The organism is uncultured Senegalimassilia sp. (assembly GCF_902464545.1).
Lineage (GTDB): Bacteria > Actinomycetota > Coriobacteriia > Coriobacteriales > Eggerthellaceae > Senegalimassilia.
Window position 1 is genome coordinate 1 of the sequence record NZ_CABQJR010000006.1, and the last position, 57,671, is coordinate 57,671.

Sequence of the window (57,671 nt, forward strand, 5' to 3'; positions counted from 1 at the left end):
CTGCCTCCTAGCATGATTGAATTCGACACTCAAATCATACCGACGGTACGCGCCATGTCTTTTCTTTTTTCTGGACGCGTTCAGCTTTCAAAGTGCGCAAAGAATTTTACGTTACCTTTTGGTATACCCAGTCAACCATCGGTTGCGGCACGCAATGCTGCCCGCCTACGACTTGGTCATCACGGCGATGGTCATCCAGGTGCGTTCGTAGGGACGGTAGTAGGTATGGTATTCCACCAGGTTGAAGCCGTCTTTTTGGCTGAGGTCGGAAATGTCGCGCGGCAGGCTGTTGTTTTGCGCCTGGCCCAGGCAGATGAAGGTGCCATGGAAGTTGTTGAAGATGATCTCCCAGCTCATCTTGCTGACAAGTGTGGGCGAATACGCCATGTACGCACGGTCCCAGTTGCCCTTCTGCCAATCCATATAGGTTTGCGGGATGTCGGGGCACATGACCGACGTGACGCCCATGTAGCCGATATCGGTGGAAACCACCAGGGGCGACTGGCCGCCGTTCTGTCCGGCAACGCGGTCGACCGTTTCGCGGAACTGCTGCAAGGGAACGTTGTTGGCCGGGTCGTAGTCGTCGCGCACAAGCAGCGCCTGGTTCGCCACGGAAGCCGCCAGCGTGACTGCTACCACGCCTGCCACCAGCGGTTTCGTACGCACATGCGACAGCACCGCCGCAATGGCGAACAGCAGCGGGCCGATGGCCACGAACAAGTAGCGGTAATACAAGATCATGGAGTTCATGACCATGGATGCCGTCCAGGAAATGGCGAACACGCCGAAGTACACCACCAGCGCCGCAGCCACCGGCGCAATAGGATCGGAAACCAACCACGCGTAGAAGCGCTTCAAGCGCAGATGTTTCACGGGGTAGGCGGCCGCGGTCGCGCTTGCGGCCGGGTAAGAAGCCACGCCCTCGTCGAGCTTAGCTGCCGTTCCCGCGCTTGCGCTCGCGGCTCCGTCCGTGTGCTGCGCCTTCGCCGCCGCGATCTGCTGTTGGCGCGCGGCGCGATGCAACCCTACGCGCCACGTGGCCCAACGCGCCGCCCACGCGATCAAGAACGCCAGCACCGCTACGGCCGCATAGCCGATGCCCTGCACGATCACCTGCGGTACCACGCCGTAGCTGCCGCGCGCTGCAAACGACAAGAGGCTGGTCAAAAATGCGTACGTGGCCAGCTCGATATAGGTGGTCGGGAACACGATCTTCGCCCAGTAGGTGCCACCTACCACGCCCATCTGGCTGGTCACGGCGGTGACGATCCACGGCAGGTACAGCGCTACCTGGGCAACGCAGCCGATGATCAGCACGCGCAGCGGTGCACCCGCGCGAACTGCCTGCTCAGGCAGCGGATTGGGGCCGCCTTTGCGATGCCGCCAGGCACGCGCGCCAAGGGCGAACAGCAGCACGACGTTGATCATGAACGCCGACATGGCGCCGAAATAATGCAGGTACGCGCACGCCAAGCTAGACGCGAAGCACGTGATCCACCAGCGTCGCGGCGTGCCCGCCCAGCACTTCAGCCCCCGGGCTGCCTCGGCGATGCGCGCCGGCGGCGTGGCCAGCTGCGTGCCGATGATGCGCATGGCATAGATGAAGCACAGCATCACGGCGAACGTTGCCCACGAGTACATGCGGATCTCAACGGCCATCAGCGAGATATAAGGCGTGAACAGGGCGAAGAAGCTGAACAGCACGCCGGTCGCCCAGCCGGCGTCGCGGCGCACATGGGTGTAGCCCAGCACCGCCATGGCAATAGCGCCCGCCACGGTGAACAGGCGATATATGGTGATGCTCTGCCCGAAAACCAGGTTCAGCACGTGCAGCGCCCAGTAAATCAGCACGGGGTGCACGTCGCCGGAGCTGTAGTACCAGATGTCGGCGAAGCTGTGGTTAGCGATTCCCACCGAGTAGCTTTCGTCGAACCACACGTTGCCATGGAACGCGTCGGTGAGCAGGAAGGCGGCACCTGCGACAAGCAGGATAATATGAAACGCGCTTGATGATAAACGTACGTGCGCGCCGCGTGAGAGCTTCATGTTGTTTGCCTTCGCCTAGAAACCTGTCATAATGCGCTGCTAGTCTAACATTGCATGCGCAAGCGGGAATAACCTGCGTAGAAAAACCCAGGGGCTACCCTAGGGTTTTCATAACCGCAGGTAGATAAGGTAAGAGGGGCATTATGAGCGTCACGTTCCATGCGGACGACTACGGCATTACGGAGCAGCAGGCAGCCGAAATCCTCAAGCTGTCGCAGGTTTGCGGCGGCCAGGGCGCGCTGTCGTCGGTCAGCATTTTCGCGAACAGCCCCGCCTTCGAGGCGGCGGCTGAAATGGCGCGCCCCTACGTGGAATCCGGCAAGCTGGCCATGGCGCTGCACCTGAATCTGGTAGAGGGCCGTCCGTGCGCCCCGGTTGCGGAAGTTCCCCTGCTGGTGAACCAGCGCGGCACGTTTGCGAACGACTTCGTCGGCCTCTGGAAACTGTCGATGGGCGCGCAGCGCTGGGCCTTCCGTCAGCAGCTCCAACGCGAGTGCGTCGCGCAGATCCAGCGCTACCTAACCGCGTTTCCCCAGATGAAGTGCACGATGCGCGTGGATAGCCACCAGCACACGCATGCAGTGCCGGCCGTGTTCGACGCGCTTTCCCAGGCAGTTGCGGAACTGGGCGTCACGGTCACGCACATGCGCTGCCCCATCGAGCCCCTGGCACCGCACCGTGCCGCCGGCAGCAACATGCCTCCCGTCAACCTGGCTAAGGACGCGCTCATCACCTGGCTGTGGCGCAAAAACCGCGGAAAGATGCCAGCAGGCTGCGAGGTCCCGCTGTTCTGCGGCGTAGTGCTCTCGGGCGCCATGGACACGGTCGACTGGCCGCTCCTGGATGCGTTCGAAAGCCTAGCGGCCGACCGCGGCAAGAACGTTCAGGTGCTGTTCCATCCAATCAGCGTGCCGATCGAACAATGCCTCGATCCGGAGAACGGCCCCTTCGCCGCCGCCTGCGCATCCGAGGCCCGCGACCGCGAAGCCGAACGCCTGCGCTACTTGGCCGAGGCACGATAAACGTTGCCTGGCGATTCCGCGGAATCGCTTCCCCGCTTTCCTTTTCGCCGCTATACTAACTTAGTTACGCTTAAACCACATCGGCCGGCAACGTGTCACAGGGCGCGTCATCGGCCGTTTTGCGGAAAGGAACCCCATGCCAACGCTGGCAGAACACATCGCGTCGCGTCGCACGTTCGCGATCATCTCGCACCCCGACGCGGGCAAAACCACGCTGACCGAGAAGCTGCTGCTGTATTCAGGCAGCATCCAGACCGCCGGCTCGGTCAAGGGAAAGGCAAGCTCGAAGCACGCCGTCTCCGACTGGATGGACATCGAGAAGGAGCGCGGCATCTCCGTCACCTCCTCCGTGCTGCAGTTCGAGCACGACGGCTGCTGCGTCAACATCCTTGATACCCCCGGTCACCAGGACTTTTCCGAGGACACGTACCGCACGCTCATGGCCGCCGACGCCGCCGTCATGGTCATCGACGCCGCCAAGGGCGTCGAGGCGCAAACGAAGAAGCTGTTCAAGGTGTGCACGCTGCGCCACATCCCCATCTTCACGTTTGTGAACAAGATGGACCGCGAAAGCCGCGACCCGTTCGAGCTCATGGAAGAGATCGAAACGGTGCTCGGCATCGGCACCTACCCCATGAACTGGCCCATCGGCAACGGCCGCACGTTCCGCGGCGTGTTCGACCGCCAAACGCGCAACGTCATCGCCTTCGACGGCGAGGGCCGCGGAAACTCCGCCAAGAAGGTCGCTGAGATCGAGGCCGAGCTGGGCGACGCCGCCCTTGACGAGCTCATCGGCTCCGACAACCACCAGAACCTCATGGACGACATCGAGCTGCTCGACGGCGCCGCCGACGAGTTCGACTTGGACGCGGTGCGCGCAGGCAAGCTGTCGCCGGTGTTCTTCGGCTCGGCGCTCACCAACTTCGGCGTGGAGCCGTTCCTGAAGGAGTTCCTGCGCCTGGCCCCCGCCCCGCTGCCCTACACTGACACGCTTTCGGGCGACCTGGTCGATCCGCAGCGCAAGGAGTTCGCGGGCTTCGTGTTCAAGATCCAGGCGAACATGGACAAGAACCACCGCGACCGCATCGCGTTCGTGCGCATCTGCTCGGGCAAGTTCGAGCGCGGCATGGAGGCGTTCCACGTGCAGGGCGGCAAGAAGCTGAAGCTGGCAACGGGCACGTCGCTCATGGCCGACGACCGCGCAACGGTCGACGAGGCGTACGCCGGCGACATCGTGGGCCTGTTCGACCCCGGCATCTTCAGCATCGGCGATACGGTGTGCAAGGGAGAGCACGTGCAGTTCCCGCCCATCCCCACGTTCTCGCCGGAGCATTTCGCGCGCATCACGCAGGTGAACACGCTCAAGCGCAAGCAGTTCGTGAAGGGCATGCATGAGTTGGCCCAGGAAGGCGCCGTGCAGATCTTCCGCGAGCCCGGCTTCGGCATGGAAAGCGTCATCTGCGGCGTCGTCGGCGTGCTGCAGCTCGACGTGCTTGAAACGCGCCTGAAGAACGAATACGGCGTGGAAGTGCGTCGCCAGGGCATGCCTTACACCGACATCCGCTGGATCGCCAACGACCTCAACGAGCTGGACACCTCGCGCCTGAACATCACGCGCGACACCAAGCTGGTCGAGGACATGCGCGGCGGCAGGCTGCTTCTTTTCACGAACTCCTGGAACGTGAACTGGGCAATCGACCACAACCCCGACCTGAAGCTGTCCGAGGTCGGCAACGTCAATTTCTAGGAAGCGTTTTCCCAGGTAAAGAGATAGTTTGCGAAGGCGCCGAAGCACTTGGGCTTCGGCGCCTTCTAGCTTGCTAACGCCGATTCAAGCTGCGAGAGCGTTTCTGCTAGGTCGGCGTTCAAGCAGATGGAACGTTCGGCGATCTCCTTCGGGGCCACAGCCTCGCCCATGTTCAGGCAGGCATACGTGGCCTGCGGGTTTTCCAAGGTTGCACGCCAAAACGGGTACTTGATGATCGCGGGCGTGTTATACCCCACGCCAAGCTCCAGGTGGAGAACCCGCATGCCCCTATGGCGGCGTTCGAAGTCGCGATAGCGCGCCGCTGCCGCAAACCAGCCGTCATCCTGCACGAATGTGTCGTCAGCACGCAGGTTCATGGACATCTCCGCGCCGCAATGCGGACAGCGCGGGATCAGCTCGCTGGGAATGCGCAAATCGCGTTGCTGCTCGAACATGGCACGAACGGCATCTTCGTTATCGAACGTTTCGCGACAGCAGGGCTTGCTACACTGAAACAGGCCATAGTCGCCCTGCGTGTAGAACAGGCGCTGCTTGTCGAATCCGGCCAGCTGGAACTGATGGTCCACGTTGGTGGTCAGCACGAAATAGTCGCGCCCCGCAAGCAACTTGCGCAACTGAACGTACAACGGGTTCGGCCCCAGGTCATAACGGTTCACCATGACGTAGCGACTCCAAAACGCCCATCGTTCTTCAGCGGTGGCGTAAGGGTAGAACCCGCCCGAATACATGTCGGTGAAGCCGTAGCGTTCGCGAAAATCGGCGAAGTGCTGCTCGAAGCGAGGACCGGAGTACGTAAAGCCTGCCGCTGTGGACAATCCGGCGCCCGCACCTACCAGTACGGCATCGGCGCTCTCGAGCGCCTGGTCGAGGCGCTCGATGTCACACGCTACGGCACCCTTCTCGGCCACGCGGCCGCATCCCAAGATCATCTTCGAACCTTCCTGCCCATCTTACCTGCCGCCAGCATAAACGCAGGCGCTTACTCCACGATACGCGTTCGCCCCGCACGATGCGGCTTGCGATGCGGCGGTTCGCCGTCGCGATAGCTCAGAATCACAAAGCACACGCGCTCGTATCCGTCCGGTTCCGCATGGCGAAGCGCCGCATCAGCAAACGCAAAGCATGCTAATCGACTTCCTTCCAGCATTGCGGGTCGGGCGCGTACATGTTGCCGGTGTAGCCGGCAGCTACCGCCGGACAGCCGCGGCACCATCCCGCCAGCTCGCAGCGGCTGCACTTCTCGAACTTCGAAAACTCGCGAAGCGCTTCCATGTTCTGCCCCATGAACAGGTCGTACATGCTGGCTTCGTGCACGTTGCCGATCTTGCTCTCCATGCGACGGCATGCGTAGACGTCGCCGGTCGGCAGCACGGTCATGTGCGCGATACCGCAATGGCAGCCGTCATAGACCTTGCCGCACTGCGCGCCTTCCGGGATGCGGAAGCGGCCCTGCTCCCAGTCGAGCAACGTCCACAAATGATCCTTCTTCTGGAACGTCGTCTTGCAGCCCGCTGTCTGCAGCTCATCGATGCGCTCCTGGCACGCTACCAGGAGCGCGCGGTACTCGAGCGGCTCCATATGGAACTCCTCGAGACGCTGGCCCTTCGTTGGACAGTAGCGCCCGAAGGCGAACACATCGGCCTCGATACGGGCCGCCAGTTCGATCATGTCGGGCAGCTCAGCCGCGTTCATGCTGCTCACGGTGCTCATGAGCGCCAACCACATGCCCGAGCGCTTGATGCATGCCGCCGCGCGCAGCGTGTCGTCGAAGCTGCCGGGTTTGCGAAACAGGTTGTGGGTGGCGGCGTTCGATCCGTCCAAACTCAGCTGATATTTGCGGCAACCAAGCTCGCGCATGCGGCGGCATACCCCGTCGGTCAGATGGAACGGGTTGCCCATGATGCACCACATGGCCCCGCGCGTATGCAGCTCCTCAGCTAAACGCCAGAAGTCGCGATGCAGGATGGGGTCGCCGCCGGTGATGTAGAAGTAGGGCTGGCGGCCCATGCGCTCACACATGCCATTGGAAGGCGAAGATAGGACGCAAGTCCTGTGAGAGTTGCACATTGCGGTGACCGGTTGTGACCGATTTCGATTCCTGCTCGTTCTGCTCGGGTTTCTGATCATGTTGCATGGCTATGCTGCTCCTTTCCGTTCGTGTTCGCGTTCCCTGAAACGCAGTTTGACCGCATGCCGGATTCGTCTCGTGCGCGGTCGGCTTTCGAACCGGGCGACGCATGCGTCGCGGCGGCACATCGCCGAGCCCGCGGTCGGCCTACTCCCCTACGCGTTCGATAGCGTCAACGGGACAAGCCTCGAAGCACGCGCCGCAATGCAGGCAGTTCTGCGCACGGATGCGGAACGGCTCGCCGGGTTCGCCTTCCTCAATGACCCCCTGCGGGCACACGCCTTGGCACGTCCCGCAGCCGATGCACGCGTCGGTGATGCGATAGCCGCGAGCCTGCGCCACATTCCCATCCAAGCGATAGGTTTCGCGAAAGATCGGGTGCACGCCTAGGTTGAAGTACTCGATGGACACGTCGCAGATTTCGAAAATCACGTTGATATCGCGCGTTTGACCAGGGTAAACGTTTGCTAGATAGGGCTGCTCGACATAGATGAGGTCGCAAATGCGCACGCCCTCGGCACCCGCAACCTCCCGTGCGGTACCCGACAGCCGCAGCATCTCGTTGAAGCGCGTGCGCCCCACGGCCTGCACGCGCCCATCACGGGCAAGATCGCGTGCGAACGGCTTGCCGCGCGAGGTGAGGAAGTACACGGCATCGGGCTCATAATGCAGCGCGCTGATGCAGCGCACCTGGGGCGACCCGTCCTCGGCCACGTTCGCAAAATCGAGCGTGCCGATGAGCTTGAGCTTCTCAAGACAGGTTTTCAGGTTCATGATCTGGCCTTTCGACGGGGATTACGGAGCGGTTTCCATCAGAGTCTACGTGCGGGCCTGCTGCGGTCCGGTCAATGGGCCCGGCTTGTCCGCGCATCACAGGGTGTGCGGATGAGCCGGGCTGATCGCCTGCCGCAAGCGCCGCGCAGCAGGGCGCGGCCGGGGCGGTTGGACCCCAGCTGCGCCCTTCGCGCAAGTGCGCCCAGGAGCCCGATTGCGCTATTCGGGATCCTTCGTGCCGCAAGCGGGCGCGGGATCGGCGCTGCCGCAGGCGGGCGCCGGGTCGGCAGAACCGCAAGCGGGCGCGGGATCGGCAGAGCCGCAAGCCGGGGCGGCCTTGGGGTCGGCGGAGCCGCAGGCGGTGCCGCAAGCGCCGGAAACGACGTTGTCCAGATTGCTCATTTTCTTCTCCTCCTGATTCGTGACGCCTCCTTGGCGGGCGTCTATAATGATTGTCCAAAACAACCGTCGAATCCGGAAGTAGCCACTAATCTATTAGGTACCAACCTTTATGTAAGTAGGCTTTGACCTGCGCGAAAGGAAACGCTCGTGCTCACCAAGGAAGAACTGCCGCCCTGTCCCGTTGCCACCACGCTTATGCTCATCGGCAACAAATGGAAGATCTTCATCATCCAGCAGCTCATGGACAAACCCTTCCGTTTCAGCGAACTGCGACGAGCCATTCCCGGCATCAGCGAGAAGGTGCTTACGGATAATCTGCGCGCGCTGGAGAAGGACGGCCTGATCACGCGCACCGTGTTCCCTGAGATCCCGCCGCATACCGAATACGCTTTGAGCGATCTGGGCGACACCATGCGCCCTATCATCGAAAGCATGGCAACCTGGGGCACCGGCTATCAAAACCTCGTTCGCGCGCAATAGCCGTCTCACATCTGTTAATCCGTCACCGAAAGCGCCGAAACCGCACGATGCCCGTGCTCCCCATGCCGGGGGGACGGGGACATTGGAGGAGGTTTCGGAGGTCATTTCCCTCGTAGCCCTTGCACAGTTGGATGCGCCGTGCATACTGTTCAACTTGAACGGTTTCTACGATGATCTGCGCGCGCTTCTCAATCGAATGGTCGATATGGGGCTTTCCTCGCCGCGCAGGCAGCGGGGCATTCATTTCGCGCATTCGCTTGAAGAGGCAGCCGACATCCTAGTCCCGTTGCACTAACCGTATCGTTTCTCCGAGTAGCCAGGAGCGTGAGCAATCATGGGCGTCCCCGACAAGCAGTACCCGCTGAACGTATATCGCCTCATCCTTATGACGGCTGCTGCCGTTTGGGGCCTGGGCTTCGTGATCGGTAAAAGCGCCATCGGCACCGTGGGCGCCACATGGTTCACCTCCATCCGCTTCCTTGGGGCGGGCATCGTGTTGGTCATCCTCTTGTTTCCCCACCTCAAGCGCAATTTCTGCCGTAAAACGCTGAAGGCGGGCCTGATCATCGGCGTTGCCACGTTCGTGGGCTTCTGGACGCAGTTTCTGGGCCTTGGCCTGACCACGCCCTCGAAGAACGCCTTTTTGAGCGCATGCTATTGCCTGACCGTGCCGTTTATCTGGTGGGCTGTCTCCCGCCGTCGCCCGCCCGCGAAGACCCTTATCGCGGCGGCTATCTGCACCGTCGGCATCGGGCTGGTGTCGCTGACCGAGGGCTTCTCCGTCAGCTTGGGAGACGGCGTCAGCATCGCCTCGGCATTCCTCTACGGCGCCGAGATCGTGATCATCGGCCTGGTCATGCGCGACAACGACGTCCTGACCATCACCGTCATCCAGCAGTTCACTGCGGGTATCCTGGCCCTGTTGCTTGCCCTGGTCACGCAACCCATGCCCACGGCGGCGCAGGTGGCAACGCCCGAGTTCATCGGCGCCATGACCTACGTCGCCATGCTCTCGGCGGCCTTCGGCGCCGTGGCTCAGAACACGGCGCAGGCCCACCTGTCGCCCTCCGAGGCGGGCCTGCTCTGCTCGCTTGAAAGCGTATTTTGCGCGCTGTTCAGCGTGGCGTTCTTCGGCGAGGTGCTCACAGCCCGCATGGCGGTGGGCTTCGCGTTCATCTTCGCCGCCATCGTGGCAACCCAGCTCGGCGACAAGGGCGGCGAAGCGGCCGTGGCCGACTCCGCAGCCGGTGGATCTTCGAGTGGCGAAAGCCCCGCATCGGGAAAGCCCGCCAAGCGAAACCGCGGTCGAATAGCCCGCTGACCTGCGGGTCCACACCCCGACATTAAGTCCGCCGCGGGCAACACTTTGTTTCCGGCTCGTTTCGCCGGCTTCGGGGCTATAATGCCCAAGGAGGCAGCTATCTTTTATCCCTACGAACGTGCCGCGCGACAAGCAGCTGCAATGCGCGCCGGCAACCATGCACCCAAGGAGAGAGAAGCATGACGAAGTTCAACCATGTCATCATCCGCCGCCCTGGTAAGTCGCTGTGCGACGGCATCACCAGCGCACCCGAGCTGGGCCAGCCCATCTACGAGCGCGCCATCGAGGAGCACTACGACTACGAGCATGCCCTCGAGCAGTGCGGCGTCGACGTCACCGTCCTGCCTGCGCTCGAGCAGTTTCCGGACAGCTGCTTCGTCGAGGACCCGGCCGTCATCACCCGCTGCGGCGCCATCATCACCAACCCCGGCGCTGCCAGCCGTAACGGTGAGAAGGACGAGATCGAGCCCGTGGTCCGTCGCTTCTTCGACGATGAGCACGTCAAGCATATCGTCGCCCCCGGCACCCTTGACGGCGGCGACGTCATGATGGTGGGCGACCACTTCTACGTGGGCCGCTCCGCCCGCACCAACGAAGAGGGCATCCGCCAGTTCTGCGAGATCCTGGCCGGTTGGGGCCTGGAGGGCTCCGAGGTCCCGCTGGAGGAGGTCCTGCACCTCAAGACCGGCGTGAACTACATCGAGGACAACAACATGCTGGTGTCCGGCGAGTTCATCGACAAGCCCGACTTCGCCAAGTACAACAAGGTGGTCGTGCCCGAGGACGAGGCCTACGGCGCGAACTGCATCTGGGTCAACGGCACCGTCATCGTGGCCGAGGGCTACCCCACCGTGCTCAAGGCCGTCCAGGACCTGGGCTACAAGACGCTGGTGGTGGACACCTCCGAGTACCGCAAGATCGACGGCGGCCTGTCCTGCCTCAGCCTGCGCTTCTAGCACACGCTTAAAACGCGCGGTCCCGCAAAGCCCAAGCGCTTCGCGGGACCGGCGACATAAAGGCCCGCGGGCACTTGGGAGACCGAGCAAGCCCGCGGGTCTTTTCGTATTCGGGGAACCGAATCGTAAAACACGAAGAGCCTGATTCTCATCTGGAATCAGGCTCTTCGCTTTCAGGGACGAGAAGCCGTCCGTAAAACCCCACTATATTTGTAACTACGTCGCAACGCGCCCTGTCCGCTAGGGCTCGTCTTAGCCGGCGATCGCGTGCAGCTGCTCGCCTTTCGTCTCCGGCGTGGGCACGTGGTAGGTGTTGCTCAGGCGCATGCCGTTTTCCGCATAGCGGGCAACCGAGATGATGAAGCCCTCCTTGCGCAGGCGCAGGATGGCGCGGTCGACGGTCTTCAGGCTGACCTGCAGCGCTTCGGCGATATCACGCTTGGACTCGGAGCAACCCGCCGCGCCGTAGGAGGCGATAAAGCCCAGGATAAGCAGCTGCGAGTTCGTCAGCGTGCGCTTGCCGTCCGCAAGCGTGATGTCGTCGTCGATCTCGGTCGTGGTCTCAGCGGTCGTCTCAGTCGTCATAGTCCTTCTCCATAAGTTCGCGTTCCAATGCTTATGACCCCCGCTCGCCAACAACGCAAGGCGAGCAAAACCTGCAAGCCGAACTGGAGAAATAAAAAGCAGCCAGCTGCAGTGGCTCCCCGAAAGGGGAACTGTGCAACTGGCTGCCATTTCAGGCCCTATAGCTTTGCGTCATCACCTTTCGAGGATTTTGCCGATATGAAAAATATCACGCGAAAAACCGTATGTCAAGGGGTGTCCGCCCCTCCCCATGGCAGGCCCCCTACCATCGGTTGCGCCAAGTCGCTCAAGGACGATGCAGGCATGCGGCAAACCCTCCCGATAGTTAAGAAACACCACGTCAACACACCTTTCTGTAGAAAGCGAACGCACTACGGCGAAGAGTGGTCCTCAGCCTAAACCCGATGCTCAGGCATTCCTACAACTCCCCGTTGTCGCGCCCTCGCACCCCTTACGCTCCGCCCCTCTTCGCCCCACGCACCCATACTTTTCGCAATCTGTGGATACCACCTGCGGTCACATCCGCGCTGCTGTATTAACTCTGGATTAATTTACGACAATGCCGTAGTTATACAGCTTGATACGTTATAAGTTGCGATAACCTATCTTCTTAGCATTTGGCAGGCGTTCGGCCACCTGCGGGTGCTGCGATCAACCGCTGAGCAGCATCTTCAAAGAAGAACACGTTCGCATAGTAGGTCAGGAGTCACACATGAGAGACATACGTGTCAGCGACATCACGATGAGGGAGGCAATCGCCTCCAAGGCGCTTTCCCTATCCTTTAAGGAAAAGCTAGAAATCGTGAAGATCCTAGACCGTATCGGCGTGGGCTCCATCGAGGTCGAGGGCATCGAATCCTCCAAGGTAGACAGCTTGCGAATCAAGTCCATCGCCTCCCTGGTGAAGAACAGCACGCTTGCCGTGCCGGTGAAGATGGACGACGACAGCATCCAGGCCGTTTGGAACGCCGCGAAGGGCGCGAAGCACGTCCGTCTGCAGGTGGAAGCTGCCGTCAGCCCCTCCTGCATGGAGTACATCCAGCGCAAGAAGGCCGACACGCTGATCGCCGACGCCGCAGAGGCGGTGGCGAAGTGTGCCCAGCTCACCGACGACGTCGAGTTCGTGGCCATCGACGCCACCCGCACCGACGTGGCCTACCTGGCCCGCGTCATCGACGCCGTAGTCGCCGCCGGCGCCAAGACGGTCACCGTCTGCGACGCGGCGGGTTCCATGCTCCCCGAGGAGTTCGCCCAGTTCATCGCCGACCTGTACCAGGCCGCACCCCAGCTCAAGGGCATCGATCTGGGCATCTCGTGCTGCAACAACCTTAATATGGCCGATGCCTGCGCCGTGGCCGGCGTCATGGCCGGCGCCTCCATCGTCAAGGCCACGTCCTACCCCATGGGCGTCGTCGCGCTCGACAACGTGGCCCGCATCCTTGCCGCCAAGGCAGACGCCCTGGGCGCCCAGAGCAAGGTGCGCGTGACCGAGCTCAAGCGCGCCATGAACCAGATCTCCCGCCTGTGCTGCGACGACCGTTCCAAGGCGTCCCTGTTCACCGGCACCGTCTCCGAGGCCGTCGAGGGCGTGGTGCTCACCGCCGGCGACGACCAGGCCACCGTCATGCAGTACGTCGAGCGTCTGGGCTACAGCCTGTCCGACGAGGACGCTGAAGCCGTGTTCGAGGCCTTCAAGAAGATCGCCGCCAGCAAGGAGCGCGTGAGCGCCACCGAGCTGGACGCCATCGTGGCCTCCGCCGCGCTGCAGGTGCCGCCCACCTACACCCTGGACGGCTACGTCATCAACTCCGGTCTGAGCTTCAAGGCCACCTCGCACATCTCGCTGTGTAAGAACGGCGAGCTCATCGAGGCCGTGTCCCTGGGCGACGGCCCCATCGACTCCTCGTTCAAGTCCATCGAATCGGTCGTGGGCAAGCACTACGAGCTTGACGACTTCAGCATCCAGGCCGTCACCGAGGGCCGCGAGGCCATGGGCGAATCGGTCGTGAAGCTGATCGCCGACGGCAAGGTGTATTCCGGCCGCGGCATCTCCACCGACATCGTCGAGTCCAGCATCCGCGCGTACATCAACGCGCTCAACAAGATCGCCTACGAGGAGCAGAACTAATGAAGCTTTCCTTTTCCACCCGCGGCTGGGCTGACCACTCCTGGGACGAGCTCGTAAGCACCGCCCTTGAAATGGATTTCTCGGGCATCGAGATCCACAACCCCATCACCAACGCGGCGTTCACCGGCAAGGGCGGCCCGCTTGACCGCTACAACACGCAGGCAACGGCCCGCGCCCTGCGCGACAAGGGTCTTTCCATCCCCGCGTTCGACTCCTCGGTCGACATCTCGGCCGGCGAGCAGCAGGTTCAGGACGCGAAAGATCTCATCGACCTGGCTCAGGCCGCCAGCGTGGGCATGGTGTGCGTCGTCGTGCAGCACGACGACGAGGACGCCATCCACGCAGCGCTTTCCCAGCTGGTCCCTTACGCCGAGGAACACGGCGTGGTGCTGCTGATCGAATCCAGCGGCATCTTCTCCAGCACCTCGCGCCTAACCGACATCATGGACCGCTACGCCAGCGACTACCTAGGCGCCCTGTGGGACGTCCACAACGTCTACCGCGTGGGCGGCGAAAGCCCGGCGACCACTATCAAGAACCTGGGCGCCTACGTCAAGCACGTGCACATGCGCGACTCCGACGACGACGGCTCCTTCAACCTGGTGGGCGAAGGCACCCTGCCCATCGACGAGGTGGTGCGCGCGCTGTCCTCCATCGACTACGACGGCTTCGTGTCGCTTGAGTGGGACCCCGCGTGGATGGCCGACCTCACCGACATGGAGGTCATCTTCCCCCATTATGTCAACTACATGGAGCAGTTCGAGGACACCCGCGGCAAGCGCCGCACGCTCTACCTCAACCACGACGGCACCGGCGAGTACGTGTGGAAGAAGGACGAGCTCATCGACCTGACCTTCCCTCAGGTGCTCGACAAGATGGTCGAGTGCTTCCCCGACCAGTACTGCTTTAAGTACACCACGCTGGACTACACGCGCACCTACGAGGAGTTCCGCGACGACGTGGACACGTTCGCCCGCGCGCTCGTGTCGATGGGCGTCAAGCCCGGCAGCAAGGTTGCCATCTGGGCCACCAACGTACCTGCCTGGTACATCACGTTTTGGGCCGCCACGAAGATCGGCGCCGTGTTGGTCACGGTGAACACCGCTTACAAGATCCACGAGGCCGAGTACCTGCTGCGCCAGTCCGACACGCACACGCTGGTCATGATCGACAGCGCGCTTGACTCCAACTACCGCCAGATCATCAACGACCTGTGCCCCGAGATCGCCGACACCAAGCCCGGCGACCAGCTGCACTGCAAGCGCCTTCCCTTCCTGCGCAACGTCATCACCGTCGGCTTCGACATGCCCGGCTGCCTGAACTTCGAGCAGGCCATGGAGCGCTCCGAGCTGGTGCCGCTTGAGAAGATCCAGCGCATGGCCGCCGAGGTGCGCCCCGATGACGTGTGCAACATGCAATACACCTCCGGCACCACGGGCTTCCCCAAGGGCGTCATGCTCACGCACCGCAACGTCGTCAACGACGGCAAGTGCATCGGCGACCGCATGGGCCTTTCCACCGCGGACCGCTTCATGATCCACGTGCCCATGTTCCACTGCTTCGGCATGACGCTGTCCATGACGTCGTCCATGACCCACGGCGCCACCATGTGCCCCATGCCCTACTTCAGCGCGAAGGCGTCGCTGCACTGCATCACGCAGGAGAAGGTCACCGCGTTCAACGGCGTGCCCACCATGTTCATCGCCATGTTCAACCATGCCGACTATCGCAAGACCGACTTCAGCCACATGCGCACCGGCATCATGGCCGGCGCCGGCTGCCCGCCTGAGCTCATGAAGCGCGCCGCGCAGCCCGACGAGATGAACATGACCGGCATCGTGTCGGTGTACGGCCAGACCGAATCGGCCCCGGGCTCCACCATGAGCGCCTGGACCGACCCGCTCGACCTGCGCACCGAGACCGTCGGCTACGCGTTCCCGCACGTGCAGTGCAAGATCATCGACCCTGAAACCGGCGAGGAGCTGCCTGACGGCCAGATCGGCGAGTTCTGCTCGCGCGGCTACAACATCATGAAGGGCTACTACAAAATGCCCGACGCCACCTTCAAGACGGTGGACGAGAACGGTTGGCTGCACTCCGGCGACCTGCTCATGCGCGACGAGCGCGGCTGCTTCGTGGCCACCGGCCGCCTGAAGGACATGATCATCCGCGGCGGCGAGAACATCTACCCGAAGGAGATCGAGGACTTCGTCATCACGCACCCCAAGGTCAGCGACTGCCAGGTGGTGGGCGTGCCCGACGCGAAGTACGGCGAGGAGGCACTGGCCTGCATCATCCTCAAGGACGGCGAGACCATGACCGAGCCCGAGATCCGCGAGTTCATGATGAGCAACATCGCGCGCCACAAGGTGCCCCGCTACATCAAGTTCGTGGAGTCCTACCCCATGAACGCCGCCGGCAAGATCCTCAAGTACAAGATGAGGGAAGCCGCCGTCGAGGAGCTGGGCCTTCAGAACCTGGTGAAGAAGTAGCAGCTTCCATATACCGACATTCCGCGGGGGCCGTTTAGCGCGCCCCCGCTCGCGTTTTCAAATCATCGTTGCGGAGAGGGGCTTCACAATGAGCAACTATGTAACCGTCGACGGCAACCAGGCTGCGGCCCACGTTGCCTACGACTTCACCGAGGTGGCGGCCATCTACCCCATCACGCCGTCCTCGCCCATGGCCGAGCACACCGACCGCTGGAGCGCCCAGGGCCGTCTGAACATGTTCGGCCAGCGCGTGCAGCTGACCGAGATGCAGTCCGAGGCCGGCGCCATCGCCGCCATCCACGGCGTGCTGCAGGCCGGCGGCCTGGGCACCAGCTTCACCTCCAGCCAGGGCCTCATGCTCATGGTGCCCGTGCTCTACCGCATCGCCGGCGAGCGGCTGCCAGGCGTTCTTCACGTTGCCAGCCGCACCGTAGGCACCCACGCCATGAGCATCTTCGGCGACCACTCCGACGTCATGGCGTGCCGCGACACCGGCTTCGCCCAGCTCAGCTCGGGAAGCGTCCAGGAAGCCGCCGACATGGCCGCCGTGGCGCACCTTGCCGCTGTGAAGGGAAGCATCCCGTTCATGCACTTCTTCGACGGCTTCCGCACCTCCCATGAGCTGTCGCGCATCGACATGCCCGACACCAAGAAGCTGACCGCGCTCATGGACGCCGAGGCGCTCGACCGCTTCCGTGCGCGCGCCTTGAACCCCGAGCACCCCATGCTGCGCGCCACCGTGCAAAACGGCGACGTGTACTTCCAGGTGCGCGAGGCGAACAACACCGCGTACGACCAGCTGGCCGACGTGGTCGAGGACGTCATGGCGCAGGTTGCCGGCGTGACCGGCCGCGAGTACCACGTGTTCGACTATTACGGCGCTGCCGACGCCACCGACGTGGTGGTGGCCATGGGCAGCGTGTCGGGAACCGCCCAGGAGGCGTGCGACTATCTGAACGCCCGCGCGCAGGCCGACGGCACAGACAAGCGCTACGGCTTTTTGCAGGTGCACCTGTACCGCCCGTTCTCGGCGAAGCACTTCCTGGGCGCCCTGCCCGAAACCGTGCAGCGCATCGCGGTGCTCGACCGCTGCAAGTGCATGGGCTCTGCCGGCGAGCCGCTGTTCCTGGACGTTTCCAGCGTCATCGCCAACAGCGACCGCGCTGGCAAGGTGACCGTCATCGGCGGCCGCTACGGGCTGTCGTCCAAGGACACCGACACCGCCCAGATCGTGGCCGTGTTCGACAACCTTGCAGCAGCCGAGCCCAAGCGCGGCTTCACCATCGGCATCAACGACGACGTGACGAACCTGTCGCTTCCCGTGCGCCCGCTCGAGGACTTCGAGGACGGCGATACCTACAGCTGCAAGTTCTGGGGCCTGGGCGGCGACGGCACCGTGGGCGCGAACCACAACACCATCCGCATCCTGGGCGACTGCGCCGATATGTACGCGCAGGCATACTTCGAGTACGACTCCAAGAAGTCCTTCGGCGTGACCAAGTCCCACCTGCGCCTTTCGAAGAAGCCCATCCGCAGCACCTACTATGTGAAGCGCGCGGACTTCGTGGCCTGCCACAACCAAAGCTACGTGCGCCAGTACGACATGGTGCAGGAAGTGAAGCCCGGCGGAACCTTCCTGCTCAACACCAGCTGGACGCCCGAGGAGCTTGACGCCAACCTGCCCGGCAAGATGAAACGCTACATCGCGCAAAACGGCATCCGCCTGTTCACCGTGGACGCGGTGGAGGTTGCGCAGCGCGTGGGCCTGGGCAGCCACATCAACACCGTGCTGCAGGCGGCGTTCTTCCAGATCGCGGGCCTGATGCCCGTTGAAGAGGCGCTCGACTACATGAAGGACGCAGCCCGCAAGTCCTATGCGCGCAAGGGTGACGCCGTGGTGGCCAAGAACGTGGCCGCCATCGAGGAGGGCGCGCAGAAGTGCGTGAAGGTCGCCGTGCCCGCCAGCTGGGCCGACGCCCCGCTCGACGAGAGCGCAGCCGAAGCCGACGTGCCCGCAGTGGTCGAGAACATCCTGCGGCCCGTCAACGCGCAGAAGGGCGACGACCTGCCCGTCAGCGCCTTCGCCGGCTACGAGGACGGCGTCATCGACATGGGCCTGACCGCCTACGAGAAGCGCGGCATCGCCGTGAAGACGCCCGCGTGGAACGCCGAAGCGTGCATCCAGTGCAACCGCTGCGCCTTCGTGTGCCCCCACGCCGCCATCCGCCCCTACCTGCTCGACCAGGACGAGGCGCAAAACGCCCCCGAAGGGTTCGCGACGGTCGCGCTCAAGGGCGGCAAGAAGCTGCCCGAGGGCACGCGCTACGCCATCCAGGTCAGCCAGTTCGACTGCACCAGCTGCGGCAGCTGCGCCGACGTGTGCCCAGCAGGCGCGCTGGACATGCAGCCGGCCAAGCTCACCGACCAGGCCCGCAAGCTGTGGGACTTCGGCCTGACCATCTCCGACAAGGACGGCGCGTTCGACCCCTACACGGTGAAGGGCTCGCAGTTCAAGCAGCCGCTGCTGGAGTTCTCCGCCGCTTGCGCAGGCTGCGGCGAGACGCCCTACGCCAAGCTGCTCACCCAGCTGTTCGGCGACCGCGTGTACTGGGCGAACGCGACGGGCTGCTCGCAGGCATGGGGCTCGCCCTTCCCCGGCATCCCCTACACGGTGAACAAGCGCGGCTTCGGCCCCGCCTGGACCAACAGCCTGTTCGAGAACAACGCCGAGCTTTCGCTGGGCCTGTTCCTGGGTTCCGTGCAACAGCGCGCGGTGGAGAAGGCGCGCGTGGAGAAGCTATCCCGCGCCCTGACGCACGGGCTGGAGAAGCCGAAGGCCGACGCGGGCGACACGCCCGACGCCGCCGTCATGAACGCCATGAAGGCCGCCTGCGAGGACTACCTTGCCGCGTTCGACGACTTCGACGCATCGCGCAAGGCCGCAGATGCCCTGGTGGCATGCGCGCAGGCTTCCATGGACAAGCTGACCAACAGCGCGAAGGAAGTGTGCCAGGAGGTGCTCAAGTTCAAGGACCAGCTGGCGAAGAAGACGTTCTGGATGTTCGGCGGCGACGGCTGGGCCTACGACATCGGCTTCGGCGGCCTGGACCATGTGGTTGCCAGCGGCGCCAACGTCAACGTGCTGGTGGTGGACACCGAGGTGTACTCCAACACCGGCGGCCAAAGCTCCAAGGCAACGCCGGCGGGCGCCGTGGCGCAGTTCGCGGCCAGCGGTAAGAAGACCGGCAAGAAGGACCTGGGCGCCATCCTCATGAGCTACGGCAACGTTTACGTGGCGCAGGTGGCCATGGGCGCCAACTACAACCAGCTGGTCAAAGTGCTGAAAGAAGCCGAGGAGTACGAAGGCCCGTCCGTGATCATCGCCTACGCGCCTTGCACCTCGCACGGCTTGAAGTGCGGCATGCACGACGTCCAGGGCGAGATGAAGCGAGCCGTGGAAAGCGGTTACTGGTCGCTGTACCACTACGACCCGCGCAAGGAGAACCCCATGACGCTTGACTCCAAGGAGCCCACCATGGACTACCTGGACTTCGTCGCCGGCGAGAACCGCTTCGCCTTGCTGACCAAGTCGTTCCCCGAAGAGGCCGAAAGGCTGTTTGAGCAGGGCAAAGAAGACGCCCGACGCCGCTTCGACCACTACCGCCGCATGGCGCAGGAGCAGTAAGCGGACGAAGGCCCGCGAGCGCTCGGAAAACCGAGCAGCTCGCGGGCCTTTTGGGTTTGGAGAAGGTCAGCGCTACCGTCTGGCGGCTATTGCCGGACGCTGTCCGGACCCCCATTCATCGCCGCAGCGATGATGCGCTCCGCCTTCGCCACGTCGATCGGCTTGGCCATGTGGGCGTTCATTCCGGCTTCCAAGCAGTCCCGCACATCCTCTTGGAAGGCGTTGCCCGTCATCGCGATGATGGGGATGCTTGCGGCATCGGAGCGGTCGAGGGCGCGTATTGCCCTGGTAGCTGCCAAACCGTCCATCTTCGGCATCACCACGTCCATGAGGATGACATCGAAGGTTCCGGCGGGGTTTGCGGCAAACGCCTCCAACGCCTGCGCGCCGTCGCCGGCGATCGACACGTATGCACCGTCGCCCTCCAGAATCGTTGCGGCGATTTCGGCGTTCAGGTCATTGTCTTCAACCAGCAGCAAGCGGCGGCCTTGCAGAGCGGATCCGTTCGCTGCCTGCTCGGTTTCGCGCGGTGCCGGAGCCAGGTCGAACGGGATGGAGATCACGAACGTGGACCCCTCGTTCAGCTCGCTGGAGATATCGATGGAGCCGCCCATCAGCTCGATGAGCTGTTTGACGATGGGCATGCCCAAGCCCGTGCCGCCGACGGTGCCCGCCACACTCGACTCGCGCGCAAAAGGCTCGAACACGCGCTTCAGGAACTCCGGGCTCATGCCGATGCCGGTATCGGTGATCTCCCAACAGAGCAAAACCTTGCCATCGGGCAGCTCGCTTGAGGTCACATGCGTTATCACTTTGCCTCCGGGGCGGTTGTACTTGATGCAGTTGCTGTAGATGTTCAGGAAGATCTGACGCAGGTACAGCTCACTGCCGAGGACATATCGATACGCGATGCTATCCTCCTCCTGGCGGCCCTCCATGATCACGCCCGCCTCGGCGGCGAGCAGCTGCATGATGTCGTCGACATCGGCCTGCAAATGCGCAAAGTCGACAGGCTCGCGCACAAGGGCAAGCTCGCCCTCACCGAGTTTGCTGGCCTGAAGCGTGTCGTCGATAAGGGAAAGCAGGTGCCTGGCCGCTGTCCTCATCTTGCCGTGGCTCTCCCACAGTAGGGCCTCGTCGTCACGGTTGCGTTCACAGAGCTCCAAAAGCCCCAGGATGCAGTTCAAGGGGGTCCTCATGTCATGGCTCATTCGGTGGAGGAAGTCGGTCTTCACCTTGCTTGCGTGGTCCGCGCGCTCGAGAGCCTGCTCAAGGGCCTGCTGCTGGCGCGCCTGGTTCTTGACCGCATCGTCGATGTCCACGAGCACGCCCATGCATGAGCGCGCGATGCCCTGTTCGTCGCGCCGGAACTTCGCGGCGGCGCGGACCCACATGCGCTTGCCGTCCTTGCGCCGCACGCAGTAGTTGACGTCGTACGGGCCTCCCTCCGTTGCGGCGATGCGAAACTCGTTGTTGATGCGAGCAAGATCGTCGGGGGCGATGAACCTGTCCGGGTTCTCGCCGTTTTCGGGGAAGTCGTCCTCGCTTTCGAAGCCGAGGACGCGACGGCACCCGTCGGAAAACCAGAATCCCATGGGGTTGCCTTCGTCATCGAAATCGGCAGTCCAGCAGGCAGCGTACAAAAGATCGCGAGCATCGGCCGCTTCCTGCTCGAAGGCGCGTTCGGCAAGGGCGCGCTGTTTCTGCTTGATTTCGTTCTCCGCCTCGGCGAGCGCGCGCTGCGTCCGACGCAGCTCCTCCATGAGCAGCCGTTCGCGCTCCTCGCGATCCGCGACGCCGGCGAAGTCAAAGGAAGACGAAGCATCTCCCTGCTCCGATCCGGCTTTCAGATCGTCGTTCATGTTCGCCCCCCAATCATCGACCGATACGTCCCGCTTCCGTATGACCCCAACGAAAAGCCGCCGACGCGCTGAGCCGTCGGCGGCTTGGGAACAACTTCAATCTATTGCTTTGAACCGGCTCCGATGAAGTACACGTTGCCGAGCTGGGAACCGTGTTCATCGAAACGCGCCGTCGAGACGATCAGCCCGTCGTCGCGCATGCGGCGAACGGCGCGATCGACCGTCTTCGGGCACACGCCGAGCTTTTCCGCAATGGCGTTTTTGGTGTCGGAGCAACCCTGCGCACCGCACGAGGCGATATAACCGAGAATCCTCAGTTGAGAATTGGTCAACCCCACGCTTTGTTGCCGCCGAGCTGGTTCCGCTCCGGCGTGACTCACAGCAATCCCCTCACTTTTCCCATAATCGGCGGAAGCCGCCGCTCAAAATCTAGCTTTGGGGTACTTTAGCGCAACGCTATCGCTTGCGTCAAGCGTGATGTGTCACCCCCTATTCATCTGCTTGATTACGATTAGTTTTGAGCCGCTATAACCGTTTTATATGGGGTTATGACCAGCTTGGCGAAAAATGAAACGCAACAACTATCATTATTCCATGGCATTTGGGGGCCGGGGGAATCGAAGGCGCGAGCGCCCGAAACGCGAACGTCGCTGAGGGCTCAGCTCTTTAGCGGTTGCGGCGTCTTGCGGCAGCGACAGCCGTCGCGGCGACGTTATCGGCAGCGTCGTTCGCCGTTGCACTCGGGGCGCTGCTGCGCGATGAGCTCTGTATAAGATGCTTATGGGTATGATACTCGTGAGTCTCTTATACAAGCAGCGGATCGACCTTGAAGCGAGGACAAGCTAGAACAGCGTGATATGGAACGTGCGCTCGTCGGTTTCTCCTGGGGCAAGCAGCGTCATGCCGGCTTTGTGCTCGAACACGTCGTCCTCATCGTGGGCGGTGGTGTGCCCCGACCACGGCTCAAGCGCCACGAATGGCGCATCGTTGGCCGCAGACCATACGCCGATATAGGGAAAGCCCGGAAACTCGACGCGCACGCCATGCCCGCTTTTCGCGCCCAGCAGCGTGAGCACGCTGTCGGGAACGTCCGTGAACATCAGCGCATCGTGGGCGAACGACGCATGCGTGAGCACCACGGTGTCCGAGCCCTGCGGGCATTCAAATGCGTTATCCCAGCTCATAAGGCCATCTTCACCGATCACCGGCAATGTGCAGCTCCAGGGTCGGGCGAACTTGAGGACGTAATCCTCGAACGCCTCGTCGACCGCATCGCCCATGGGCACGTTGAACGCCGGATGCCCGCCCACGCAAAACGGCAGCGTCGCGTCGCCGGTGTTCGTCACGCGGAACGTCTGGGAAAGCGTGGCCTCACCCGTGATGGCGTAGGTCATGTTCAGCTTGAAGCTATACGGATACGCGGCGCGCGTTTCGGCCGAATCGCGCAGCCCGAAGGTGACCGACGACCCATCAGCGGCGCGGTCGACCACCGCATGCTCATAGTTGCGCGCGATGCCGTGGCGCCCCATCACGCACGGGCCCTGCGCCGATTCCGCACGCCCATCGCGCAACGACCCCACGATGGGGAACAAAACCGGCGCCCGTCTGGCCCAAAACCGCGGATCGCCCTGCCATAGATACTCGCGGCCATCCAACCGCAGGCTGAGCAGCTGTGCTCCCATGGGGTCGACGACAGCGCTCAGGCGCCCATGGCGAAGGGAAACGGGTTCGAGCATGGCGGGTCCTTTCTTTCGATACCGCTTGCTATCCTACCCGCAAAAAGCGGCGCCCGCATGATATACGGGCGCCGCCATCAAGTTCGCGCATCGCGCTTCGTTTCGCGGGTCAGGGCCGATGCCTTGCTCCCTCGGTGCCGCATGGAAAGCTATCGAGCCCGAAGTCCCGCGTTGCCCGCATGTCGCCAACCCTTGCCGAGCACAGCGTAACCGCCCCGCTTTATCGTCCGCTGTTCGCAATCGCCTCGTCGACCAGCGCGTCGAGCTTCTTCGCTTGCTCGCCGGACGTGATTGCACCCACGATGGGCTGTCCCACGATGTCGCCGTTGCTATCGACCACGTAGGTGGTTGGATACGAGTACAGCTTGGAAGCGAACTTGCCGGCTTCGCTATCCGAGCCGAACCAGATGTTCTTATAAGACACGCCCTTTTTCTCCAAGATGCTCTTCGCCTCGGAAATCGCAGCTTTGTCGCCGTCAAGGGTAAAGGAATTGACGCCCACGACCGCGCCGCCCTTGTCCGCCAGCTTCTGGTTAAGCGCCTCCAATTCCCCAAGCTCGCCCACGCACGGCTTGCAGGTAGTGAACCAGAAGTTGACAACCGTAACGGTGTTGTTCGAGAACAGCTCATCGCTGCTCACGTCGTTACCGTCAAGGTCCTTCCCGTTGAAGCTCGGGAACTTCTCCGTCCCCTCGGCTTTTGCCGTCATGCCCGCGCTCTGGGCGTCAACGCTCTCGCCCTGGCCCGGCGTGCTGCCGCATCCGGGGAATTCCTGCTCCAGAGCCGCAAGCTTGTCCTCAATCCGTTTGATCTGCTCCGCCCCGGTTTTCAGCGTTTCCAGCTCCTGTGCCGTGAACTTATCCTTGGCGCCTTCAAGCGTAGCTAAAAGGAAGTCGCCATAGTTGCTGCCATCCTCGATCATCGGGCTTTCCTTGCTTGCCGAAAGGAACAGCTTCTCCCAAAGCTGCGAATCGGCCGAAAGCACTTCGTTTTCCTTCTGCATAAGCTGCTCATACAGCTTCGCCGCCTCATCGGCTCCGCCCGGCTGCGTCTCGATCAACGCAGCAGCATCGGATGTGCCTGCCGGGCTTTCCTCGCCGCCGGCGCCGGCAGAGCACGCGGCAAGGCAGATTGCCAGCAGAAATACGGCCAACACCGCCGAGATTTTCAACAGCTTCGCATTCATACTCTTGATCTTCCTCATTTCGATTCCTCCGTTTTTCAATCGATATCCGTTATTCGAGCCTATCCGCCTCCGCGGCGCGATGACCACATGACACGCACATGCCGAAGCGATAGCTGATGGCATCAACGGGACAAGCGTTCACGCACATCCCGCAGCGTATGCATTCGGCGTGGTCCGGTGAAGCCGTCACGTCGACATCCATCTTGCAAGTCCTCGCGCACGTACCGCAGGAGATGCATTTGCCCTGATCGACCTTCATCCCCAGCAAGGAAACCTTGTTCATCAGGGCATAGAACGCGCCAAGGGGGCAAACCCATTTGCAAAACGGCCGATAGAACAGCACGCTCAGCACAACAACTGCGATCAATACCGCAAGCTTCCACGTGAACAACGCCCCCAACGCCGATCGGATGCCGCTATCGACGAGGGAAAGCGGGATCGCACCCTCGAGAACGCCTTGGGGACAGATGTACTTGCAGAACAGCGGGTCGCCCATGCCGACGTCGTTCACGAGCACCGCGGGCAGGAGCACTACGGTCAACGCCAACACCCCGTACTTCACGTATCTCAACGGCTTGAGCTTGCTCGTGGACAGCTTTTTGCCCGGAATCTTGTGCAGCAGTTCCTGCAGCCAGCCGAACGGGCACAAAAATCCGCACACGAAACGTCCCAGCAGCACGCCCGTCAAAATCAAGAACCCGGTCACGTAATACGAGAAGCTGAACTTCGACGATCCGACCACCGCTTGAAAGGCGCCAATAGGACAAGCACCCGCAGCGGCTGGACAGGAATAGCAGTTCAAACCAGGTACGCACACCGCTTTCGAACCGCCCTGATAAATACCGCCCTTGATAAGGTTCGGCAGGTGGATATTCGAAAGCAATGCGGCACCCGCCTGGACAAACCCGCGGAAACGGCTTAAAAGCCACGACGCATGGAAGTTTCCCTTACCCAATCCCAACACACTCCAAACACAGCCTGATAGCCTTGCTGAGCACGATGTCGGCCTCACCCCGAAGGGCGCCGACGCCCACCATGGCCGCCCCGACGATCAGCAAGATCGCCTGGAATACCGCCTTCCTTGTTTTGAACAATCTGACACTCCTTTCGTTCTTGGGCATATGTAATCATGTCTGCTATAAAATCCGCGTTAAGGAACAACACGTATGAGCCGGAGGCCCGATATGCGTATTTTGGTTGTCGAGGACGAAAAGGCGCTGTGCGACGCAATCGCCCGCAGCCTTCGCCATCTTGCCTATAGCGTCGATTGCTGCCATGATGGGCAAACGGCTATCGACCTGCTCGCCATCGAAACCTTCGACCTGGTCGTGCTCGACCTGAACCTTCCCGAAGCGGACGGCATGACGGTGCTTGAAACGCTTCGGGAAACCGACCACGACACGAAGGTGCTGATCTTATCGGCACGATGCGACATCGCTGATAAGGTAGGCGGCTTGGACGCTGGGGCCAACGATTACCTGACAAAACCGTTTCACTTAGAAGAGCTGGCAGCCAGGATACGAAGCCTGACCCGCAGGCGATTTATTCAAGACAGCACCGTGCTGACCTGCGGAACCCTTTCTTTTGACACAAGCTCTCGTAAGGCTTGCGCAAACAATCGATCCCTTTCCCTGACTCGAAAGGAAACGGGCATATTGGAGTACCTGATGCTCAACCAAGGGCGACCGGTTAGCCAGGAGGAGCTCCTCGAGCACGTGTGGGACTGCAACGCGAACAGCTTCAGCAATTCAGCCAGGGTCCATATGTCGGCGCTTAGGAAGAAGCTGCGCGAATCGCTCGGGCACGACCCTATCAGCAACCGCATAGGGCAAGGCTACGTGATGGAGGATAGTGAATGAAGGACCTTTCACTGCAATGGCGCATCACGTTGATGACGGCCGCCCTCGTCTGCGCGGCCTGCCTATCGATGAACTTCCTTGTCGGCTACTCCGGAATGCAATATATGGATGAGATCGGCAGCGAGGTATCGGCTTATAGCAACGTGAACGAGGATGTTCCCAAGTCATTCGACCCAGGAAGCGAGGACGTCGGCAATGAGCTGACGATTGTAGTGAGCGACGCGCAAAAGTCGTTCGGCGCTACAAGCTGGTGCATTACCGCTGTGGTGACGCTTATCGGAGGCGTGCTCGCATACTTCGCAAGCGGCCGCGCACTCAGACCCCTACGGGCCTTCGCCGCGCAAATCGAACACGTGCAACCAGGGAATCTTGCCGATTCGAAAATAAGCGAGGATGTGCTTCCGGAATTCAAAAGGTTCAGCGAATCGTTCAACGGCATGATAAATCGCCTTGACGCGGGTTTCGCCGCGCAACGCCAGTTCTCCGGCAACGCCGCGCACGAGTTGCGCACGCCGCTGGCGCTCATGCAGGCCCAAATGGAGCTATTCGCAGTAGAACACCCTGACGTACCGCCCGCGACCAACGACCTCCTTACGCTGCTGCGCGAGCAAACCGAGAGAATGTCGAGCATGACGAGCACATTGCTCGAAATGAGCGAGCTGCGCGCCATCCCCTGCAACGACGAGATCGAACTCGCGCCCTTGATCGAGGAGGTGCTAGCAGACCTCGCCCCGCTCGCCGACCAAAAGGGCATCGCCCTCGCCTGCCGCGGAAACAGCCTGATGAACGGCAGCGACCCATTGATGTATCGGATGATGTTCAACCTTGTCGAGAATGCAATTCGCTACAGCCGTCCCGCCTCAACGATCGACGTAACCGTCGACGAGGAAGACGATCGCGTTCTCATCCGCATCGAAGACGAGGGCTTCGGAATCCCCGAACAGCACCGAGACAGCGTGTTCCAGCCGTTTTTCCGCGTTGACAAATCTCGCAGCAGGGAATACGGGGGCGTAGGGTTGGGCCTGTCGCTGGTATGGGAAATCGCGACGCTTCACGGTGGCACGATCGAAGTCGAGAACAGCTCCAGCCACGGCACCGTCATGCTCGCAACCTTCCCTAAGCTACACGTTGCGAAGTAGCCGATTGGACTCTAAGCGTGCCTCAACCACGGCCCAAGCGCCATGAGCGGCGCATCGTTGGCGAAGAGCCCCTACGCGCAAAAAGCGGCGCCCGCATGATATACGGGCGCCGCCATCAAGTTTGCGCATCGCGCTCTTCCGCACGGGTCGGGCCGACGCCCTGCTGTCGCGCGTCGGCGAGCGAATAACCTTCCGGGCGCTCAGTTGCCGGCGGGGCCTATGCCCACGCCAGGGGCGGAACGGGGTCCCGCCGCACGTTACGCATAAGCCGCCTTACGGGCGCTTCGTGCCGCAGTTGCTGCAGAACGCGCCGGTGTTGTGCTGGCCGCACTGGCAATCCCAACCGCCGTCGCCTGCGGGCTTGGGGCTGCCGCAGTTGCAGCAGAACTTGCCGGTGTTCTTCGCACCGCACGAGCAGGTCCACTCACCGGCTGCCGCGGGCGGCTCGGGCTTGGGGCTGCCGCAGTTGCTGCAGAACTTGCCGGTGTTGGAGGCGCCGCAGGAGCACGTCCACGCATCGCCGCCTGCGGCAGGTGCCGCCGCCGGCGCAGCCGCGGGAGCGGGCTCGGGGGTAGGAGCCGCGAAGCCGCCGCCCGCCGCCACGGGATACTGGCTTTGCGGGGCGCTGCCGCCCTGGCCGTACAGGCCCTGCGGGTTCATGCCGCCAACCGCGTTGGCCATGCCCATGCCCATGAAGCCCATCATGGCGCCGTTCTCGTTCGCGGCCGCCGTGCGCATAGCGTCGGCCTGCGAAGCCGCCAGGTTGGCAGCCGCCATGTTCGGGTCGCGCATGACCGCCGCCTTCTGCAGGTCCTTGATCATCTGCTCGTCCTCTTCGGACGCCGCAATGGCGTTCACGCCGAAGCTTGCCACCTGCAGACCGCGCAGCTGGCCCCACTTCTCCGACAGCACCTCGTTCAAGGCGTCGGCCAGCTCGGTGGTGTGCGCCGGCACGGCCGAGTAACGCACGCCCATGGCGCTGATCTTCGCGAACGCCGGCTGCAGCGCGGTCAAAAGCTCGCTTTTCAGCTGTGAGTCGATCTTGTCGCGCGTGTAGGGCTCCTCCACGTTGCCGCAGACATTCTTGTAGAACATGAGCGGGTCGACGATCTTGTAGGAGTACTCGCCGTTGCAGCGCACGGAGATGTCCACGTCAAGGCCGATGTTGGCGTCCACCACGCGGAACGGCACCGGCTGAGCCGTGCCGTACTTGTTGCCCACGATCTCCTTCGCGTTGAAGAAGTACACGCGCTGGTCCTTGCCCGTGTCGCCGCCGAAGGAGAAACGCGCGCCCACGCGCTCGAACGACTTCTTGATGCGGTCGCCGAGCGTGCCGGACTCGCCGAAGAACAGGCTGGGCTCGGTGGACTTGTCGAACACGAACTCGCCCGCCTCGCCGCAGGCGTCCACGATGGCGCCCTGCTCGACGATGATCATGAACTGGCCCTCGTTCACCGCGATGATGGAGCCGTCCGAGATGATGTTGCTCTCGCCCTTGGTGTTCGAGCTGCGGCCCTTGTCCGAGATGCGCTTCTGGCCCTTCGCGCACAGCACGTCGGCGTCAAGCGAGTCGCAGTAGAAGTACTCGCGCCAAGAGTCGGCCAGCACGCCGCCTGCAGCCCCGATACCCGCTTTGATCAAACCCATGATGTCCTCCTTCTCCGATGCTGCCTGTTCGTTCGTTATCCCAAAACCTGTTCGATTGAGCTTGGTTATACCCGATCGCCCGCGGCGCCGGCCGTTCCGTTACGGAAGCGATGATCGGCGCCCGTTGCGACCGGTGAAAATCGGTTACCGTTTGTCGTCGTCATCCGTTTCCACAAGCGTGCGCGTCTGGTACGAGGTGACGAACGTGTCGTCGCTGCCTGTCAAGTCGAAGCTGCCGTTGACCACGTACGCATGCGCGCTCCGTTGCTCCACCGCCGTCTTCATCTGCGAGTAGAAGTAGAGGCACACGCCAGCGGCCACGACCAGCGGCACGCCCGCATCGACGCCCACGCGAGTGACGGTGTCGTCGAACTGGATGAACCCGAAGTCCACGCCCAGCATGACGGCGCCGACCACCAGGAAGATGCCCAAAAACCACAGCACCACCTTCAGCGGCGACACCGGCAGATCGCCCACCAAGCGCCCCGTCTGGCCGTTCATGGCGAACAGGAAGTCCTTGTCCTTCCAGCGCGTGTGCAGCATCCACACCGGCAGCAGCGCCTGCTTGATCTCGGAGAACGACACCTCGGCGTCCACCGTGGCCGGGTCGACCTGGTCATAGCCGGTGACGGTGTCGCGCAGCTGATCTGCCAGCGTGTTCTCCATGCGGCGCACGGCGCGGTAGCGGCAGTCGTCGGCGTCCTGGTCGTAGCGCTCGGCGGAATAGCCGGGCAGGTAGGCCACCGAAAACGGGGTCAGCTCGTCGTAGTCGAACGGCTCGATGGCGTCCATATGCTCGTCCGGCATCTTCGCCGAACCGTCGGCGGGTATGCGCGTGAACTCCGACGAGCCCTGGCGCCACGCGTTATACACGTGGGTTTCCGTGACCTCGTACTTGCCCTCGCGCCAGGTGCGGATGTTGCGCGCCTCGAAGGTACCCTCGCCGCTGGCCGATCCGTCGTAGAGCCAGAACGGCACGTACACGCCCTGCACATGGGCGATGCGGTTCTGCGCGGCGAATTCCTTCGCAAGGAACTTCTTGCCCTTGTAGTAGTCGGTAAGCGCCTGCTCGGCGGCTGCTTTGTCCAGCTTGAATGGGATGACCAGGTCGGGCTTTGCGGTGTCCACGAACGAGCCGGGCGCCATGGCCTGGTTGCCGCAGTAGGGGCATTCCTGGATGGCGGTGGTGGCGTCGGACGTCAGCTGCGCGCCGCACGACGAGCACAGGTACGTGCGCATGCCGGCGCGCTCCTCCTCGTTCCAGCTGGCACGCGAGAGAAACGATGCGATGGAACTGTCGGCCTGCGCGCCCACCGCCACGGCGGCGTCGATGACGTCCTCGGTGACCACCGACGACGCCCCGGCGGCCTCGTCGGCCATGCGCTCGAAGCTTGACCGCTCGCCGGCTTCGGCACGTGCCGCCGCAGCCTCCGCCTTCTCATCGGCCTCGCGCTGCTTGGCCGCATACGCCTCCTCGACCTGGGCCGGCGTGAACGTGGATTCGCAGAATTCGCACTCGAGCATGCCGCTATCGCCCTTGTAGCGCAGCGGCCCCATGCAGTTCGGACATTGATAGTTCACCGATTCTTGGGCCATGGCTTTTTCCCCTTTCCCGAATGCGTGTGTGGAGAAAACCTCTGGTAACAGCTTACCAAAGCAGGGCGTTTCAGAAGCACCATGCTGTCCCATTTTCAGCCGCATTTCAGCAACCCGCGGCCCGACTTTGCGATCCGGGGAACAATAGCCGATCGAGCGCGTACAATGAGCCGAAACGACCGGGGCCCAAGCGGGGATGCGGCAGCGAAACGGCCGCCGCGCGAAGAAGCTTCGGGGTCATCGGGGCGGGCTGCCACACCAGGGCGGGCCCTTCCCCGCCAGGGAAAGGCAAACTGCCACGTCAGGGCTGGTTTTCCTTATCAGGGGCGAAACGGAGAGCAAACGGGAAGGGGAAGGCGGCCATGGACGTCGACCGCAAACATGTGCTGATCGCGTGCGCCATCGCAGGCGCCGTGCTGGGCCTGGTGCTCGCCGCGCTGCAGGCCGCGGGCTCCTTCGCCACGCCGAGCCTGCACGGCATGCCCACCGGCGCATCACGCTCGACGGGCTTTATGCTGGCCATGGCCCCCTTGCTGGCTGCCTGGGGGTTCACCATCCACCTGCGCTGCTCGGACGCGCTCATCACACGCTACCTGAAAGCCAACGCCGCCCTGTGCATCGCCTGGCTGCTCATCGTCACGCTGAAGTACCAAACCGGCAACGACCACCTGGTTTCCATCATGTGGTACCTGTATTACGTGCCCATGCTGCTAACCAGCACGTTCAGCCTGTTCAGCGCCATGCGCGCCGCGGCGCTCGACCGCAGGCCCGTCACAGGTTACGCGAAACGGGCCGTGCTGGCCATCGACGCGGCGCTCATCGCGCTGGTGCTCACGAACAACCTGCACCACGTGGTGTTCCGCTTCTCGTTCGACGACCCGTTGTGGTCGGGCAGCTACACGTACGGCCCGGGGTATTGGGTGGTGCTCGGGTGGATCATCGCGCAGATCGCGTTGTTCTTCGCCTGCTCGTTCGCCGCGGCGCGCCGACAGCTGCGCAGCGCGTTCGTGCCCATGGCCCTTGTCGTGGGCGTGCTCGGGGTGTACACGGTGCTTTACATCCTGCGGTTCCTGATCGGCTCCAACCTTGCGCTCGTGTACAGCATTCTGCTGATATCCTGCCTTGAGATAGCTCTTGACCTGGGGATACTTCCTTCATACTACTGGAGCGAGTCCATGTTCTCCGCGCTTCCGTTCAACCTGCGCATCCTTTCGCGCACCGGCGAGGTTGCGCTGCACACCGCGCAGTTCCACCCAAGCGACAACGACGACACGCTGCATCCCATGTTCCTGCAGTCCGGCCTTCCCCGCCGGAGCATCTCGAGCTTCCGCACCACGGCAGTCCCACACACGCTGTTTCGGGGCTACAACGTTACCGGCGGGTCGGCGCTGCTGGCCGAGGACGTCACCGCCATCGACGATCGGCGTGAAACGCTCGAGCAGCAGCAGAACAGCCTGCGGGCGCACAACGAGCTGCTGAAGCATCGCCACGCCATCGACAGCGTGCTGTACCGCACGCAACAGGAACGAGGGATGGTCGACGAAATCGAGCAGACGCTTGCGGCCAAGACCCGCCGCATCGACGAGCTTCTGTCCGACCTCCCCCGCGGCAACGACCCGCAAAGCTTGGCGAAGCGGCGCGAGCGGCTCACCGAGGTCAAGCTGCTCATCGCGTACTGCAAACGAAAGGGTGGGTTGGTGCTTGCCGGGAAAAGCGACCCGGCGTTCAACCGCGAACGCCTTCAGCTGGTGTTCAACGAAACCGCCGCCGACCTGCGCACCTTGGGCATCGACTGCGCCGCGCTCGTGGACGTCAAGCGCACGCTGCCCGCCTCCACGGTCAGCGTGCTCTACGACTGCTTGTACGATTTCGCGGCGGCGGCGTTCGCAGCGAGCAACCCCATCCTCATGCTATTCGTCAGCGACAAGGCCGAAGCCGGCGAAGGCGAAGGGTCGGGCGACGGGCGTCGCCGCGTCGTGGAGATGCGCGCCGCCCTGGAGGCCGAGGAGTCGGCGCAGACCGAGGGATATACGCGCTCCCTTGAGGAGCTGCGCCGGATCCTCGAGCGCCGCAACGTCCGCTTCGCCCTTGACATCGCACCCGATGGCGCAACGCTGGCGGTGCAAGTGAGCGAAGGCGAGGGGGTGGCGTGATGGAAGAGCTGCTGTTCACAAAAATCCCCGTGGTCGCAACGCTTACGGCAGTGTTCTTCCTGCTTACCGCCGCGCAGACGCTGCACGCGCTGTTCCTGGCCGCGCGCAAAAACGCCCGCCCGGTATCGGCTGACACCGTCTACGAGGCGCTGTTGGTGGTGCATCTGTATCTGGCAACCGCCACCATGCTGTCGGCATACGCCAACCACGGCACCCTGCTGCTGCACCTGCGCGTAACAGCGCTACCCTTAAGCGTGCTGCTCTGGTTCAACCTGGCCTTGGCGGTCATGGGGTTGGCGCTTGCCATCCGATACCGCAAACCGGTGATGACCTGGGAGATCGTGTTGTTCACCCTGTGCTCGCCACCCGTCATCGACGCTGCTGGCACCTTCGATCCGTACCTGTTCATAGCCGACGCCGCGTTCCTGACGTTCCGCGTCAGCGCCGGGTTGATCTTGGACATCCGGCGGTTCCGCAACAGCATCACGCAGCTTTCCGCCATCGAGGCCGTCGACCGCCTGCCTGAGGGCCTTGCCATGGCAGATCGAAGCGGCCGCGTGCTGTACATGAACGACGCCATGCGGTGGTGCCTCATGGAGCTCGGCTTCGCCACCGACCAGTCCGACGTCAGCATGTTGTGGGAAAACCTGTGCGAAATCGCGAAACGTGGCACGGCGCCCATAAACGACGTGCTGCCCGAAGGCGTGCGCATCCAGGTCGGCGAGGGCAACGTTCGCCTGTTCAAGCGCGACACCGCCGAGGTCAACGGCAAGACGTACCGTCGCTTGACGGCCATCGACGTCACGGAGGAGGAGCGGCTCAACACCACCATCGCGCGCGAACGACCTGCTTAAGCAGGCGAATCGCGAGTTGGAGGAATCGCTTGCGGGCGTCCGCGAGGTCGCGCGCAACGAGGCCATGCTGCACATGAAGGCGCGCGTGCACGACACCATCGGCCAGCGCCTTTCCATCTTGCACCGCTACCTTGAGGACGGCGGCAGCAACCCCGAGGCGCTTGACCAGGTCACGGACCTGGTACGCAGCATGATGGAAGACCTTGCGCGCGCCGACGACGAGCAATCGCCCACCGAGCTGGCATCCATCGTGCACGCGTTCGAGCTGGTAGGGGTTCGCCTCGAGCAGATCGGCCGCCTACCCGAGGCGCCCGCCGTGGCCGAGGCGTTCGTCACCATCTGCCGCGAGGCTGCAACCAACGCCGTCAAGCACGGCCAGGCCCACAACGTGCGCATCGCCTTCGAGGAAAGCGACGGCTCGTACACGCTGCGTGTAACCAACGACGGCCTGGCGGGTCCCAGCGATTTCCGCGAGGGAACGGGGCTTCCCAGCATGCGCGAGGCCGTTGGCGCGGTCGGCGGCACCTGCCAGGTGACGGCAACCCAGCCTTTCACGCTAGAAGCGGTGGTTCCACGGTAGAATAGAGGGCATCGCCGCTGTTCCGGCGATATGAAAGGACCGCCTTCTACGCCCAGGGGGACGCCATGATCGACATGGTCATCGCCGAAGATCAAGCCATGCTGCGCGACTCGCTCGCGTGCGCCATCGACATGCAGGACGACATGCGCGTCGTCGCGGCCATCGCCGATGCGGCCGATGCCCTTTCCGCGGTCGAGAAGCACCACGCAAACCTTACGCTTTTGGACGTGTGCACGGAAAACGATTCCAGCGGCATCGTGGCGGCCGCCGCCATCAAGGAGGCGCACCCCGACGTGCGCGTGGTCATCATGACGGGCATGCCCGAGATCACGTTCGTCGAGCAGGCACGCGCCGCCGGCGTGGACAGCTTCGTGTACAAAAACGTTGGCACGGCCGAGCTCATCGCCGTCATCCGCTCCACCATAGAGGGCTATTCCACGTTCCCTCGCCCCCAATCCAACGCGCTTTCCGGCGCCGCGGCGCTCACGCAAACGGAAATCGACATCTTGCGCCTGGTGTGCGAGACGAAAACACGCAAGGAGATCGCGCAGGAGCTGTACCTGTCCGAAGGCACCGTGAAGCGCCACATCTCCGAGATCCTGGCGAAAACCGGCTACGACAACATCCTGCGCCTGGCCGTGCACGCGGTCTCCAGCGGCCTCATCATCCCCGGCATGGGCCGCACCGGCGAACAATCTGAGGAATAGAGCGCATAGCCGAGCCTTTGCGGCTCCCCGAACGGCAACCTGAGCCGTTCGGTGCGCTTTTGCACCCCTTTTCGAGCCGCAGGGCGCTTCTTCGCCTTCCCCGCTTCTGCCATTATCAAGACACGGAGTTGGAGACGACGAAAGGGGGCGCGACATGGGGCTGTTCGGGAAGATGTTCGAAAAGAAAACCTGCAGCATCTGCGGCGGCGAGATTGGGCTTCTGGGCAATCGCAAGCTTGAGGACGGCAACCTGTGCAAGGAGTGCGCGGGCAAGCTGTCGCCGTTTTTCAGCGACCGACGCGCGAGCACCGTCGAGCAGATCGCCGAGCAGCTTGAGTACCGCGAGGCCAATCGGCAGAAGGTGGCGGAGCTCAACGTCACGCGCACGCTCGGCTGCGACATGAAGGTGATGCTCGACGAGGATGCGAAGCGCTTCATCGTCACGCGCAATTCCCGTTGGCGCGACGCAAACCCCGACGTCATGGACTTTTCCCAGGTCACGGGCTGCGACACCGAGATTCGCGAAACCCGCAACGAGCTCACCTGGAAAGACGACGAGGGTCATTCGCAAAGCTACGACCCGCCACGCTACGACATCGACTACGACGTGTACGTCACCATCCACGTGAACTCGCCGTACTTCAATGAGATCACGTTCAAGGTCAACGACTACCGCATCGAGGAACGCAATTCCGTGGAATACCGCGAGGCGGAGCGTCAGGCGCAGCAGATTCGCGAGGCGCTCACGCAGCTTCGCGAGACCGTTCGCGAGCAGGCGGCGGCAGCCGCGGCGCCGAAAACCGCGCAAACCTGCCCGTTCTGCGGCGCCACCACCGTCCCCGATGCGCAAGGACGCTGCGAGTACTGCGGCGGCGCGATGGGATAAGCGCCCGCCGGGTTGATTTGAGGCAAGCGCGTAAGCAGGGCACACGCCTTCGGCAAGGGACCGAAGGTTCGCCATAGGAGCATCAACAAGAAAGGGAGTGAGGGACATGAAGAGGAAGCTATTGGTATGCGCGTTGGTAGCATGCGCGATGACGCTGTGCTTGGCACTGACCGGCTGCGGCGGTGGCGGCGCGACCAACGACAAGGACGCGAAAGAGGCGTTCATCGGATCGTGGAAGCTGGCGGGCATGGTGTCCGACGGCGAAGAGGCCACCGCTGAGGACATCGCCATGCTCGACGCGTTCGGCATGAGCGTGGGCCTGAACGTTAACGAGGACGGCACCTGTGCTCTCGTCATGTTCGGCGAGCCCCTTGATGGCACGTGGGAGGCCAAGAGCGCCACGGAGGCCAAGTTCACCATCGACGGCAGCCCCATCACGGCGACCATCACCGACGGTAAGCTGCAGATGACCGACGACGGCTACGCCATGACGTTCGAGCGCGGCGAGGCCAAGGCCAGCAGCACCGCGGGCGACGCGAAGGCCGCAACCACCGCCGACAAGAACACCGTTGCCGTTGACAAGGTGCTCGTCGACGATGAGAACTGCACCATCACCGTGCTGAACAAGAAGCAGGATTGGCTCGACGACTGCGGCTACACCTTCAAGGTTGAGAACAAGACCGCCGACAAGACCGTCCTGTTCATGGCCGAGTATGGCACCTTCAGCGTCGACGGCCAGATGGTCGACTTCACCCTGACCGAGACCGTCAAGCCCGGTATGTTCGCCGAGACCTTCGGTTACTTCGACAGCACCAAGGTTACCGACATCGACGCCATGAAGAACGTCGCCGGCACCATCAGCCTGATGGACAACGACAGCTACGAGACCATCGCCAGCTATCCCATCGAGCTCGCCTAGCACCAAGCGCAACGCGAACGAAGCGCCTCCCCCCTCCCACGGGAGGCGCTTTTCGCTTCTCCACAATTTCAACGCTTACGAAACGAGGGTAGTTTCTGCTAGGCTAAAAGCAATTAGTGGTAGTCAGCAGCGCCCGCAAGCGGGGTCTGCAAAGGATGAAAGCTTCCTTTGCAGACCCCGCTTTTTGTTTTGTTCGGGCTCTTTTGCGCCCGGTCAGGTGCTACGCAAAAGTCGGAAAGGAATGTACGGAAACAGTATGCAAGGTTTTGATCCCCATAAGGCGCACATCGAGGTTGCGCACCCCTACTTGACCATGATGGGCCTGTATCTGGGCGGTTTCACGGGTATGTTCAGCGAAACGTCGCTCAACATCGCGCTGCCGCAGCTGACCGAGGCGTTCGGCGTCGACATGGCCGTCATGCAGTGGGTAGTCATCGGATATATGCTGGTCATCGGCATCGTGCTGCCCTTCGCCAGCCTGCTCATGAAGTGGTTCAGCGTGCGCAAGCTCACGCTGTTCGCGCTAGGCGCCTTCTTCGTCGGCTCGCTGATCAGCGGATTCGCCCCCAGCTTCGAGGTGATGTTGGCGGGCCGTTTGGTGCAAGGCGTGGGCACCGGCCTGGTGCTGCCCATGATGTTCGCCCTGGTACTTGAGGTGTTCCCACCGGTGAAGATCGGCGCTGCCATGGGCTTGACGGCGCTCATCATCATGTTCGCCCCTGCCATCGGCCCAACCCTCTCGGGCATTATCCTGGGTGCTCTGAGCTGGCGCTTCATCTTCTTCACCTTCGCCGTGGTGCTGGCCGTGGCCATGGTGTTCGCAGCGAAGTTCCTGGTGAACCCTTACAATCTGACGCGCCCCCGCGTCGATGTGCTTTCGTGCGTGCTCTCGTGCCTGGGATTCGGCGGCGTGGTGCTGGGCGCCGGGCTTGCCAGCCTGTACGGATGGACCAGCGTCGAGGTGGTGTCCGCGCTGGTCATCGGCGCGGTCTGCATTGCCGCGTACGTGTATCGCCAGCTGCACATGGAGACTCCCGTGCTTGATGTGCGCGTATTCCGCCAGCAGGGCTACCGCGTAGGCGTGACGTTGGTGATGCTGAACTTCGGCATCACGCTTTCTGCCATGTATCTGTTGCCGCAGTACATCCAAAGCGGCATGCTTTTGCCCGTTGCCATGACCGGCATGCTCATGCTGCCCGGCGGCATGGTGAATTGCATCGTGTCCGTTATCGCCGGCGGTCTGTACGACCGCATCGGCGCCCGCATCCCGGCGCGCGTCGGTTTCGCCCTGTCCATCGCCGGCACGGTGATGTTCCTGCTGGCGACGCCCGAAACGCCCATCGCGTATGTGGTTTGCGCTCACGTAATCCTGATGATCGGCGTGCCGCTGGCCATGTCGCCGAGCCAGACGAGCGCCCTGAACTCGCTGCCGCACAGCATGAACGCGGACGGCTCCACCATGATGAACACCCTGCAGCAGGTGCTCGGCGCCGTTGCCACCGCCGTCGCCACCAGCCTGTTGGGCATGGGCCAGGCGGCAAACGCGGAAGGCAGCGCGATCGCGTTCACCAACGGCGTGCACTGGGGTTTCACGTTCACCCTAGTGCTCGCAGTTGCCGCACTGGCGGTATCGATGCTGTTGAAGAAGCGCAGCTATGCCGACGAGGCCGGGGCGTCCGAAGGCGGCGCTGCGTCGGCGCATGGCGAGGCGCCCGCAAGCGCCCCGCAGGCATAGGGCGCAACGGCGGCTGAGGGCTGCTAGCAATAGGAACAGGTAGCCCACGCGGCTCTGATGTCCGCGTGGGCTAAGAATGCAAATCAGGCAAGAACCGCAAACAAGAGAAATAACTGCCGATATAGATAATTCTCTTACGTCGCTTATTCCCCATCCGTGGCGTTATATGCCACAAATAATGACTCATTCACTCACTGTGCAGAAAATGCACAGTTTTCGACCCCTTTTGGCTCCTAAGCCCTGTAGATCACTGCCCGGTAACCGGTTTACACCGGTTACCTTTATATAGCTGGATATACCTTGCGCTGGTGGGTTGTCGTGTCCCCTGCAAGCGCATCCAAGCATACGAAAAAGGGGCCACAGGCCCCCTTTTTCGACAACTATGCACGCAACGGCGGCTATATACGCCAAAGCTACCGCGTACGCTATGGCAATCGCAATTGCAGCACCAGCAAACGATCGCCCGCCGTCTCTACTCCCCCATGAGCTTCTGGATGCGCTCCATGGCCTCGACCGTGGCGTCGGCATCGCCGAAGGCGGTCAGGCGCACGTATCCCTCGCCCGAGGGGCCGAAGCCTGCGCCCGGCGTGGTGATGATGTTAGCCTCGGTCAGCAGCTTGTCGAAGAACTCCCAGCTGCCCACGCCCTCAGGCGTCTTGCACCAGATATACGGGCTGTTCACCGCACCATACACGGTGAACCCGACGGCCTCGAGACCCTCCTTGATCACGCGTGCGTTGTTACGGTAGTACGCAAGCGTCTCCTCGATCTGGCGCTCGCCTTCCTCGGTGTAGATGGCCGCGGCACCGCGCTGGATGATGTAGCTGGCACCGTTGAACTTCGTGCACTGGCGACGGTTCCACATGGCATTGAGGCTCTGGCCGTCGCGGACCAGCTCCTTGGGCACCACGGTGTAGCCGCAGCGCGCGCCGGTGAAGCCCGCCGTCTTGGAGAACGAGCGGAACTCGATGGCGCAGGTCTTGGCGCCTTCAACCTCATAGATGGAGTGCGGCACGCCCTCTTCGGTGATGAAGCGCTCGTAGGCGGCATCGAACATGATGATGGCGTCGTTGGCGTTGGCGTAATCGACCCATGCCTTCAGCTGCTCGGCGTTGAGCACCGTGCCGGTGGGGTTGTTCGGGCTGCACAGGTAGATGACGTCCGCGCGGCCCTCGGGGAGCGCCGGGCAAAAGCCGTTCTCTGCGGTGGTGGGCATGTACACGATGTTCGTCCAGCGCTCGGCGGCTTCGTCGTAGTCGCCCGCGCGGCCGGCCATGGCGTTGGAGTCGACATACACGGGATACACCGGGTCGCACACGGCCACCACGTTGTCAACGTCCAGGATGTCGCCGATGTTGCCGCAGTCGGACTTTGCGCCGTCGGAGATGAAGATCTCGTCGTCGGCGATGTCGACGCCGAGCGCGTGGAAATCGCGCTTGACGATGGCGGCGCGCAGGAAATCGTAGCCCTGCTCAGGGCCATAGCCGTGGAAGGTCTCAGACTTGGCCATGTCCTCGACGGCAGCGTGCATCGCCTCGATGACTGCCGGGACCAGCGGGCGCGTAACGTCGCCGATGCCCATCTTGATGAGCTTCGCCTCGGGATGCGCCTCGGAGTACGCGGCGGTACGGCGGGCGATCTCGGAGAACAAATAGCTGCCGGGAAGTTTCTGATAATTCGGGTTGACCTTAGCCACGAAGGGCCTCCTTGCACGTTCGGTTTCCGCAAGCGGCGGCGCGACCGCGACCGCCGCAGTTTTCATACGGGCCCATTTTGCGGCGGATTTCCCCAAGATTTCCGAAATGTAACGTAGAGGTTCCCGGATTTAACACGGAAGCGCCGGCACAAGGCCGGCGCTTCACGAATGCGTCAAATAACGGCGCGGAACCAGGCAGTTAGCGGATGCGGTTCGCAATCTGGCCGATCGAGATAGCGGACGCGGTTCGTCATCCGACCGCGCGAACTAGCGGAGCTAGCTCGTCGTCTAGCCGCCTGAGCTAGCGGATGTAGTTCGTCATCTGGCCGCGCTCGGCAACGGGGACGTCGACGCCCGCGGCCTTCCCGGCTTCGATGCACTTGAGCAGCCACGCCATGTTCTGCCCGATGTTGCGCATGGTCTGCAGGCCCTCCGCGTCCTGCGCTGCCTCGCCCGGCAGGCGTCCGTGCACGTTGTTCCAGTAGGTGGACGACACGACGGGCATCTCGCAGAAGGTGAAGTACTTGTTCAGCACGTCGAACGACGCCGTGGTGCCGCCGCGGCGCGCAACGGCCACCGCCGCGCCGGGCTTATGGCGAAACGCTGCGCCACCTGCGTAAAACGCGCGATCGAGCGCGCACAGGATGCGGCCCGAGGGGTGCGCATAGTACACCGGCGTGCCGAAGACGAAGCCGTCGGCCTGCGCGGCCTTGGCAATCAGCTCGTTGACCACGTCGTTTGCGATGACGCACTTCCCGCCCAGCTCGGCGCACTTGCCACAGGCGATGCAGTCGTTGACGGGCTTGTTGCCCAGCCACATGGTTTCCGTCTCAACGCCGTGCCCCTCAAGCGCGGCGGCAACCTCGGCGAGCGCAACCGACGTGTTGCCCTCCTGCCGCGAGCTGCCGTTGACCAGCAAAACCTTGCTCATAGGAATATCCTCTCGTCTGGATGACCCGGTAGATGTCAAACCCATTGTACAAGCGCCAACCTCCGCCAATCAAACAAGCACACACCCCGGACACTTCGGGGAAGCGGCATCCCCACCCCGGGCTCGCCTTATAATGGAAGGCATCGTCACGCCGTCGCCTGAAAGGCATCGCCATGAACCACCTGCCCACCAGCAAAACCAGCATTGCGCCCGCCAGCCCTACGCATATCGAGGTGCGCGGGGCGCGCGTCCATAACCTGCGGAACGTGAACGTCGACATCCCGTTAGGCCAGTTGGTGGGCGTGTGCGGCGTGTCGGGCAGCGGGAAAAGCTCGCTGGCCCTGGGCGTTTTGTACGCGGAAGGCTCGCGTCGCTACCTGGAGGCGCTGTCCACGTACACGCGCCGCCGCATGGGGCAAGCCGCGCGCGCCGACGTCGACGAAGTACGCTACGTCCCCGCCGCGCTGGCGCTGCACCAGCGTCCGAGCGTCCCCGGCGTGCGCAGCACCTTCGGCACCATGTCCGAGCTGCTGAACAGCCTGCGCCTGCTGTTCAGCCGCGTGGGCAGCCACCCGTGCCCGCACTGCGGCGCCTACGCCCCGCCCTCCATGTCGGTGGCCGCCGAGCAGCCGATCACGTGCGCGACCTGCGGAAAGACCTTCTTCGGCCCCGGCGCGGAGGACCTTGCCTTCAACAGCGGCGGCGCCTGCCCCACGTGCGGCGGCACCGGCACCGTACGGCGCGTGAACGAGGCGGCGCTGGTCCCCGACGAGAGCAAAACCATCAACGAGGGCGCGGTGCTTCCCTGGGGAAGCCTGATGTGGGACCTCATGAAGCAGGTGTGCGGCGAGATGGGCGTACGCCTTGACGTGCCGTTTTCCGAGCTCACGCCCGAGGAGCGCGACATCGTCTTCCACGGCCCCGCCGAGAAAAAGCATATCCTGTACAAGGCGAAGAAGGGCGACAACTTCGCCGAGCTCGACTTCACCTACTACAACGCCGTCTACACCGTGGAGAACGCGCTGGCAAAGGCGAAGGACGAGAAGGGCCTGGCGCGCGTTGCCCGCTTCCTGACCGAAGGGCCGTGCCCGGATTGCGAAGGGACGCGCCTGTCGGCGGCGGCGCGCGGCCCGATCGTGCGCGGGATAAACCTGGCGAAGGCATGCGAGATGACGCTCGACGAAGCCGTGACCTGGGTAGACGGCGTCCCGGAAACGCTGGCGCCGGACCTGCGCCCCATGGCGATCTCTATCTGCGAGTCGTTCCAACATACGGCGCGACGGCTGCTTGAGCTGGGGCTGGGCTACCTGTCGCTCGAACGCGCGGGCTCCACGCTGTCCACCGGCGAACGCCAGCGCGTGCAGCTGGCGCGCGCCGTGCGCAACCGCACCACCGGCGTGCTCTACGTGCTGGACGAGCCCTCGATCGGCCTGCACCCCGCCAACATCGACGGCCTGCTGGGCGTCATACGCGACCTGTTGGCCGACGGCAACTCGGTGGTGATGGTCGATCACGACACGCGCATCCTGGCCGCGGCGGACTACCTGGTGGAAATGGGCCCGGATGCCGGAGCCGACGGCGGGCACGTGGTGGCGTGCGGAACGCCGACGGAGCTGCGGGCAGATAATCGCTCGCTGATCGGGCGGTACTTGCCGGCGAAGGGTGAAGCGGGAAACGCCACGGACGCGCCGACGCGCGGCAATGGGCTCGAGTCGCGTTCGCAAACGGAAACTGGAGCGGTTACCGCGACTGGAGAAACGCTGCCGCAGACCGAGGCAGCCGAACACGCCGCGCCCACATCCGACCCCATGGCGAATGTGCGCCCGCGCTGCCCGGAAAACCAGCTGTTCGAGCGCGGCACCATCCACTTGGAGACCAACGTGCTGCACACCGTGCATGCGCTGTCGGTAGACCTGCCCGTTAACCGGTTGACAGCGGTCACCGGCGTATCGGGAAGCGGCAAGACCACGCTGGTGCTCGAGGAGCTGATTCCCGCACTGAACAGCGCAAACGCTGGCGAAACGCTTCCCGCCAGCATGCGCGGGATCGACCCCGCCAGCATCGTCCGCGCGCAGCTCATCGACGCAACGCCCATCGGCGCGAATGTGCGCTCGACCGTCGCCACCTACTGCGGAGTGCTCGACGACTTGCGCCGCGCATTCGCTCGCACCGAGGAGGCAAAAACCGCCGGCCTGAAGGCGGGCGCGTTCTCCTACAACACCGGCAAGCTGCGCTGCCCCACCTGCGACGGCACCGGCCAGGTGTCGCTTGACGTGCAGTTCCTTCCCGACGTGGACGTCCCCTGCCCCGATTGCCGCGGCCGCCGCTACAGCGGCGACGCCGACGCCATCACCTGGAACGGGCACACGCTCGCGCAGCTCATGGCCATGAGCATCGACGAAGCGCTCGTCGCGTGCGCTGGCCTCAAGAAGGCGCACGCCATGCTGCAAACGCTGCACGACCTAGGGCTCGGCTACCTCACGCTCGGCGAGGCCACGCCGGCGCTCTCCGGCGGCGAGGCGCAGCGCCTGAAGCTGGCCAGCGAAATGGGCAAAGCCCAGGACGGGGCGCTGTTCGTGTTCGACGAGCCCACCATCGGCCTGCACCCGCGCGACGTGCGCACGCTGCTGAACGTGTTCCAGCACCTGGTGGAGCAAGGCGCCACCGTGGTGGTGATCGAGCACGACCTGGACTTCATCCGCAACGCCGACTACGTGGTGGACATGGGCTCGGGCGGCGGCCAAGCGGGCGGCCGCGTAGTGGCACACGGAACCCCGGCGCAAATCGCCCAAAACCCCGCCAGCCTGACCGGCAGCTATCTATAAGCCGCCCGCAACCGCAAAAGCGGCCCGAAGGAGAACCCTCGGGCCGCTCGCCGTCCAACGCAACGTCTATGCGCGGATCATCCTACAAAATGCTTGCAGCGTAGAAACCATAACGCGCCACGGCAAGCGCCACCACAGCCGCAACCGCAACCACGCTCCACGGCAGCTTCGCACCCGCGAAGCCCTTCGCCAGCGCACACGCTGCGGCAGCGGCGGCCAGCACCGCGCCCACGATCAGCAGCGCAGCATCGGCGCCGGCGCCCGCAAACGTGGCCGCTTCCCAGGCAAACGACAACGCCGCCAACGCGGCCACAACACCGCACGCTTTCGCAAAGCAGTCGCCCACCTGCGCAAACAATGCCCACAGCGCAAAACCGCAGCCGACCGAGCCCAGCACGAAGAACGGCCACACGCTTGCCGCAGCCCACGCAGCGTTGCCGTAGCTTCCGGCATACGCGTAGGCCTGCACGAACATGAGCAGCACGGCAAGCACCGTCGCCACGATGCGCACCGCACGGTTAACGGCCGCGGACTTCGCCGCCAGCGCCACGTCGACGATAAGCGCCACGCACGTCAGCCCGGCGAAGATGCCCTCCATCACCAGCGAGGACGTGAGGTTCGCCAGCATGTACACCATATACTGCGGACGTCCCAGGTACGTCACGGAAGCCAACGCGCCCACGGCCATAAGCGCAAGCATCACCAGCGGAAACAACCAGGCTCGCTTGTTTTCGCCACGTTCGGGGAACACCGCCGACGCCAGCGACGCGCCCGCGCCCAGCCCCGTGAGCGTGGTGAACGCGAAAAGCGGGAATTCTGAAATCATGCGATCAACCTTCCAATCGATCGAGTTCGGTCAATTCGTTATCTGCAAGGCCGGCCAAGCGCAACCCGGACAGCTGCCGCACAGCCTCGCGCAGCTCGGCAGCGGAACCGGTCCCGCATGCGGCAGCCGTACACGCAGCAACGCGCTTGCCGCCGCCTGCATCCTCGGCCGCGCTTTCGCCCTCAGGCTTGCGCCCGGGCTCTGCGACCTGTTCGAACCAATACGCCACCTCGCCCAGAAACACGCTATCTATCTGGACAAACGCAGCAATCGCTTCAAGCAGCTGCGGATAGAGGACCGCCTGCGAGCCTGCACGGGAATTGCGCACGAGCCGCGCGTACTCCCCGAGCCAGTCGGCCAGATACCCCTGCACCATCTCGTGCTGCGCGCGGGCCGCATCCGCGAAGCCGGCATCGCCGGCGGCGAACGCATCGAACAGGGCCGCCGCCCGCCGGGCCGCAAAATCAAGCAGCGCGGCCACATGATCGTCGGGAACGGCCTGCTCACGGCGCATGCGCACGCCTTGCGCACGGTACAGCGCCCGCACGTCGAGCGTAGCTTGCTGGAACAGCGCCGCGTCACGGCTGCCCGTATAGGGCGCGCGGTACGGCGGCGCCGGCAACGCGCCGGGCCCTTCGAACACGCGCGTGTACTCGTCATGCACGGCACCCAGCGCACGATCCGCATCCTGGGCGGCAAGCTCGTCTAACAGCTTCGCCAATCCGGCCATCTGCTCGCAGTCCTGCGCGTACGCCGAAACCGCCGCGCGCGTGCACGGCCCGCAGAGCTCGACCAACAGCTCTCGGCTAGGCTCGCCGCCCAAGCACTTGTGCGCCAGCTCGTAAAGCCATGCCCGCGCCGCAAGCAGCTCCGCCGCGCCGGCGGCTTCGGCCTCAAGCGTGCTCACAGCACGACCTCGGTAAACGCCGGATTCGCTGCCGCATCGCTCGGGCGCACCAACAGGTTCGGGTGCGTGCGGTCGGCGCTGCCGAGCACGGGCAGCTCGCTGACGCAATCGCTTCCGTATTCGCGGCGCAGCTCGTCGATGTCGCCGAACTTCAGCGCGCGCGTGGGGCACGCGTCGACGCATGTGGGGTTCATGCCGGCTTTGCGCAGGTCATAGCATGAATCGCACTTCACGATCATCTGCGCGTCGGCATCCCATTGCGGAGCGCCGTACGGGCACACCGTCATGCAGTTTTTGCACTGCACGCAGCGCGCGTCGTCATGCAGCACGATGCCATCGGACGTCTTGTGCATGGCAAGCGTCGGGCAGTTCGCCACGCACGCGGGGTCATCGCAATGGTTGCACCCCACCGACAGATGAAACATCCCCACCTGCGGGTAGGTTCCCATCTCAAACGATTCCACGCGGCGCGGGCGCGCGCCGGGGGCCTGGATGTTGCGGCGGTCTTTGCACGCAACCTGGCACGTGCGGCACCCGATGCAGCGCGTTGCGTCCAAGTAAAATCCCAAAGCCATATTCTGCTCCTCCTACCTTAACGACGCTCGGCGTACACAACGGACTTGTCGGCGACGTAGGCCGGCGTGTCTTCGGCATCCACGCCCGCAGCCAAGAACGGTGCGCGCTCGTAGTCTTCCTCAAGCGCCTCGCCGTCGTACTTCTTGATGTCGATGAGCAGGCTGTTATAGCCGTCGACCTGGTTGAAGTAGTTCGACTGGGTGCCGTCGGAAAGCATCTGCTCCGAGCCGCCGCGGTCGATGATGTCGTCGGGGTTCGTCTCGTCAAGCACCGAATGCACGCCGTGCGGGATGGCCACGGTGCCCGGCATCATGGACTCAAGCGGTTGCGCATGGCGCAGCATCTTGCCGAAGTCGTTGAAGCACATGACCGTGTCACCGGCCTTGATGCCGCGCTCGGCCGCATCAGCGGCGTTCATGAACACCGGGTTGCGGAACGCCTCCTGCGTCCACGGCATGTTGTCGTAGCAGCTGTGCGCACGGCGCATGTAGTGCGGCGTGTACGCCTGCAGCGGGTACTTCGCCTTCTCCTTCGTATCCCAGTTCGCAAACGTCTCCTGGTAACCGCGGCGCGGCACGAAGTAGTTCGCGTAAGGCTTGATGGGCTCGTCGGCCAGGCCGGTTTTGTTCACGTTGTCGGCCTTGAACTGGCAGTAGATCTCCAGCTTGCCGGACTGCGAAGGACGCGGCCAGGCAGGATCGATCACGGTGACGTTGTCATCCTCGTCCATGCCCAGCTTGTCGTCGCGATAGCCCACGTAGTTGCGTCGGTCGCCCTCGGAGCGGCGCACCACGAACGAGCCTTTCTCCATGAACTCGTCGAAGCCCATGAGGCCCTGCTGCTCGGGGAAATCGGCGTGGTACTTGGCGTTGTCGGCGGCCGTCCAGGTGAGCATGGGCTCCCATGCGGAAAGGTCGTCGCGCAGCACGCGCTTGCCCAGGAAGTAGCCCAGCCACTGGTCGTAGTTGGTCTTCGGGTAGGCCTCATCGGGGTCGTAGCCCATGCGTTCGATGATCTCGCGGCAGATACGCTTCTCTTCACGCGCCTCGTACATCGGCTTGATCAGCGGTTTCCACGCCAGGATGGCGTCCTTGCGCTGCTTTTGGCCGTTGCCGTCGCCGAAGGCCGAAGGCCAGCACAGCTCGCCCCAGCTCTCGTCGTCGTTGCCCTCCCAATGCGCGGCGACCGGCAGCAGGATGTCGGCGAACTGGGCGGTCAGCGAGAACTTGATCTCAAGCGAGATGCACGTGTCGGCTTGGCGCATCACGCGGATGGCCGTGGGCAGATCGCCGCGCGTCTGCATGAAGTTGCTGCACGTTTGGAACAGAAGGCGCGGGTTGACCGGCATGCGGCGCGCCTCATGATACGTGGGCGTGTTGTTGCGCAGCTTGGTCTTGTCGTCGCCCGACCCCAGGTCATAAGGGCCCTCGGACGTGGAGATGTACTCGCCCTTCTCAAGGGAGCTCCACCAGGAGTTGCCCTCGATGCAGCGGTTCGGGCCCGTCGCCTTCGGGGCCGCCACCAGCGCATCGATGTAGCCGTAGATGGGGTTGGACGACTGCGACACCATGCGGTAGCCCGAATCGCCGGCATCCCACGTGTAAATGGCGGCCGAGCCATGGCCCGACTTGCCGAAATGCCCGCCCATGGCAGAGACGGTCATGAACGCCTGCGAAAGGTTTTCCGCGCCAAGGTAACGCGACGCGGCATAGCTGTGCAGGAACATGTCCTTGTTGTCCTTGCCGGCCATCTCGGCGTACCAGGTGATGTCCTCGACCGGGGTACCGCAGATCTCGCTGGCCCACTCGGGCGTTTTCGGCACGCCGTCGTACTCGCCCAGGATGTAACCGCGCATGTTCTCGTCGGTGCTGGCGTCCTCGGGCATGGTCTCGGCCGTGAAGCCCACGCAGCGCTCGGCCAGGAAATCCCAGTCGATGATGTTGCCGCGCTCGTCGTCCAAACGCAGCATCTCGTACATGACGCCCAGCAAAAACGCCGTGTCGGTGCCGGGACGCACGCGAATCCAGCGCGCGCCGAGCGCCGAGGCGGTAATGTTGTAGCTCGGGCCCACGTACACGAAGTTCACGCCGGCTTCCTTGGCATGCTCCAGCGACTGCATGGCGGTATGCTGCGCCCAACCGGGGTTGCAACCGTACAGGATGATGTTGTCGGCGTTGGGAAGGTCGTACTTGTCGGGCGCCATCATCAGGTCGGGATGGTCGCCCCAGCTGTACATGCCCAGCGCCTCCGTTTGAAACGCCCAGCAGCCGAACGACTCGGTCTCTGTGTTGTACACCGCGCCGCCGATGACGGGGAACATCGCCGATGCCGGAGCCCAGCGCCAGCCGTTGCAGATGACGGCGTTCTGCCCATACTCGCGGTAGACGCGCTTAAGCTCGTCGGTCACGTACGTGAGCGCCTCGTCCCAGCTGATGCGCTCCCACTCGTCGCGGCCGCGCAGCTCGCCATGGGCGTTCTCGCCGCCGCCGGGCTGCCAGTGCTTGCGCTTCATGGGGTACTTCAGGCGGTCGCCGTTGTACACCTGCTGGCGCAGCGAGCGCCCGCGCAGGCAGCTGCGCTGCTGCGGGCAATCCCAGCTATCCTCGCGGCTGTCGTCGGTTTTCTGGCGCACCACCACGCCGTCCACCACGTAGCCCATGTTGTTGCACATCTGGTTGCAGTTCTGATGGCAATGGATGGGCACCCATTGGCCCGCCCCGCTTGTGACCTGGGCATCGCTTGCCACTTTGTCGTAGCCGTCCGCTTCGGACTGCGCGGCGGCGTAAGCCTTCGACACGCCGACGGCCTCATAGGCGGCCATGGCGGCAACGGCCCCGGCGCTTGCGCGCAAAAAGCTGCGACGACCCATGCTCTTATCCAGCATCGACATGGATTCGCTCCTCTCGTTTCGTGCTTACCCTCTGAGACGGATTATGCGAGCGTGCGCAGTCGATTGAAATTGCCTATAATGTACGTCGTACCATGCCTGCAAGGCATAGGTCGAGGTCGGAAAGGATGTTAACCGTATGGAACTAAGAACGCTTGAGTACTTCCTGGCCGTCGCACGCGAAGGCAGCATCACCGACGCGGCCAAGGCGCTGCACGTCACGCAGCCCACGCTTTCGCGCCAGCTTGCCGCGCTGGAAACGGAATTCGGCCGGCAGCTGTACACGCGCAACCACAAGGGCATCGAGCTGACCGACCACGGCATCATGCTGCAACGCTACGCGCGCAGCATCATCGACTTGGCGAACAAGGCCGCCGAGGACATGAAGCCCGCCGACTCGGAGGTGCGCGGCGTGGTACACATCGGAGCGGGCGAGACGTACCTGATGGGAATCGTCGCCGAGGCCATGCGCCGCGTGCACGCCCAGCACCCCGGAATCACCTTCAACTTGTCGAGCGGCACCACCGCCGATTTGAAAGACCGCCTGGTCAAAGGCTACTTCGACGTGATGCTCGAATGCGAGGTGCAAGACCACGCGAAGCTCAACGTGCTGCGCTTCCCCATACCCGACACCTGGGGCGTGCTCATGCGCGCCGACGACCCGCTGGCAAAGAAGAGCGCGGTGCGCGCGGAGGACCTGGTGAAACGCGAACTGATCACGTCGAAGCAGGGCATGAAGTTCGGCAAGCTGGCCGAGTGGTTCGGGGACCTGCGCGCGCAGACGCACGTGGTAGCGGAATACCAGCTGGGTTTAAACACGCGCTACCTGGTGAAACAGGGGTTCGGTATAGCGGTGATCTACCAGCGTCTGGTGGACTATCGCGGCGATGCCGACCTCACCATCCGCCCGCTTTCCCCCGCGGTGGAATCGTGGCAGGGTCTTGTGTGGCGCGAAACCCTTCCCAACAAGCAAACGCTCATCTTCCTTGATGAAGTGCGCAGGGTATGCCGCGAGATGGAAGAAGGGAAGCTGACGCTGTAGCAGCGGAAACGACGGGGTCGACGGTCGGCGATCGGCGAGGGCAACGGCACGCGACGCCCATCGTGGCAAATGCACCGGCTGCGTCCAGCCCCGTCCTTATATCGCGCCCAAAACCACGGCGAGCGCGAGCAACGCCGCCAAGAACGCAACGTTGCTCGCGGTGAACACCAGCAGGTAGCGGCCGCGGATGCCGAGGCGGCCCACCATGACCGCCTTGAACGTAATGAGGCTTGCCATGGACGCGATGAGCGTGCCCAAACCTCCCAGGTTCGTGCCCACGATCAGCGCCTGCCACTGATCGGTGAACCCCGAAAGCAGCACCGCCACCGGCACGTTGCTGATAACCTGGCTGCCCCCTACCGCAGCAAGCAGCGCGTTGCCGCCCACCGCCGCGGAAAGCGCCTCGTGGAGCACCGGAACGCGGCCCATGTTCCCCACGAACACGAACAGGGCCGCAAAAGTGGCCAACAGCCCCCAGTCGACGCGCCGTAATAAGCTTGCATCGGAAAGAGAAACGCCCACCAGCACCAACGCCAGCAAAACGCGAACATCCAGCACGCCCAAAACCGCAGCCAAACAGCACGCGAACAAAACGCCATACACCGCCAACCGCTTACGCGAGCGGGCGGTGAAGCATTCAAGGGAAGCGGATTCAATCGACGAGGACGCCGGCGAAGCCCCGTTCGCTGAGCGGGCGGGCATGCAATCAGGCGCGGAACCTTCCGGGGTCGTCCAGCGCGCGGGCGAAACCTGCATCGCTGAATTATCGGCGGTGTCACCGGACGCAAAACCACCCGATGATGCAAATCGACCAACGTCGCCAGCCCCGCGCACTTCGCCGCCTCGAAAGCACAGCGCGCAAGCGAGCGCAAGCATCGCCGCCGACGCAGCGGTATACGGCCCCATGAGCCGGAGAAACTCCCCAACACCCATGCCCGAGGCCGTGAACAGGTATAGGTTCTGCGGATTGCCCACGGGCGTGAACATGCTGCCGAGGTTCGCCGCAATGGTCATGAGCGTGGCCACCAGGCACATGCGGCCCTCCATACCCGCGCGGCGCAAAACCACCAAAGCCAGCGGCACGAACGTGATGAGCGCGACGTCGTTGGTCACCGCCATGCTGGCGAAGAACGCAAGCCCGACCAACACGCCGGCAACCGCGCGCTGCGTCCGGGCGCGCGCGACCAGCCATGCCCCCGCGGCATCCAGAACGCCAAGCGAGCGGAATCCCGACACTACCGCCATCAAGCAGAACAGCAGTGCCAGCGTATGCCAATCAACGTACACGGCATATCCAGCATCAGGCGGCACAAGGGCGCAAGACGCCAAGGCCGCCGCAACAGCAACAACCAGCACGGTCTCGCGCGCCGCAAAAGCCCGAATCACGCGCACAGCCGACCGAAACGATATGTTTTCCATTTCAATCATGAGATAAAAGATTAACACGCCGTCATCCAGCACAACAGGCAAACCCCCAGCAAGCGAGCTGGCGAAAGACAAGACCCAGCAGAACGCGAGCGGCAGTTTCCGGCATGGTGCAGTTTTACCCCGCCTGAAATATGGCCTGAATAGGAACCGCCCCACTTCCCCGACTTTTGCGGAAGCTTGAAGCTTCCGCAAACCCACGTCCCTCCCGTCGCATTATCGCGATTCCGTCAGCTTTTCGCCGATTGAAACATGACCCCGTTATGCTAGATACCCGTACGCGCAAAACGCGGTACGGCAATACCGTCCCGAAGGTGGTTCCCAAGCATGTTATTCGCCAAGATCAAGCAGCATTACGAGGCCGTGGTGGCCGTGTGCTGCTTCCTGATATTGTTCACGAACGTGGGCCTGCCCTCCACGTCGTTCTCCGTGTACCAGCCCTACCTGGTCGACTTGCCGGGCGTCGGGCATTCGGGTGGGTCGATCATCGTGTCGGTGCGCACGTTCGTATCGCTTCTGGCCATGCTCGTGGTTGGACGCTACTATGACCTGGTCGATTGCCGCATCGGCGCGTTCCTGGCAACACTGAGCGTCAGCGCCGGGTTCGCGCTGTACTCGTTCGCCGGCAGCAACTTCGGCATGCTGTGCGGCGCCTCGGCGCTGACGGGCCTGGGCTACGGCTTCGGCGGCATGATCGCCTCGACCATGCTGATCAACCGTTGGTTCCGAGCGAACGTCGCCACCGTGGCCGGCGTCGCCGCTGTTGGCTCGGGCGTGGCAGCCATCATCATCCCGAACGCGGCGGTGGCGCTCATCAGCGCTTTCGACCTGCAGACCGCGTTCAAAGCGGAGGCGGCGTTGGCCCTGGTCATCGGCGTGACCGTGTTCGCCCTGCTGCGAAACGACCCACGCGATATGGGCCTTACCCCCTACGAGGGAAGCCCGAAGGCGGTGAAACGCGAGCAAGAGAAGAGCGCCCAGCAGCTTGAACGCGTAAGGAAACGCCACGTCAACCGAGATCTTTCCCCGCGCGCCATGCCGCTTCTGTTCCTGGCCATGATCATCATCGGCTGCGTGTCGGTAGGCGGCGGCAACTACCTAGCCGTGCTGTTCACCTCCGAGGGCTTCTCCGCCGAGCACGCCGCCACTCTCGTGGCCGTCAACGGCGCATGCCTGACGGTGGCGAAGCTGGTCAGCGGCATGGCGTTCGACCGGTTCGGCACAAAACGCGGATCGGCGGTCTTCTTCGCCCTGTATATCGCCGGCACGGCAGTGCTGTGCCTGTCCGACATGGGAAACACCGGGCTTGCCGGGCTGGGCGTGCTCATGTTCGGCATCGGCATGTCGCTTGGCACCGTGGGCATTTCGGTATGGTCGATCGAGCTGGCACCGCGCGGCAAAGAGACGCGCACCATCAAGAATTTCCAGGTATGCTACGCGCTGGGCGGGTTCATCTTCACGTTCCTGCCAGGCTTTTTGACCGAGGCGTTCGGCACCTACCTGGTGTCGTACGCAGCGCTGCTGGCGATGCTGGTGGTGGCGGCCGTCATCGTAATCGGCGTCTACACCGCCACCGACAAACGCGCGAACCCAGAGAACCCGGACGCTTAAGGGACATAGCATTATGTGTCCGAAATCGCACATGAGACGCGGTACAGACGCGTAGCATGGAGCGGAGAAATGGAGCGAGGCGAACGTACGCGAGCACGTAAACCGGACGCCCGGGCACTTAGTCCTACGTCCCCAATCTGTCATGGACATTTTGGGGACGTAGCGTAAAGTGTCCGAAACGCGCTCAGCGCATGGCATAGCCGCGAACCGTTTACGCAATCGCCAGCGCCATGGATCCGCACTGCTCGTAGAGATACTTGAACCAGCCGTAGTTGACGGTCACGTAGCCCTGCGTGGGGTCCATGATGCATGCCCGGTGGCCCTCCACGCCCACTAGCACCACGCAATGCTCCAAGTCATAGAAGGAATTCGCCTCAAGTGGCTCGTCGAAGCACGGGTCCTCGAAATCGAGCGTGGTCCACACGAGCACCGGCTTTCCAAACGACGCCTTGCTGGCAAGCTCGTCGAAATCGGTGCCGGTGATGTTGGCGAAACGCTCGCTAGCACCCGCTTCCTCCAGGTAGGCGTTGCCCGCCGCCATAATGGCGGGCGGCATACCCTCGCCCGACCAGTACGGGTCGCCCCAGAACGCCGAGGCGTAAACGTCGCCTTCCACGTCGAAGGGCAGCTGGTTCGCCACGATGGAATCGGGGTCGGCGTCGTGGCCCATTGCCTGCAAAACCGCGGTGAGCGAATAAATCTCGCACCCTGCCGGCATGCTGGGATACTGGAACAGCTCGGGCACGCTCGCGCTCGTGCCGTTCAGCCCGGTGAAGTTGACCACCTGCATAACATTTGCGCAGCCGAAGCCTTCCACGGCTTCCTGCCCCATCGCGCCTAAGGCGTCACGGCGATTGCGGGAGAACCCGTCCGCGTCGTCGGGGCGCATGCCGGGACCAACTGCTTCCGCCGCTTCAGCGTCATGAGGCGACTGCTCCTGCTGCGCCGCCTCTGCCGAGTCGTCGGCGGCGTACGCCGTCTCTAGCGTTTGGGATTCCAGGGTTTCCTGCACGGCGCCCTGGTCGCCGCTGCCATCGACATTTGCGCCGGCACGGCCGTGCGTGACCAGAACGCCGACGAGCACCAAAACAGCCGCAGCCACGACAACCGCGGCCATCAGCGAACGTCCGCGCACAGACCAGCTGCTACCGCCGATCACCGCCCCGCCGCCGCTGATGAACGCGCCGTTGTGCGCAGCAGGGGAAGAGCCCGCGCTGTGCCGTCCTTCGCCACGAGAGCGGGCAGGACGAGGAATCGCCACGCGCGCATGACGGCCAGCCGCATGCGAAGCAAAAGCGCGACCGCGCTCGGCAGAAGCGTCTGCCTGTTCCTCAGCTGCATCTTGTTCGCCAAGCATCTCGACCGGAACGGCGAACAGCGCCGCTTCGGCTGCGTCGCCATGCGGACGATGTCTGACGGATATCTCGGCCGGTGCAGCTTCCGTCGCATGATTTAGCGGGCAGTGCTCGGCGCGCGATTCGACCGACGAAGCGGACGGTGCTGCTTCTGAAGCGTCGTCAAGTGCACGCGACACGGCAGACGTTTCGTTAACCGAACCTTGCCCGCCGGCCGCAACGCGCGCATGACGCCCTTGCGGCGTCTCCCGCTTATCGAAATGAGTGTCGATAGGTTCTCCCATCACGTTCTTCCTAGAATTGCGCACACGCAAAAGTGCGGCTCACGTTCGTTTCGGAACATGATACCGACCGCAGCTTAAGCCTTTCTGAAAAGTCACGACCTTGCTGCAGTTAAACCACAACTGGGGAACAAACGCTCACTCGAGCTTCTGCTGGACGCCCACATCCTCGGGCTGGATGTCGCGTACGATATGCATGGTGACGGTAGCGGTCAGACGCACGTTGCCCTGCTCGTCGACAATGCGCACATCGGCGATGGAGCTCGTGCGGCCCGTGCGCACGTCGCGCGCCTCGACGAACACGTGCTCGCCCAGCATAACGCCCCTGATGAAATGTACATCGCAGGTTTGCGTGACCACGTACTTGCCCAGCGTCCAAGGCGCCGCGCACCCGCAAACGTCCACCAAACTCATAAGGTAGCCGCCGAAGGCGTTGCCGAAGAAGTTGCAGGCCTTCTCAGGCACGACGACCGAATTGCGCACGAAGCCCTCTTCCATAACCTCGGGCTCAAGGTTGCCAAGCCACTGGCGGTTCGTCTCGTACATCTCCAGCAGACTCTCGCGCACAAACGCTTCCATGGGCAGCTTCCTCTCTTCAACCATCACCACGAACTGCCCGGATTGCCAGCGGAACCCAAACGCACCGCCAAGCAAATCCGAGCGCCACAAACACCGCACCCTCGAAATAGGGCAGAAACCAGCCAAACAAGTCAAACCAACCCAACCGGGGCAAGCACGCAGACGCACAAGCCGCCTGCGCGCACCCCAAAGCAAAATCCGGACACTTAGTTGCTACGTCCCAAACTGTCAGGGTTTGGACACTTTGGGGACGTAGGGTTATGTGTCCGGATTAGCGCTGTTCGCGCTGGCGTTTCTTTTCGGCGAAGTGCTCTTTGGTGACGATCTTGGTGATGAAGGTTCCCTCGGAAACCACATCGCCGGCATCGTCTTTGGCCACCACGTGCCAGAACTGCTTGCGGCCGCCGTAGCTGGGATCCTCGTGCTCAAGATCGGCGAAACCGTGCAGGATGCCGGATTTGCCCGGCTTCTTGTGACGAATGTCGGACTCCAAGCCGAACGGCAGCTCCTTGTCGAAATCGGTGCGCATCTCGGCACCGCGGCTTGCGCACGATTCCAGCAGGGCAAGCGTTGCGCCGCCGTGCAAAAAGCCATGCGGCTGGTAAATCTCCTCGGAAATGGGCATGGACATCTCAACATGCTCGGGAGTGACCACGTCGTAGGTGATGTGCAGAGTATCCAGAAGGGTCATGAAAACCTCCGAAAACGAAGGGGCCGCGAAAACCGCGGCCCGCAGCCTATTGTTTATCCGTTTCAGTATACGTTGGCGAACCCGGACCTTCCCCGGGCAAATCCCCCGACGTGACCGAAGGCGAAACCTCCGGAAGATCGGCAGCCCAATCGCCGGCTGGCGCATCGACAGCACGTGCGCACGGCGCATCATCCGCGGTTGCCGGCCGCGCCGCATCCAGCGGCACCGTCACGCTAGCGCGCTCGGACCCGACTCCTTCCGCGAAAGGCTCCGTCCGAGCGGCAGGCGCAGGCACATGCCCATCTGCAAAAGGCACCGTATCGGCGGCAGGTGCGGACTCGGCGCCCTCCGCAAAAGGTACCGTCTGAGCAGCGGCACCCGCCACCGCGGCACCGCCATGCGCCACATGCGCACCCGCCACGCCCGCCATACGTGAGCGCAACGCAGCCTCGCGCTTGAACCGCGCCGCATCGGCGCGCGCCTCTTCCTCCAGGCGCGCCGCAGTAGCGGCCGTGCCGGCGACGGCTCCCATATCCTGGTCGTACGCCGCCTGCTTCACGTCGCCCTTGAACGCCTTCGTGGTGTTGATCAGCACGGCACCGATGATGAACGGCATCCAGAACACGATGCCGCGATACACCAGGCCGATGGCCGTACCAGCCGCCGCCGACTCGCCGAAGCTGGTGAACGCCACCACGACGGCAGCTTCGACCACGCCCACGCCCTGTGGTGTGACCGAGATCATGGCGAACAGCGTCGCCACCACGTAGCCGCAAACCAGCGCCGGTGCTGTGTCGACGCCGAACCCGATGCCCACCAGCGTGAAGCACGAAAGCTCGCACAAACTGGCGATCAGCGAGCATCCGTACGCCTGCAGCGTGGGTTTGGGGCTGTGGCCGATCATGCCGGCGGCCTCGGAAAACGCCTGCGCGATGCGCTCGGCCCACGGCTCGAGCGGCTTTTTGCGCACACGCCCGACCACCTTGCGGCTCACGCGTTCGGCGGGCCGCAAAAGGCGCATAAGCAAATCGGGCTTTTTGTGCGCCAGGATAAGCAGCGCAACCATGGTTCCCACCAAGCACAACACCACCATGCCCATAAGGAACCACACAGGCGACAGCCCCACCGTGACGGCTAGGAAAATGAACGCGCACACCATGAGCGTGGAGAACGCACCGTCGATGGTGATCTGCATGAGCAGCGCCGCGCCCGTGGCCTTGCCGGCGGGAATGCCGCGCCGTCGCGCGTCGTCGACCACCAACGTGGTGCCCGCCAGGTTCATGGACGGCGCGATGGTGTTCATGAAAAACGTGCCGAAGACCAGCGGCAACGTGGATTTCGGCTCCATACGCTCGCCCACGGCGGCGAAGCTGCGCGAATAGGCGAAGCTTTG

Annotated in this window: 46 protein-coding genes and 1 riboswitch (1 of these 47 running past the window's edge); of the genes, 21 read left to right on the plus strand and 25 right to left on the minus strand. The window is 63.2% G+C overall.

Annotation, left to right across the window (positions count from 1 at the left end; genetic code table 11):
• Positions 1 to 165: 165 nt before the first annotated feature.
• Complete coding sequence (locus RDW26_RS02785) at positions 166 to 2,046, minus strand: hypothetical protein (RefSeq protein WP_307982434.1); 1,881 nt, start codon at positions 2,044 to 2,046, stop codon at positions 166 to 168.
• A 143-nt stretch (positions 2,047 to 2,189) separates the two neighbouring features.
• Between RDW26_RS02785 and RDW26_RS02790 the strand changes: the two genes are divergently transcribed.
• The gene (locus RDW26_RS02790; RefSeq protein ID WP_307982435.1) at positions 2,190 to 3,068 is read left to right on the plus strand and encodes a ChbG/HpnK family deacetylase; all 879 of its coding nucleotides are present in this window, start codon (positions 2,190 to 2,192) and stop codon (positions 3,066 to 3,068) included.
• 136 nt (positions 3,069 to 3,204) lie between these two features.
• On the plus strand, positions 3,205 to 4,815 hold the full coding sequence (locus RDW26_RS02795) for a peptide chain release factor 3 (RefSeq protein ID WP_276668756.1): 1,611 nt from the start codon (positions 3,205 to 3,207) through the stop codon (positions 4,813 to 4,815).
• A 65-nt stretch (positions 4,816 to 4,880) separates the two neighbouring features.
• Here RDW26_RS02795 and RDW26_RS02800 read toward each other — a convergent pair whose 3' ends face one another.
• The 4 genes from RDW26_RS02800 to RDW26_RS02815 form a co-directional block, all read right to left on the minus strand.
• Entirely contained in the window at positions 4,881 to 5,765 is an 885-nt protein-coding gene (locus RDW26_RS02800) for a Sir2 silent information regulator family NAD-dependent deacetylase (RefSeq protein WP_307982436.1), read from the minus strand.
• A gap of 196 nt (positions 5,766 to 5,961) precedes the next feature.
• Positions 5,962 to 6,963, minus strand: coding sequence for a radical SAM/SPASM domain protein, ACGX system (acgM, locus tag RDW26_RS02805; RefSeq protein ID WP_307982437.1), 1,002 nt, complete (start codon positions 6,961 to 6,963; stop codon positions 5,962 to 5,964).
• 148 nt (positions 6,964 to 7,111) lie between these two features.
• Positions 7,112 to 7,738, minus strand: a complete 627-nt coding sequence (locus RDW26_RS02810) for a 4Fe-4S binding protein (RefSeq protein ID WP_307982438.1) — start codon at positions 7,736 to 7,738, stop codon at positions 7,112 to 7,114.
• A gap of 219 nt (positions 7,739 to 7,957) precedes the next feature.
• Positions 7,958 to 8,140: a hypothetical protein gene (locus RDW26_RS02815; RefSeq protein ID WP_307982439.1), complete on the minus strand. Its 183-nt coding sequence runs from the start codon at positions 8,138 to 8,140 to the stop codon at positions 7,958 to 7,960.
• A 147-nt stretch (positions 8,141 to 8,287) separates the two neighbouring features.
• Here RDW26_RS02815 and RDW26_RS02820 point away from each other — a divergent pair, with 147 nt between their 5' ends.
• The 4 genes from RDW26_RS02820 to RDW26_RS02835 all read left to right on the plus strand — a co-directional run bounded on the left by RDW26_RS02820 (position 8,288) and on the right by RDW26_RS02835 (position 10,897).
• Complete coding sequence (locus RDW26_RS02820) at positions 8,288 to 8,620, plus strand: helix-turn-helix domain-containing protein (protein ID WP_307979812.1); 333 nt, start codon at positions 8,288 to 8,290, stop codon at positions 8,618 to 8,620.
• Positions 8,595 to 8,915, plus strand: a complete 321-nt coding sequence (locus RDW26_RS02825) for an LOG family protein (protein ID WP_307982482.1) — start codon at positions 8,595 to 8,597, stop codon at positions 8,913 to 8,915. The genes RDW26_RS02820 and RDW26_RS02825 overlap by 26 nt, the downstream gene beginning before the upstream one ends.
• A gap of 39 nt (positions 8,916 to 8,954) precedes the next feature.
• On the plus strand, positions 8,955 to 9,941 hold the full coding sequence (locus RDW26_RS02830) for a DMT family transporter (RefSeq protein WP_307982440.1): 987 nt from the start codon (positions 8,955 to 8,957) through the stop codon (positions 9,939 to 9,941).
• A 179-nt stretch (positions 9,942 to 10,120) separates the two neighbouring features.
• Positions 10,121 to 10,897, plus strand: a complete 777-nt coding sequence (locus RDW26_RS02835; protein ID WP_294361699.1) for a dimethylarginine dimethylaminohydrolase family protein — start codon at positions 10,121 to 10,123, stop codon at positions 10,895 to 10,897.
• A 252-nt stretch (positions 10,898 to 11,149) separates the two neighbouring features.
• Here the strand turns inward: RDW26_RS02835 and RDW26_RS02840 are convergent, their stop codons facing one another.
• Positions 11,150 to 11,482 carry a helix-turn-helix domain-containing protein gene (locus RDW26_RS02840; protein WP_307982441.1) on the minus strand — a complete coding sequence of 111 codons (333 nt, stop codon included), beginning with the start codon at positions 11,480 to 11,482 and terminating at the stop codon, positions 11,150 to 11,152.
• A 131-nt stretch (positions 11,483 to 11,613) separates the two neighbouring features.
• Positions 11,614 to 11,687: riboswitch (cyclic di-GMP riboswitch) on the minus strand.
• 507 nt (positions 11,688 to 12,194) lie between these two features.
• On the opposite strand from RDW26_RS02840, the gene RDW26_RS02845 reads away from it, so the two are divergent.
• The 3 genes from RDW26_RS02845 (at position 12,195) to nifJ (ending at position 19,787) form a co-directional block, all read left to right on the plus strand.
• A complete protein-coding gene (locus RDW26_RS02845) occupies positions 12,195 to 13,610 on the plus strand; it encodes an alpha-isopropylmalate synthase regulatory domain-containing protein (protein WP_307982442.1) in 1,416 nt (471 codons plus the stop codon).
• Positions 13,610 to 16,102 (plus strand): AMP-binding protein, encoded by a 2,493-nt coding sequence (locus RDW26_RS02850; protein WP_298626158.1) that lies wholly within the window; start codon positions 13,610 to 13,612, stop codon positions 16,100 to 16,102. Before RDW26_RS02845 ends, RDW26_RS02850 begins: the two co-directional genes overlap by 1 nt.
• Positions 16,103 to 16,190: 88 nt before the next feature.
• The gene (nifJ, locus tag RDW26_RS02855; protein ID WP_307982443.1) at positions 16,191 to 19,787 is read left to right on the plus strand and encodes a pyruvate:ferredoxin (flavodoxin) oxidoreductase; all 3,597 of its coding nucleotides are present in this window, start codon (positions 16,191 to 16,193) and stop codon (positions 19,785 to 19,787) included.
• Positions 19,788 to 19,873: 86 nt separating this feature from the next.
• On the opposite strand, the gene RDW26_RS02860 is transcribed toward nifJ, so the two are convergent.
• From RDW26_RS02860 to RDW26_RS02885, 6 genes are all read right to left on the minus strand, one after another.
• A complete protein-coding gene (locus RDW26_RS02860) occupies positions 19,874 to 21,649 on the minus strand; it encodes an ATP-binding protein (protein ID WP_307982444.1) in 1,776 nt (591 codons plus the stop codon).
• A 101-nt stretch (positions 21,650 to 21,750) separates the two neighbouring features.
• Positions 21,751 to 21,981, minus strand: a complete 231-nt coding sequence (locus RDW26_RS02865; RefSeq protein ID WP_052297863.1) for a MarR family winged helix-turn-helix transcriptional regulator — start codon at positions 21,979 to 21,981, stop codon at positions 21,751 to 21,753.
• Positions 21,982 to 22,491: 510 nt separating this feature from the next.
• Positions 22,492 to 23,385 carry an aldose 1-epimerase family protein gene (locus tag RDW26_RS02870; RefSeq protein WP_307982445.1) on the minus strand — a complete coding sequence of 298 codons (894 nt, stop codon included), beginning with the start codon at positions 23,383 to 23,385 and terminating at the stop codon, positions 22,492 to 22,494.
• A gap of 220 nt (positions 23,386 to 23,605) precedes the next feature.
• The gene (locus RDW26_RS02875) at positions 23,606 to 24,589 is read right to left on the minus strand and encodes a TlpA disulfide reductase family protein (protein ID WP_307982446.1); all 984 of its coding nucleotides are present in this window, start codon (positions 24,587 to 24,589) and stop codon (positions 23,606 to 23,608) included.
• Positions 24,590 to 24,620: 31 nt separating this feature from the next.
• Entirely contained in the window at positions 24,621 to 25,526 is a 906-nt protein-coding gene (locus RDW26_RS02880; protein WP_374110050.1) for a 4Fe-4S binding protein, read from the minus strand.
• Positions 25,519 to 25,665 (minus strand): CD1871A family CXXC motif-containing protein, encoded by a 147-nt coding sequence (locus RDW26_RS02885; protein WP_202898160.1) that lies wholly within the window; start codon positions 25,663 to 25,665, stop codon positions 25,519 to 25,521. Before RDW26_RS02885 ends, RDW26_RS02880 begins: the two co-directional genes overlap by 8 nt.
• Positions 25,666 to 25,755: 90 nt before the next feature.
• Here RDW26_RS02885 and RDW26_RS02890 point away from each other — a divergent pair, with 90 nt between their 5' ends.
• Together RDW26_RS02890 and RDW26_RS02895 are read left to right on the plus strand one after the other, a co-directional pair.
• Positions 25,756 to 26,430 carry a response regulator transcription factor gene (locus RDW26_RS02890; protein WP_307979827.1) on the plus strand — a complete coding sequence of 225 codons (675 nt, stop codon included), beginning with the start codon at positions 25,756 to 25,758 and terminating at the stop codon, positions 26,428 to 26,430.
• Positions 26,427 to 27,569, plus strand: a complete 1,143-nt coding sequence (locus tag RDW26_RS02895; protein ID WP_307982447.1) for a HAMP domain-containing sensor histidine kinase — start codon at positions 26,427 to 26,429, stop codon at positions 27,567 to 27,569. Before RDW26_RS02890 ends, RDW26_RS02895 begins: the two co-directional genes overlap by 4 nt.
• Positions 27,570 to 27,842: 273 nt before the next feature.
• On the opposite strand, the gene RDW26_RS02900 is transcribed toward RDW26_RS02895, so the two are convergent.
• Positions 27,843 to 29,216 carry an SPFH domain-containing protein gene (locus RDW26_RS02900; RefSeq protein ID WP_307982448.1) on the minus strand — a complete coding sequence of 458 codons (1,374 nt, stop codon included), beginning with the start codon at positions 29,214 to 29,216 and terminating at the stop codon, positions 27,843 to 27,845.
• A gap of 144 nt (positions 29,217 to 29,360) precedes the next feature.
• Positions 29,361 to 30,812, minus strand: coding sequence for a hypothetical protein (locus RDW26_RS02905; RefSeq protein WP_307982449.1), 1,452 nt, complete (start codon positions 30,810 to 30,812; stop codon positions 29,361 to 29,363).
• A gap of 362 nt (positions 30,813 to 31,174) precedes the next feature.
• On the opposite strand from RDW26_RS02905, the gene RDW26_RS02910 reads away from it, so the two are divergent.
• The 7 genes from RDW26_RS02910 (at position 31,175) to RDW26_RS02940 (ending at position 38,646) form a co-directional block, all read left to right on the plus strand.
• Positions 31,175 to 32,965 carry a hypothetical protein gene (locus RDW26_RS02910; protein WP_307982450.1) on the plus strand — a complete coding sequence of 597 codons (1,791 nt, stop codon included), beginning with the start codon at positions 31,175 to 31,177 and terminating at the stop codon, positions 32,963 to 32,965.
• Entirely contained in the window at positions 32,965 to 33,819 is an 855-nt protein-coding gene (locus RDW26_RS02915; protein ID WP_307982451.1) for a hypothetical protein, read from the plus strand. Before RDW26_RS02910 ends, RDW26_RS02915 begins: the two co-directional genes overlap by 1 nt.
• 16 nt (positions 33,820 to 33,835) lie before the next feature.
• Positions 33,836 to 34,399 (plus strand): hypothetical protein, encoded by a 564-nt coding sequence (locus RDW26_RS02920; protein WP_307982452.1) that lies wholly within the window; start codon positions 33,836 to 33,838, stop codon positions 34,397 to 34,399.
• 65 nt (positions 34,400 to 34,464) lie between these two features.
• Entirely contained in the window at positions 34,465 to 35,106 is a 642-nt protein-coding gene (locus RDW26_RS02925; protein ID WP_307982453.1) for a response regulator transcription factor, read from the plus strand.
• 154 nt (positions 35,107 to 35,260) lie between these two features.
• The gene (locus tag RDW26_RS02930) at positions 35,261 to 35,992 is read left to right on the plus strand and encodes a DUF4428 domain-containing protein (protein ID WP_294361716.1); all 732 of its coding nucleotides are present in this window, start codon (positions 35,261 to 35,263) and stop codon (positions 35,990 to 35,992) included.
• A 106-nt stretch (positions 35,993 to 36,098) separates the two neighbouring features.
• A complete protein-coding gene (locus RDW26_RS02935) occupies positions 36,099 to 36,911 on the plus strand; it encodes a hypothetical protein (protein WP_307982454.1) in 813 nt (270 codons plus the stop codon).
• A 256-nt stretch (positions 36,912 to 37,167) separates the two neighbouring features.
• On the plus strand, positions 37,168 to 38,646 hold the full coding sequence (locus RDW26_RS02940; protein ID WP_307982455.1) for an MDR family MFS transporter: 1,479 nt from the start codon (positions 37,168 to 37,170) through the stop codon (positions 38,644 to 38,646).
• Positions 38,647 to 39,118: 472 nt separating this feature from the next.
• Here RDW26_RS02940 and RDW26_RS02945 read toward each other — a convergent pair whose 3' ends face one another.
• Positions 39,119 to 40,342 (minus strand): LL-diaminopimelate aminotransferase, encoded by a 1,224-nt coding sequence (locus RDW26_RS02945; RefSeq protein WP_042435809.1) that lies wholly within the window; start codon positions 40,340 to 40,342, stop codon positions 39,119 to 39,121.
• A gap of 301 nt (positions 40,343 to 40,643) precedes the next feature.
• On the minus strand, positions 40,644 to 41,273 hold the full coding sequence (locus RDW26_RS02950) for a flavodoxin family protein (RefSeq protein ID WP_307982456.1): 630 nt from the start codon (positions 41,271 to 41,273) through the stop codon (positions 40,644 to 40,646).
• Between the two features lie 173 nt (positions 41,274 to 41,446).
• On the opposite strand from RDW26_RS02950, the gene RDW26_RS02955 reads away from it, so the two are divergent.
• The gene (locus RDW26_RS02955) at positions 41,447 to 44,098 is read left to right on the plus strand and encodes an ATP-binding cassette domain-containing protein (protein WP_307982457.1); all 2,652 of its coding nucleotides are present in this window, start codon (positions 41,447 to 41,449) and stop codon (positions 44,096 to 44,098) included.
• Positions 44,099 to 44,180: 82 nt separating this feature from the next.
• On the opposite strand, the gene RDW26_RS02960 is transcribed toward RDW26_RS02955, so the two are convergent.
• From RDW26_RS02960 to RDW26_RS02975, 4 genes are read right to left on the minus strand one after another with little or no spacing between them, the layout of a single operon-like run.
• Positions 44,181 to 44,924 carry a DmsC/YnfH family molybdoenzyme membrane anchor subunit gene (locus tag RDW26_RS02960; protein ID WP_307982458.1) on the minus strand — a complete coding sequence of 248 codons (744 nt, stop codon included), beginning with the start codon at positions 44,922 to 44,924 and terminating at the stop codon, positions 44,181 to 44,183.
• 4 nt (positions 44,925 to 44,928) lie between these two features.
• Complete coding sequence (locus RDW26_RS02965) at positions 44,929 to 45,831, minus strand: molecular chaperone TorD family protein (protein ID WP_307982459.1); 903 nt, start codon at positions 45,829 to 45,831, stop codon at positions 44,929 to 44,931.
• A complete protein-coding gene (locus RDW26_RS02970; RefSeq protein ID WP_307982460.1) occupies positions 45,828 to 46,406 on the minus strand; it encodes a 4Fe-4S dicluster domain-containing protein in 579 nt (192 codons plus the stop codon). Before RDW26_RS02970 ends, RDW26_RS02965 begins: the two co-directional genes overlap by 4 nt.
• A gap of 17 nt (positions 46,407 to 46,423) precedes the next feature.
• Positions 46,424 to 49,297, minus strand: a complete 2,874-nt coding sequence (locus RDW26_RS02975; protein WP_307982461.1) for a molybdopterin-dependent oxidoreductase — start codon at positions 49,295 to 49,297, stop codon at positions 46,424 to 46,426.
• 136 nt (positions 49,298 to 49,433) lie between these two features.
• Here RDW26_RS02975 and RDW26_RS02980 point away from each other — a divergent pair, with 136 nt between their 5' ends.
• Positions 49,434 to 50,336, plus strand: coding sequence for a LysR family transcriptional regulator (locus tag RDW26_RS02980; protein WP_307982462.1), 903 nt, complete (start codon positions 49,434 to 49,436; stop codon positions 50,334 to 50,336).
• Between the two features lie 96 nt (positions 50,337 to 50,432).
• Here the strand turns inward: RDW26_RS02980 and RDW26_RS02985 are convergent, their stop codons facing one another.
• Positions 50,433 to 51,755, minus strand: a complete 1,323-nt coding sequence (locus RDW26_RS02985; RefSeq protein WP_307982463.1) for an SLC13 family permease — start codon at positions 51,753 to 51,755, stop codon at positions 50,433 to 50,435.
• Between the two features lie 333 nt (positions 51,756 to 52,088).
• Between RDW26_RS02985 and RDW26_RS02990 the strand changes: the two genes are divergently transcribed.
• On the plus strand, positions 52,089 to 53,372 hold the full coding sequence (locus RDW26_RS02990) for an MFS transporter (protein ID WP_307982464.1): 1,284 nt from the start codon (positions 52,089 to 52,091) through the stop codon (positions 53,370 to 53,372).
• A gap of 211 nt (positions 53,373 to 53,583) precedes the next feature.
• Here the strand turns inward: RDW26_RS02990 and RDW26_RS02995 are convergent, their stop codons facing one another.
• From RDW26_RS02995 to RDW26_RS03010, 4 genes are all read right to left on the minus strand, one after another.
• A complete protein-coding gene (locus RDW26_RS02995) occupies positions 53,584 to 55,011 on the minus strand; it encodes a C39 family peptidase (RefSeq protein ID WP_307982465.1) in 1,428 nt (475 codons plus the stop codon).
• Between the two features lie 135 nt (positions 55,012 to 55,146).
• Positions 55,147 to 55,587: a PaaI family thioesterase gene (locus RDW26_RS03000; RefSeq protein ID WP_298629413.1), complete on the minus strand. Its 441-nt coding sequence runs from the start codon at positions 55,585 to 55,587 to the stop codon at positions 55,147 to 55,149.
• 271 nt (positions 55,588 to 55,858) lie between these two features.
• Positions 55,859 to 56,278, minus strand: coding sequence for a PaaI family thioesterase (locus RDW26_RS03005; protein WP_298629414.1), 420 nt, complete (start codon positions 56,276 to 56,278; stop codon positions 55,859 to 55,861).
• A gap of 46 nt (positions 56,279 to 56,324) precedes the next feature.
• A protein-coding gene (locus tag RDW26_RS03010; protein ID WP_307982466.1) for a lysylphosphatidylglycerol synthase transmembrane domain-containing protein crosses the window boundary here: on the minus strand, positions 56,325 to 57,671 show its 3' portion. It continues 168 nt past the right edge of the window; the window shows 1,347 of its 1,515 coding nt (coding positions 169-1,515); its start codon lies off the right edge, out of view; the stop codon is at positions 56,325 to 56,327.

Coding starts and splice junctions, on each gene's coding strand:
- RDW26_RS02815 (WP_307982439.1), bottom strand. CDS start 8,140: ATGAGCAATCTGGACAACGTCGTTTCCGGCGCTTGCGGCACCGCCTGC.
- RDW26_RS03000 (WP_298629413.1), bottom strand. CDS start 55,587: ATGGAAGCGTTTGTGCGCGAGAGTCTGCTGGAGATGTACGAGACGAAC.
- RDW26_RS02830 (WP_307982440.1), top strand. CDS start 8,955: ATGGGCGTCCCCGACAAGCAGTACCCGCTGAACGTATATCGCCTCATC.
- RDW26_RS02960 (WP_307982458.1), bottom strand. CDS start 44,924: ATGATTTCAGAATTCCCGCTTTTCGCGTTCACCACGCTCACGGGGCTG.
- RDW26_RS02840 (WP_307982441.1), bottom strand. CDS start 11,482: ATGACGACTGAGACGACCGCTGAGACCACGACCGAGATCGACGACGAC.
- RDW26_RS02905 (WP_307982449.1), bottom strand. CDS start 30,812: ATGGCCCAAGAATCGGTGAACTATCAATGTCCGAACTGCATGGGGCCG.
- RDW26_RS02875 (WP_307982446.1), bottom strand. CDS start 24,589: ATGAGGAAGATCAAGAGTATGAATGCGAAGCTGTTGAAAATCTCGGCG.
- RDW26_RS02910 (WP_307982450.1), top strand. CDS start 31,175: ATGGACGTCGACCGCAAACATGTGCTGATCGCGTGCGCCATCGCAGGC.
- RDW26_RS02925 (WP_307982453.1), top strand. CDS start 34,465: ATGATCGACATGGTCATCGCCGAAGATCAAGCCATGCTGCGCGACTCG.
- RDW26_RS02930 (WP_294361716.1), top strand. CDS start 35,261: ATGGGGCTGTTCGGGAAGATGTTCGAAAAGAAAACCTGCAGCATCTGC.
- RDW26_RS02790 (WP_307982435.1), top strand. CDS start 2,190: ATGAGCGTCACGTTCCATGCGGACGACTACGGCATTACGGAGCAGCAG.
- RDW26_RS02985 (WP_307982463.1), bottom strand. CDS start 51,755: ATGGAAAACATATCGTTTCGGTCGGCTGTGCGCGTGATTCGGGCTTTT.
- RDW26_RS02940 (WP_307982455.1), top strand. CDS start 37,168: ATGCAAGGTTTTGATCCCCATAAGGCGCACATCGAGGTTGCGCACCCC.
- RDW26_RS02890 (WP_307979827.1), top strand. CDS start 25,756: ATGCGTATTTTGGTTGTCGAGGACGAAAAGGCGCTGTGCGACGCAATC.
- RDW26_RS02955 (WP_307982457.1), top strand. CDS start 41,447: ATGAACCACCTGCCCACCAGCAAAACCAGCATTGCGCCCGCCAGCCCT.
- RDW26_RS02835 (WP_294361699.1), top strand. CDS start 10,121: ATGACGAAGTTCAACCATGTCATCATCCGCCGCCCTGGTAAGTCGCTG.
- nifJ (WP_307982443.1), top strand. CDS start 16,191: ATGAGCAACTATGTAACCGTCGACGGCAACCAGGCTGCGGCCCACGTT.
- RDW26_RS02980 (WP_307982462.1), top strand. CDS start 49,434: ATGGAACTAAGAACGCTTGAGTACTTCCTGGCCGTCGCACGCGAAGGC.
- RDW26_RS02895 (WP_307982447.1), top strand. CDS start 26,427: ATGAAGGACCTTTCACTGCAATGGCGCATCACGTTGATGACGGCCGCC.
- RDW26_RS02845 (WP_307982442.1), top strand. CDS start 12,195: ATGAGAGACATACGTGTCAGCGACATCACGATGAGGGAGGCAATCGCC.
- RDW26_RS03005 (WP_298629414.1), bottom strand. CDS start 56,278: ATGACCCTTCTGGATACTCTGCACATCACCTACGACGTGGTCACTCCC.
- RDW26_RS02950 (WP_307982456.1), bottom strand. CDS start 41,273: ATGAGCAAGGTTTTGCTGGTCAACGGCAGCTCGCGGCAGGAGGGCAAC.
- RDW26_RS02935 (WP_307982454.1), top strand. CDS start 36,099: ATGAAGAGGAAGCTATTGGTATGCGCGTTGGTAGCATGCGCGATGACG.
- RDW26_RS02810 (WP_307982438.1), bottom strand. CDS start 7,738: ATGAACCTGAAAACCTGTCTTGAGAAGCTCAAGCTCATCGGCACGCTC.
- RDW26_RS02995 (WP_307982465.1), bottom strand. CDS start 55,011: ATGGGAGAACCTATCGACACTCATTTCGATAAGCGGGAGACGCCGCAA.
- RDW26_RS02795 (WP_276668756.1), top strand. CDS start 3,205: ATGCCAACGCTGGCAGAACACATCGCGTCGCGTCGCACGTTCGCGATC.
- RDW26_RS02970 (WP_307982460.1), bottom strand. CDS start 46,406: ATGGCTTTGGGATTTTACTTGGACGCAACGCGCTGCATCGGGTGCCGC.
- RDW26_RS02800 (WP_307982436.1), bottom strand. CDS start 5,765: ATGATCTTGGGATGCGGCCGCGTGGCCGAGAAGGGTGCCGTAGCGTGT.
- RDW26_RS02915 (WP_307982451.1), top strand. CDS start 32,965: ATGGAAGAGCTGCTGTTCACAAAAATCCCCGTGGTCGCAACGCTTACG.
- RDW26_RS02860 (WP_307982444.1), bottom strand. CDS start 21,649: ATGAACGACGATCTGAAAGCCGGATCGGAGCAGGGAGATGCTTCGTCT.
- acgM (WP_307982437.1), bottom strand. CDS start 6,963: ATGATCAGAAACCCGAGCAGAACGAGCAGGAATCGAAATCGGTCACAA.
- RDW26_RS02850 (WP_298626158.1), top strand. CDS start 13,610: ATGAAGCTTTCCTTTTCCACCCGCGGCTGGGCTGACCACTCCTGGGAC.
- RDW26_RS02975 (WP_307982461.1), bottom strand. CDS start 49,297: ATGTCGATGCTGGATAAGAGCATGGGTCGTCGCAGCTTTTTGCGCGCA.
- RDW26_RS02990 (WP_307982464.1), top strand. CDS start 52,089: ATGTTATTCGCCAAGATCAAGCAGCATTACGAGGCCGTGGTGGCCGTG.
- RDW26_RS02870 (WP_307982445.1), bottom strand. CDS start 23,385: ATGCTCGAACCCGTTTCCCTTCGCCATGGGCGCCTGAGCGCTGTCGTC.
- RDW26_RS02900 (WP_307982448.1), bottom strand. CDS start 29,216: ATGGGTTTGATCAAAGCGGGTATCGGGGCTGCAGGCGGCGTGCTGGCC.
- RDW26_RS02785 (WP_307982434.1), bottom strand. CDS start 2,046: ATGAAGCTCTCACGCGGCGCGCACGTACGTTTATCATCAAGCGCGTTT.